The sequence below is a fragment of the Streptomyces sp. NPDC017056 genome (genome assembly GCF_044332485.1).
Taxonomy (GTDB): Bacteria; Actinomycetota; Actinomycetes; order Streptomycetales; family Streptomycetaceae; genus Streptomyces.
This window is the reverse complement of the sequence record NZ_JBIRPD010000025.1, coordinates 1-56922: the sequence shown is the minus strand read 5'-3', so window position 1 is coordinate 56922 and position 56922 is coordinate 1. Positions and strand designations below refer to the sequence as shown.

General features: G+C 69.4%; 50 protein-coding genes and 5 pseudogenes. 27 read left to right on the top strand and 28 right to left on the bottom strand.

Annotated features, from left to right (window positions below):
- Positions 1 to 144: 144 nt before the first annotated feature.
- On the top strand, positions 145 to 465 hold the full coding sequence (locus ACH4OW_RS33785; protein WP_398031770.1) for a hypothetical protein: 321 nt from the start codon (positions 145 to 147) through the stop codon (positions 463 to 465).
- A gap of 1173 nt (positions 466 to 1638) precedes the next feature.
- On the opposite strand, the gene ACH4OW_RS33780 is transcribed toward ACH4OW_RS33785, so the two are convergent.
- The 7 genes from ACH4OW_RS33780 to ACH4OW_RS33750 all read right to left on the bottom strand — a co-directional run bounded on the left by ACH4OW_RS33780 (position 1639) and on the right by ACH4OW_RS33750 (position 9841).
- A complete protein-coding gene (locus ACH4OW_RS33780) occupies positions 1639 to 2418 on the bottom strand; it encodes a fumarylacetoacetate hydrolase family protein (RefSeq protein ID WP_398031769.1) in 780 nt (259 codons plus the stop codon).
- 128 nt (positions 2419 to 2546) lie between these two features.
- On the bottom strand, positions 2547 to 3725 hold the full coding sequence (locus ACH4OW_RS33775) for an enolase C-terminal domain-like protein (protein WP_398031767.1): 1179 nt from the start codon (positions 3723 to 3725) through the stop codon (positions 2547 to 2549).
- Positions 3722 to 4690 (bottom strand): alpha/beta hydrolase, encoded by a 969-nt coding sequence (locus ACH4OW_RS33770; RefSeq protein WP_398031766.1) that lies wholly within the window; start codon positions 4688 to 4690, stop codon positions 3722 to 3724. The genes ACH4OW_RS33775 and ACH4OW_RS33770 overlap by 4 nt, the downstream gene beginning before the upstream one ends.
- Before the next feature lie 33 nt (positions 4691 to 4723).
- Positions 4724 to 6424 (bottom strand): GH3 auxin-responsive promoter family protein, encoded by a 1701-nt coding sequence (locus tag ACH4OW_RS33765; RefSeq protein ID WP_398031765.1) that lies wholly within the window; start codon positions 6422 to 6424, stop codon positions 4724 to 4726.
- A 276-nt stretch (positions 6425 to 6700) separates the two neighbouring features.
- Entirely contained in the window at positions 6701 to 7645 is a 945-nt protein-coding gene (locus tag ACH4OW_RS33760; RefSeq protein ID WP_398031763.1) for an NAD(P)-dependent oxidoreductase, read from the bottom strand.
- 38 nt (positions 7646 to 7683) lie between these two features.
- A complete protein-coding gene (locus ACH4OW_RS33755; RefSeq protein WP_398031762.1) occupies positions 7684 to 8451 on the bottom strand; it encodes a class I SAM-dependent methyltransferase in 768 nt (255 codons plus the stop codon).
- 538 nt (positions 8452 to 8989) lie between these two features.
- Positions 8990 to 9841, bottom strand: coding sequence for a helix-turn-helix transcriptional regulator (locus ACH4OW_RS33750; RefSeq protein ID WP_398031760.1), 852 nt, complete (start codon positions 9839 to 9841; stop codon positions 8990 to 8992).
- Between the two features lie 182 nt (positions 9842 to 10023).
- Here ACH4OW_RS33750 and ACH4OW_RS33745 point away from each other — a divergent pair, with 182 nt between their 5' ends.
- Positions 10024 to 11478, top strand: a complete 1455-nt coding sequence (locus ACH4OW_RS33745; RefSeq protein WP_398031758.1) for an MFS transporter — start codon at positions 10024 to 10026, stop codon at positions 11476 to 11478.
- 524 nt (positions 11479 to 12002) lie between these two features.
- Positions 12003 to 12829 (top strand): IS5 family transposase gene (locus ACH4OW_RS33740; protein ID WP_398031757.1). Its coding sequence is split into 2 segments (ribosomal slippage): positions 12003 to 12366 and positions 12366 to 12829, totalling 828 coding nucleotides; the frame shifts between segments, so codons are not numbered across the junction.
- Between the two features lie 469 nt (positions 12830 to 13298).
- Here ACH4OW_RS33740 and ACH4OW_RS33735 read toward each other — a convergent pair.
- A complete protein-coding gene (locus ACH4OW_RS33735; RefSeq protein WP_398031755.1) occupies positions 13299 to 14264 on the bottom strand; it encodes a ribosome-inactivating family protein in 966 nt (321 codons plus the stop codon).
- A 185-nt stretch (positions 14265 to 14449) separates the two neighbouring features.
- On the opposite strand from ACH4OW_RS33735, the gene ACH4OW_RS33730 reads away from it, so the two are divergent.
- Complete coding sequence (locus tag ACH4OW_RS33730; RefSeq protein ID WP_398031753.1) at positions 14450 to 16744, top strand: helix-turn-helix domain-containing protein; 2295 nt, start codon at positions 14450 to 14452, stop codon at positions 16742 to 16744.
- Between the two features lie 461 nt (positions 16745 to 17205).
- Here the strand turns inward: ACH4OW_RS33730 and ACH4OW_RS33725 are convergent, their stop codons facing one another.
- The gene (locus ACH4OW_RS33725; protein WP_398031752.1) at positions 17206 to 18195 is read right to left on the bottom strand and encodes an alpha/beta fold hydrolase; all 990 of its coding nucleotides are present in this window, start codon (positions 18193 to 18195) and stop codon (positions 17206 to 17208) included.
- A 139-nt stretch (positions 18196 to 18334) separates the two neighbouring features.
- Here ACH4OW_RS33725 and ACH4OW_RS33720 point away from each other — a divergent pair, with 139 nt between their 5' ends.
- From ACH4OW_RS33720 to ACH4OW_RS33710, 3 genes are all read left to right on the top strand, one after another.
- The gene (locus ACH4OW_RS33720) at positions 18335 to 18964 is read left to right on the top strand and encodes a helix-turn-helix domain-containing protein (RefSeq protein ID WP_398031750.1); all 630 of its coding nucleotides are present in this window, start codon (positions 18335 to 18337) and stop codon (positions 18962 to 18964) included.
- A 318-nt stretch (positions 18965 to 19282) separates the two neighbouring features.
- On the top strand, positions 19283 to 19753 hold the full coding sequence (locus ACH4OW_RS33715; RefSeq protein ID WP_398031749.1) for a helix-turn-helix domain-containing protein: 471 nt from the start codon (positions 19283 to 19285) through the stop codon (positions 19751 to 19753).
- Complete coding sequence (locus tag ACH4OW_RS33710) at positions 19732 to 20421, top strand: hypothetical protein (RefSeq protein WP_398031747.1); 690 nt, start codon at positions 19732 to 19734, stop codon at positions 20419 to 20421. Before ACH4OW_RS33715 ends, ACH4OW_RS33710 begins: the two co-directional genes overlap by 22 nt.
- 1001 nt (positions 20422 to 21422) lie before the next feature.
- On the opposite strand, the pseudogene ACH4OW_RS33705 reads toward ACH4OW_RS33710, so the two are convergent.
- From ACH4OW_RS33705 to ACH4OW_RS33695, 3 genes and pseudogenes are all read right to left on the bottom strand, one after another.
- Positions 21423 to 22240 (bottom strand): annotated as a pseudogene (locus ACH4OW_RS33705) (IS5 family transposase).
- Between the two features lie 302 nt (positions 22241 to 22542).
- Positions 22543 to 23043: a hypothetical protein gene (locus ACH4OW_RS33700; protein WP_398031745.1), complete on the bottom strand. Its 501-nt coding sequence runs from the start codon at positions 23041 to 23043 to the stop codon at positions 22543 to 22545.
- Between the two features lie 78 nt (positions 23044 to 23121).
- Positions 23122 to 23643: a hypothetical protein gene (locus ACH4OW_RS33695; RefSeq protein WP_398031744.1), complete on the bottom strand. Its 522-nt coding sequence runs from the start codon at positions 23641 to 23643 to the stop codon at positions 23122 to 23124.
- Between the two features lie 483 nt (positions 23644 to 24126).
- Between ACH4OW_RS33695 and ACH4OW_RS33690 the strand changes: the two genes are divergently transcribed.
- Together ACH4OW_RS33690 and ACH4OW_RS33685 are read left to right on the top strand one after the other, a co-directional pair.
- Positions 24127 to 24702, top strand: coding sequence for a hypothetical protein (locus ACH4OW_RS33690; protein ID WP_398031742.1), 576 nt, complete (start codon positions 24127 to 24129; stop codon positions 24700 to 24702).
- Positions 24703 to 24881: 179 nt separating this feature from the next.
- Entirely contained in the window at positions 24882 to 25637 is a 756-nt protein-coding gene (locus ACH4OW_RS33685; RefSeq protein ID WP_398031740.1) for a DUF5131 family protein, read from the top strand.
- On the opposite strand, the gene ACH4OW_RS33680 is transcribed toward ACH4OW_RS33685, so the two are convergent.
- Entirely contained in the window at positions 25627 to 26667 is a 1041-nt protein-coding gene (locus ACH4OW_RS33680; RefSeq protein WP_398031738.1) for a three-Cys-motif partner protein TcmP, read from the bottom strand. The genes ACH4OW_RS33685 and ACH4OW_RS33680 overlap by 11 nt on opposite strands.
- Before the next feature lie 44 nt (positions 26668 to 26711).
- Here ACH4OW_RS33680 and ACH4OW_RS33675 point away from each other — a divergent pair, with 44 nt between their 5' ends.
- From ACH4OW_RS33675 to ACH4OW_RS33665, 3 genes are all read left to right on the top strand, one after another.
- On the top strand, positions 26712 to 27449 hold the full coding sequence (locus tag ACH4OW_RS33675) for an ATP-binding protein (protein ID WP_398031736.1): 738 nt from the start codon (positions 26712 to 26714) through the stop codon (positions 27447 to 27449).
- Complete coding sequence (locus ACH4OW_RS33670) at positions 27436 to 28434, top strand: hypothetical protein (RefSeq protein WP_398031734.1); 999 nt, start codon at positions 27436 to 27438, stop codon at positions 28432 to 28434. The genes ACH4OW_RS33675 and ACH4OW_RS33670 overlap by 14 nt, the downstream gene beginning before the upstream one ends.
- Positions 28435 to 28517: 83 nt before the next feature.
- Positions 28518 to 28820, top strand: a complete 303-nt coding sequence (locus ACH4OW_RS33665; RefSeq protein WP_398031733.1) for a hypothetical protein — start codon at positions 28518 to 28520, stop codon at positions 28818 to 28820.
- A gap of 811 nt (positions 28821 to 29631) precedes the next feature.
- Here the strand turns inward: ACH4OW_RS33665 and ACH4OW_RS33660 are convergent.
- Together ACH4OW_RS33660 and ACH4OW_RS33655 are read right to left on the bottom strand one after the other, a co-directional pair.
- Positions 29632 to 29790: a hypothetical protein gene (locus tag ACH4OW_RS33660; protein WP_398031731.1), complete on the bottom strand. Its 159-nt coding sequence runs from the start codon at positions 29788 to 29790 to the stop codon at positions 29632 to 29634.
- A gap of 25 nt (positions 29791 to 29815) precedes the next feature.
- Positions 29816 to 30778, bottom strand: coding sequence for an FAD-dependent oxidoreductase (locus tag ACH4OW_RS33655; protein ID WP_398031729.1), 963 nt, complete (start codon positions 30776 to 30778; stop codon positions 29816 to 29818).
- A gap of 200 nt (positions 30779 to 30978) precedes the next feature.
- On the opposite strand from ACH4OW_RS33655, the pseudogene ACH4OW_RS33650 reads away from it, so the two are divergent.
- The 3 genes and pseudogenes from ACH4OW_RS33650 to ACH4OW_RS33640 all read left to right on the top strand — a co-directional run.
- A pseudogene (locus ACH4OW_RS33650) lies at positions 30979 to 31137 on the top strand (HTH domain-containing protein); the annotation flags it as partial.
- 298 nt (positions 31138 to 31435) lie between these two features.
- The gene (locus ACH4OW_RS33645; RefSeq protein ID WP_398031924.1) at positions 31436 to 31660 is read left to right on the top strand and encodes a hypothetical protein; all 225 of its coding nucleotides are present in this window, start codon (positions 31436 to 31438) and stop codon (positions 31658 to 31660) included.
- Between the two features lie 65 nt (positions 31661 to 31725).
- On the top strand, positions 31726 to 32052 hold the full coding sequence (locus tag ACH4OW_RS33640) for a hypothetical protein (RefSeq protein ID WP_398031921.1): 327 nt from the start codon (positions 31726 to 31728) through the stop codon (positions 32050 to 32052).
- Here the strand turns inward: ACH4OW_RS33640 and ACH4OW_RS33635 are convergent.
- The 5 genes and pseudogenes from ACH4OW_RS33635 to ACH4OW_RS33615 form a co-directional block, all read right to left on the bottom strand.
- Complete coding sequence (locus ACH4OW_RS33635; RefSeq protein ID WP_398031728.1) at positions 32045 to 33445, bottom strand: erythromycin esterase family protein; 1401 nt, start codon at positions 33443 to 33445, stop codon at positions 32045 to 32047. The two genes, ACH4OW_RS33640 and ACH4OW_RS33635, sit on opposite strands and share 8 nt — an antisense overlap.
- A 666-nt stretch (positions 33446 to 34111) precedes the next feature.
- Positions 34112 to 35410, bottom strand: a complete 1299-nt coding sequence (locus ACH4OW_RS33630; protein ID WP_398031726.1) for a VanZ family protein — start codon at positions 35408 to 35410, stop codon at positions 34112 to 34114.
- A gap of 76 nt (positions 35411 to 35486) precedes the next feature.
- Positions 35487 to 35609 carry a hypothetical protein gene (locus tag ACH4OW_RS33625; protein WP_398031725.1) on the bottom strand — a complete coding sequence of 41 codons (123 nt, stop codon included), beginning with the start codon at positions 35607 to 35609 and terminating at the stop codon, positions 35487 to 35489.
- A gap of 1141 nt (positions 35610 to 36750) precedes the next feature.
- Positions 36751 to 37593, bottom strand: a pseudogene (locus ACH4OW_RS33620) (IS5 family transposase).
- Between the two features lie 335 nt (positions 37594 to 37928).
- Positions 37929 to 39143: a hypothetical protein gene (locus tag ACH4OW_RS33615; protein ID WP_398031723.1), complete on the bottom strand. Its 1215-nt coding sequence runs from the start codon at positions 39141 to 39143 to the stop codon at positions 37929 to 37931.
- Between the two features lie 82 nt (positions 39144 to 39225).
- Here ACH4OW_RS33615 and ACH4OW_RS33610 point away from each other — a divergent pair, with 82 nt between their 5' ends.
- The 3 genes from ACH4OW_RS33610 to ACH4OW_RS33600 all read left to right on the top strand — a co-directional run bounded on the left by ACH4OW_RS33610 (position 39226) and on the right by ACH4OW_RS33600 (position 40662).
- Positions 39226 to 39918, top strand: coding sequence for a TetR/AcrR family transcriptional regulator (locus ACH4OW_RS33610; protein ID WP_398031721.1), 693 nt, complete (start codon positions 39226 to 39228; stop codon positions 39916 to 39918).
- A 9-nt stretch (positions 39919 to 39927) separates the two neighbouring features.
- Positions 39928 to 40251: a hypothetical protein gene (locus tag ACH4OW_RS33605; RefSeq protein WP_398031720.1), complete on the top strand. Its 324-nt coding sequence runs from the start codon at positions 39928 to 39930 to the stop codon at positions 40249 to 40251.
- A 90-nt stretch (positions 40252 to 40341) separates the two neighbouring features.
- Entirely contained in the window at positions 40342 to 40662 is a 321-nt protein-coding gene (locus ACH4OW_RS33600) for a GNAT family N-acetyltransferase (RefSeq protein ID WP_398031906.1), read from the top strand.
- 228 nt (positions 40663 to 40890) lie between these two features.
- Here the strand turns inward: ACH4OW_RS33600 and ACH4OW_RS33595 are convergent, their stop codons facing one another.
- The gene (locus ACH4OW_RS33595; protein ID WP_398031718.1) at positions 40891 to 41055 is read right to left on the bottom strand and encodes a hypothetical protein; all 165 of its coding nucleotides are present in this window, start codon (positions 41053 to 41055) and stop codon (positions 40891 to 40893) included.
- 83 nt (positions 41056 to 41138) lie between these two features.
- On the opposite strand from ACH4OW_RS33595, the gene ACH4OW_RS33590 reads away from it, so the two are divergent.
- Together ACH4OW_RS33590 and ACH4OW_RS33585 are read left to right on the top strand one after the other, a co-directional pair.
- A complete protein-coding gene (locus ACH4OW_RS33590; RefSeq protein ID WP_398031717.1) occupies positions 41139 to 41609 on the top strand; it encodes a hypothetical protein in 471 nt (156 codons plus the stop codon).
- Between the two features lie 4 nt (positions 41610 to 41613).
- Positions 41614 to 41919 (top strand): transcriptional regulator, encoded by a 306-nt coding sequence (locus tag ACH4OW_RS33585; protein ID WP_398031715.1) that lies wholly within the window; start codon positions 41614 to 41616, stop codon positions 41917 to 41919.
- 57 nt (positions 41920 to 41976) lie between these two features.
- Here ACH4OW_RS33585 and ACH4OW_RS33580 read toward each other — a convergent pair whose 3' ends face one another.
- Positions 41977 to 42396 (bottom strand): hypothetical protein, encoded by a 420-nt coding sequence (locus tag ACH4OW_RS33580; RefSeq protein WP_398031714.1) that lies wholly within the window; start codon positions 42394 to 42396, stop codon positions 41977 to 41979.
- A 564-nt stretch (positions 42397 to 42960) separates the two neighbouring features.
- On the opposite strand from ACH4OW_RS33580, the gene ACH4OW_RS33575 reads away from it, so the two are divergent.
- Complete coding sequence (locus ACH4OW_RS33575) at positions 42961 to 43332, top strand: hypothetical protein (protein ID WP_398031713.1); 372 nt, start codon at positions 42961 to 42963, stop codon at positions 43330 to 43332.
- Between the two features lie 34 nt (positions 43333 to 43366).
- Here the strand turns inward: ACH4OW_RS33575 and ACH4OW_RS33570 are convergent, their stop codons facing one another.
- Both ACH4OW_RS33570 and ACH4OW_RS33565 read right to left on the bottom strand, forming a co-directional pair.
- Positions 43367 to 44845 (bottom strand): hypothetical protein, encoded by a 1479-nt coding sequence (locus tag ACH4OW_RS33570; RefSeq protein ID WP_398031711.1) that lies wholly within the window; start codon positions 44843 to 44845, stop codon positions 43367 to 43369.
- Between the two features lie 416 nt (positions 44846 to 45261).
- The gene (locus tag ACH4OW_RS33565) at positions 45262 to 46740 is read right to left on the bottom strand and encodes an MFS transporter (protein ID WP_398031710.1); all 1479 of its coding nucleotides are present in this window, start codon (positions 46738 to 46740) and stop codon (positions 45262 to 45264) included.
- Between the two features lie 503 nt (positions 46741 to 47243).
- On the opposite strand from ACH4OW_RS33565, the gene ACH4OW_RS33560 reads away from it, so the two are divergent.
- Positions 47244 to 48026, top strand: a complete 783-nt coding sequence (locus ACH4OW_RS33560) for a hypothetical protein (protein WP_398031708.1) — start codon at positions 47244 to 47246, stop codon at positions 48024 to 48026.
- Entirely contained in the window at positions 47990 to 48613 is a 624-nt protein-coding gene (locus ACH4OW_RS33555; RefSeq protein WP_398031706.1) for a hypothetical protein, read from the top strand. The genes ACH4OW_RS33560 and ACH4OW_RS33555 overlap by 37 nt, the downstream gene beginning before the upstream one ends.
- Positions 48614 to 48632: 19 nt before the next feature.
- Here the strand turns inward: ACH4OW_RS33555 and ACH4OW_RS33550 are convergent, their stop codons facing one another.
- A complete protein-coding gene (locus ACH4OW_RS33550; protein ID WP_398031705.1) occupies positions 48633 to 48818 on the bottom strand; it encodes a hypothetical protein in 186 nt (61 codons plus the stop codon).
- Between the two features lie 922 nt (positions 48819 to 49740).
- Here ACH4OW_RS33550 and ACH4OW_RS33545 point away from each other — a divergent pair.
- The 4 genes and pseudogenes from ACH4OW_RS33545 to ACH4OW_RS33530 form a co-directional block, all read left to right on the top strand.
- A complete protein-coding gene (locus ACH4OW_RS33545; protein ID WP_398031703.1) occupies positions 49741 to 50847 on the top strand; it encodes a globin domain-containing protein in 1107 nt (368 codons plus the stop codon).
- A 10-nt stretch (positions 50848 to 50857) separates the two neighbouring features.
- Positions 50858 to 51319, top strand: a complete 462-nt coding sequence (locus ACH4OW_RS33540) for a DivIVA domain-containing protein (protein WP_398031702.1) — start codon at positions 50858 to 50860, stop codon at positions 51317 to 51319.
- Positions 51320 to 52121: 802 nt separating this feature from the next.
- Positions 52122 to 52580 (top strand): annotated as a pseudogene (locus ACH4OW_RS33535) (Mu transposase domain-containing protein); the annotation flags it as partial.
- Between the two features lie 223 nt (positions 52581 to 52803).
- A pseudogene (locus ACH4OW_RS33530) lies at positions 52804 to 53153 on the top strand (ATP-binding protein); the annotation flags it as partial.
- Between the two features lie 83 nt (positions 53154 to 53236).
- Here the strand turns inward: ACH4OW_RS33530 and ACH4OW_RS33525 are convergent.
- From ACH4OW_RS33525 to ACH4OW_RS33515, 3 genes are all read right to left on the bottom strand, one after another.
- Positions 53237 to 53458, bottom strand: coding sequence for a helix-turn-helix domain-containing protein (locus tag ACH4OW_RS33525; RefSeq protein WP_398031700.1), 222 nt, complete (start codon positions 53456 to 53458; stop codon positions 53237 to 53239).
- A 321-nt stretch (positions 53459 to 53779) separates the two neighbouring features.
- Positions 53780 to 53953, bottom strand: coding sequence for a CsbD family protein (locus ACH4OW_RS33520; RefSeq protein WP_360136195.1), 174 nt, complete (start codon positions 53951 to 53953; stop codon positions 53780 to 53782).
- 425 nt (positions 53954 to 54378) lie between these two features.
- Positions 54379 to 55803 carry a M1 family metallopeptidase gene (locus ACH4OW_RS33515; protein ID WP_360136197.1) on the bottom strand — a complete coding sequence of 475 codons (1425 nt, stop codon included), beginning with the start codon at positions 55801 to 55803 and terminating at the stop codon, positions 54379 to 54381.
- Between the last annotated feature and the right edge of the window lie 1119 nt (positions 55804 to 56922).

Here is a 56922-nt window from a genome sequence, read left to right as displayed (position 1 = left end):
GTACGTGCGCACGGAGCGACGGGAAAATCCCCGGCCAGGGTGGTCGTGGTGACGGGAAGTTCGGGCCGGGTCGGATCGGCCCCGGTCGCGGCCGGCCGACGGGTTCGCGGCGTGGACCGGGTGCCTGGACGTTGGAAGGGTGTCGTGGGGGGCCTGCGTGACCGGCCCGTGCGGCTGCTGCCGCACTGCCGTCGGCCGATGCTCTGGGCCGATGCCCTGATCCATGCCGCCGCACTGCACGCCCCGCACGTCGGGCGCCTGGCCGAGGAGATGCACCGCGCCGCGAACGTCGACGCGACGGCGGCCCTGCTCGCCGACGCCGTCCGCCTCGGCGTCCGGCGGTCGTCCACATCAGCAGTAAGCGTGTCTATGGGCACGCTCTGGGCCCCACGGACCGCGCGGTGTTTCGGTGGTCGCCTGCCCGGCTTCGGCGGCGGCACCAGCGGTCGACGGGCCGCCCCCTGACCAGGCCCTGCTGGTGCAGCAGCCCCAGATGCTTGGCCTCCTGGTAGACGTCCACGACATCGGGGTCGTCGGTGTGGTGCAGGCGCGGCATGACGGGCGTGTACTTCCAGGTGCCGTGGTCGTGGACGTATGGGGCCGGCCGATCGCCGGACGGCCAGCACCTTCCCTGCGGTTGGGGTCGGTTCTCGGGCCGCCACCGCGGGGCCTGTACGAGGTCCTCGTTCTGCTCGCTCACGTCGGCCATGGTGCGAGTGAGCAGTGACCGGCCGTGCGCGCGCCTTAGGACGAATGCGCGCGCCGGTTTCCGTTGGCCGTGCACCGGATCTCCGTGTGCGGCGCGCACTGCGTTCGGCAGGGGTGTGCGTGCGGCGAGGGTGTGCGCGCTGCTCCTGCCCGGTTCGGCATGGGGGTACGAAGGAGCGCTGCATGTTCGGCAGGGGGTGGTTGCCGGTCGGGCCGTGGGCTGCCCGGTTTGGCAAGGGTGTCGGTAAGGGGGCTGTGGTGCGAGCCGGTACTGCGCCGCACCGGAGTTCGTGATCCGGGTTGGTGCGCGCTTGGCAGCGGGGAAGCGCGCCTCGGGAAGCGGCGCGTGCCACCGGCCAGCACTGTGCGCTGCGTTGTGTCCGGGCGCGCAACGCGACGGAGGGCTGCGGCGCGCAGGCGCGAGTCGCCGGTCGGCGACCCGCGCGGGCGGGAGGAGATTTCTCGGCTCCGAAGGGCACCTAAACAACGGACTTGCTGGCCCTTCGGCCGGGTGTACTCGCGGATTTCTTTGCTCTGCCTTCCGTCCCAGGTTCTGCGGACAGCGCGGGCTGCGCGCCGCCTGGGTCGTCCGGCAAGGGGCTGTCGCCCTCTTCACCAACTCCTCCACCAGCCCCTGCGCGGCCCCCTCCGCGCCTCTTTCGTGCGGCCGGGCTGTTGTGCTTGGTCAGTCCGCGCGGCGCGGGGCAGCCGCCGCCTCGGCGACGCTTCTGTGGCTACGTCTTCGCGCTGCCGGTACGGCTCGAGGGGGCCGTGCAGGGCAGAGGTCCTGGTGGCGTTCGGGGTCTTCCGGCGGGTCACCGCCAACCGGGTGTGCAAGCGCGGTGCCTGGTCCGTCGGTGGCTGCCCCCTGGCAGGACGTAACGTTCAGTCGGGTGCCGGGCTTGCTTCTGGTTGTGGGCGGGCCGCTGCTCAGGGCGAAGCGGTGACGGGGTTGCGGAGGGTGCCGACACCGTCGATGTCGACGGTGACGGTGTCTCCGTCCTTGAGGGCGGCGCTGCCTTCGGGGGTCCCGGTCAGCAGGACGTCGCCGGGGAGCAGGGTCATCAGCCGGCTCACCGCGGACACCAGTGTGGCGGTGCTGCGCGTCAGGTGGGCGGTGCTGCCTTTCTGGCGTACTTCGTCGTTGACGCGGGTGGTGATGGCGGCGGCTTCCGGGTCTACGTCCGTGCTGATCCAAGGACCGAGCGGGCAGAACGTGTCCATGCCTTTGGCTTTCGTCCACTGCCCGCCGTCGGATCCGATGTCCCAGGCGGTCACATCGTTGGCGCAGGTGTAGCCGAGTACGTGGGATGCGGCGTCCTCGGGGGGTACCGAGCGGCAGGTACGGCCGATGATGACGGCCAGCTCGCCTTCGTAGCGTATGTCGTGGGCGAATGCGGGCAGCACGATCGGCTCGTGCGGCCCGATGACCGCGGTGGCGGGTTTGAGGTGGATCAGCAGGTCCCCGGGGGCGTCGGGCCGGCCGGCGTAGTTGCGGCCGACGACGACGATCTTGCCGGGGAGCACCGGTGCCAGGAGCCTGGTTTCGGTCAGCGGCAGGCTCTCACCGGCGAGCTTGGGGGGTGATTTTGTCAGGCGCGCCAGTTCTTCGACGTTCGTTGCGCCGTGCAAAGGCCTGACCGTGTTCCGCTCGCGGTCCACCGCTGCGTACCTCGGCCCGTGCGCTGTCATGAGTCGTGCGAGGTGCATGGCGCTCCTTTTGTGCCTGGTTGTTGTGCTGTCTGTCGTTTCCGGCCCCGGTCCGGCCCCGATCCGGCCCCTGCCCGGTCATACGGCTTTCGGTGTCGAGCCGGCGGGATCGCCGGCCGGGTGGTCGCTCAGGCGGCCGGGTGGTCGCTCAGGTGGGGGAGCAGGGCGTGGGAGGGGCGCAGGCCGTGGCCGGGGCCCGGTGGTGGGGGAGCGGTGTGCTGCTCCCGGTCGACCGTGTAGGGCGGATCGGTGAGCGGGGTGGGGAACCACTCGTCCTGGCGGCCGCATTCGACGGCCACGACGTCGGCCAGTCGCGCCGCCAGGGTGCGGCCGACCGACCACAGGGGGCCGATTTCGCCGACCTGTACGCCCAGTTGTACGCGCAGGCCGAGGTCGTGGGCGCGTACGGCCGTCCGCAGGGAGGGCAGCAGACCTCCGCACTTGGAGATGCGGAGGTTGACGAGCGAGGCGGCGCCGGTGGCGGCCGCCCATTCCACGTCCGTGGTATCCATCGCCGACTCGTCGAGCATTACCGGCATCCCGCCGTCCTGGATGCGGCGCAGGGCGGACCAGTTCCGCGGGGTGGTGGGTTCCTCGATCCAGTCGACGCCGGCACGCTCGCGCAGCAGCCGGGCGCCCCGCTCGGCGTCCTCCGGTGCCCAGCCGCCGTTGGCGTCCACGGACATCTGCACCGAGGGGCTGAGCAGACCGCGTGCCTGGACCGCCAGCTCGGCGGTCTCCTCGGGGCTGCGCAGCGCTTTGAGCTTCACGTGGGTCAGGCGGGCACGTACGGCGGGTGCCAGCGCCGCCAACTGCTCGGCGGGGGAGCGGCTGAGGTCCACCACCTCACTGACCGTACGGGGGCGGCCGGTGGCCGCGAGCACGTTGGCCGCCCAGGGGCAGGCGTCTAGGACGGCGGTCATCGGCTGGTCGTACCGCCGACAGAGCGCATCGAGGAGCGCGGTCTCCAGTGCCGCGGCGGCGGCCGGCATCGGCCGCAGGCCGCCCAGCATCCGGGGGAGGTCGAGCGAGGCCAGCACGGGCACCGCGCGGTTGAAGCCCTCCACGGCGAGTAGCGGAGCGAGTACGGACAGGTCGAGGCCGCGCAGGGCCTGGACCGCGCTGTCGGCCGTCTCACCGGTCACGTACGGGCGGGGAGCGCCCTCGCCCCAGCCTGTGGTCCCCTCCAGGCGCAAGGTGAGCAGGACCGACTGGGTTTGCGCATGGGCGTGTCGGGCGTGGGCGAAGGGCCGCTTGAGGGGGACCTGTGCTGTCCGGATGCCGACGAGGTCGAGCGTACGGTTCACCGCGGGCCTCCCCGTCGGGTGGCGTACGCCGCGCCGGGCTGTGCAGGGACCGCGGCGTCCGTTACGGACAGGGGCTTTGTACCTGCTGCCAGAGGCTTTGTACCTGCTGCGACAGCGGCGAGCCAGGTCCAAAACCGGGTTCGCGCGGCAGAGAACTCAAGGTAGTGGCGGTCGGCGTCGAAGTGGGCGTCGACGGCGTGCGGGCACATCCGGCGGAGAACCGACCGTGCGGTGTCCAGATCGATGACCAAGTCGTGCGCGGGCCGTGCGAAGTGCACCGGGGCCGGCGGTCTGCCGAGGCCCCAGGGGGCGCCCTCGGCGTACAGGAGTTCCAGCTCGGCCATGACGGCACGGAAGCCGTCGGTGACCTGGCGCAGCATGGCGTGGTCGTTCGCCATGAAGGCGAGGTAGCGCTGCTCGCCGGTGTAGTCCTCGTCTTTGAGGGCGATCGGGGAGCGGTGGTGGCCGCGCAGCGTGCGAAGGCGTTGTAGTCCGTCTCGTCCGTGGCGGGCTTGCTGCTGGCCGAGGGCCGGGGCGCAGAAGACCACGCCGTCCGGGGCGAGGCGGCCGGTGCTGAGCAATGCGGCCAGCAGGCTGCCGCCGAAGCTCTGGCCGACGGTGGTCATCGCGAGGTTGCCGGGCAGCCGGGCCCGGGCCGCCCGGAAGAGGGCGGCGTAGTCGTCCAGTACGGCGTCGGCCGAGGGCAGATGGCCGCGGGGGCCGCCGCTGGCTCCGGAGCCGCGCCGGTCCGGGGCGTACACGGCGATCTGCCGGCGGGCCAGTTCGGGCCCGGACTCGAAGAGCCAGCCGGCGTGGCTCTGCAGGCCGTGTACGTAGAAGACGGCCGCCTTCGGGGTCTGGGGTGTCCACTGGTGCAGGGCGAGCGGGGTGCCGTCCGTCGCGGTGACCGTCTCGACGCGGTGCGCCACGGCCGGGTGTGCTTCGCTGGTCACGGTGGAGGTCATCGTTTGCTTTCCTCGTGGGGGAGGGAGGGCGTTTCAGGCGTGCAGCGGCAGGCCCAGGTCGTCGATCACGCTCAGCAGGGTGTCGTCCCGCTGGATCCAGTGGTGTTTGATCTGCATGGCCGCCGCGCCCTGGCGGCGCTGCGCCTCCGCGATGGCGAGGAAGCTCTTCGGGGCCAGCGGGAGCAGCCGCAGCGGACGCAGCCGGCCGCTGCGCCGCTTCTCGGCGTACTCCGGGTTGCAGCTCTGGAGCGCGGTCTCGGCAGCGGCGGTGAAGGCCTCGCGTTCGGCGGCGCTCAGATGCGGGCCGCATTCCATGGCCAGGACGTAGCCGGGCGGGGTGCCCCAGGAGGGGATGCAGGTGAACAGGGGCAGCATCCCCAGGGCGTTGGCGCAGGCGGTCCGTACGGCCTCGTACACATGGATCTCGGTGAGCTTCTCGCCGGTGAAGGAACTGCCGAACCCGGCGCGCCCGGCGAACTCCAGGCGCGGCAGGGCGCCGACCCGGCCGAGGACGGTGTAGACGTCTCCGACGTCGTAGCGGTAGAGCCCGTTGGCCTGGCTCATGACGAGCCGGTAGGAGTGTCCGGTCTCCACCTCGTGCGGGTCCAGGGTCTCGGCGGCGGGGTCCAGCGGCCCGCCGTCGTCGTCCTCACGGCACGGTACGAATTCGAAGACGCCCTGGTCGGCTGCGAGCGGGCCGGCCGAGGGGTGGTCGTCGACGGGGATGGTGACGATGCCCTCGGTGCCGGTCGTGCTGAACGGGAGTTTGCGGATGCCGGGCGTGACGTCGTCCAGCCAGTCGCGGTAGAGGCCGGCGGAGGCGGAGTTCCAGCAGACGACGACGGACAGCCGGGGCCACAGGTCGGTCAGGCGCAGCCCTCCCGAGCGGCGCACGAGCGTCCGGTCCAGCTGCCGGGCGAGGCCGGGGTCGGCGACGACGCCGTTGGCCGGGCGCCCGCAGACGGTGCCACGGGCCACCTCGTCGACCAGCTCGGGCCCGCGCAGCGCAAGCTGCTCGGCGAGGCCCACGATCTTCGACGGGTTGAGGGTGACGGCCAGCCGGATGTCGGCCCCGGCCAGCAGCCGCAGTTTGCGGTAGAGGCTGTCGGCGTACTCCTCCTCGTCGTCCCCGCGCAGCCAGGGCGCGTCGTACCAGGGTGGTACCCAGTCCTCCGGGCCGACCGCGGCCGGCCGGCGGGAGATGCTGTAGACGGGGAAGCCGTGCAGGCTCCGGGTGGCGGGGGTGCGTTCCCAGGAGAGGTCGAGGATGTGCTCGGCAGTCAGGCGCCCGGCGCCGATCTGCTCGAAGTACAGGCCCCACTGGGCGTACAGGCCCCGGCCCCGGTACCGTTCACGCCAGTGCCGGGTGGTGGGGACGTACTTGGGGTCCCCGCTGGAACCCGACGTCTTCAGGAAGGCGTACGGCGCGCTGCGCGTGAGGACCTTCGCCTCGCCTGCCAGTTGCCGTTCCACATACGGGCGGAAATCCTCGTAGGCGCGGATGGGCAGTGCGCTCTTCCAGTCGGCGAGCGTGGCGGCGAAACCGAGACCGTGCGCACGTCCGAACGAGGTGCTGCGGGCCTGGTCGAGAAGGTCCTGGAGGACCAGTTCGCTCGTCGGCGCGGGGTCGTGGCACAGCTTTCGCTGCCGGCGCAGGGCGCTCAGGGTGAGGCTGGTGAAGTCCTCGGTGCGGGTGTGGCGCGGTGACGCGGTCGAAGTGGCGGGAAAGAGCATCCGGAAAACCCCCATTTCCTCCGGTGCGGCCGGCCGGTCGGCCGTTGGCCGCAGCGCAGTGACGGACGTGCGATTCCAGTGATGGACGTGCGGTTGCAGTGACGGATGTGCGGTTGCAGCGGCGGACGTACGGTTCCAGTGACGGCCGTGCGATTGCAGTGATGGACGTGCGGTTGCAGTGGCGGACGTGCGGTCGGGCAGGCGTGCGGTGACGGCGCGGCAGGGCACGCCAGGATGGCTCGCGCGCGGTGCCCCGCGAGCGAGCCGAAGGCGGTGTCAGACGACCCGCCGGACCAAGCCGGGTCCGGTGTCCTTCGACACGGCGAAGGCGACGGCAGCGGCCAGGAAGCGGCCGACGGCGTCATCGGTCATCCACGCCATGTGCGGGGTCGCCAGCGAGTTCGGGTGCTGGCGCAAAAGATCGTCGGCGGGCAGCGGTTCGATGTCGAAGACGTCCAGCGCCACCCCGCCGAGCAGTCCGTCGGCCAGCCGCCGGCGCAGTTCGCTCATGTCGACCAGCGCGGCGCGGGCGGTGTTGACCAGCAGGGTCCGGGGGCCGAGCAGGGCGAGCCGGCGCGCGTCGATGATCTCCTGGTTCCCCGGTACGGCCCGCAGGTGCACACTCACCGCGTCCGCCGTGCCCAGCAGGGCGTCGAGAGGCATACGGGTGACCTTGGCCGCGCGGGCCGTACCCTCGTCCAGGGACGGCGACCAGGCCGCGACCCGCATCCCGATGCCCTGCGCCAGGCGGGCCACCCTGGCACCGACCCGGCCCCACCCGATGATCCCCAGCAGCGCCCCGGACAGCTCACGGCCCGCGGCCGGCTGCCAGCCCGGTGCGGAGCCGACGGCCGTCGGCACCCGGTGGGCCAGCATCAGCAACAGGGTCAGCGTGAACTCGGCCACCGAGTCGGCGGCCAGCCCCGGCGTGTCGTGGACCGCGATGCCGGCGGACCGGGCGGCGTCGAGGTCGACCGCCCGGCCGGCCGGGCCCGCCACCACGACCTCCCGCGGCCGTTCCGCCAGCAGGGCACCGGTGTCCAGCGGCCGGCCGTGGAAGAAGTGCAGCACGGTACGGGCGCCGCGGATGCGCTCGGCGAGCCGGGCCGGTGTGACGTAAGGACCGGTGAAGACTTCGATCGCGTCGCCGCCGGGGCAGCGGCGGACGAGTTCGGCCAGCCGCGGGTAGCCTTGGCAATCGGGCAGGACGAGGCGTCCCACGTTGTTTCCTCCCCCGCGAACAGGTGTGGTGGGACCGGTCAGCGCACGGCGAGGCGGACCCGGCAGGTCCACCACCATGTCCGGCCGCCGGCCATCCGGCGCTCAGCGACTTCCCGCAGCCGGGTCAGGCCGAGCACGTCCTCGCTGACGCCCTGTTCGAGCAGCGCGACCACCCCGCCCTGGCTCGCCGCGAAGTCGACGAAGCGGGCGGCGCCGCCGGTCTCCTTCATGTGCAGGCACACCTCGTTCACGTGGCGGAACAGGCCGCTTTGACGCAGGCGTGCCACGTGCTCGCTCTTGGGGGCGAAACCGGGGCGCAGCCCGCGCTCGACTTCCAGCGTCGTGTGCGCCGCCTCGAAGGCCCGGTAGGCGGCGTCGACTTCGGGATCGACGGCAGGCGGCCAGTCGAAGTCGAAGGCGGCCAGCACCGCGCCCGGCCGCATGATGCGGGCGATCTCCGGAAAGGCCAGGGCGGCGTCGAACCAGTGCAGGGCGTGGCTCACCGTCACGATGTCCGCGCAGCCGTCCGGCAGCCCGGTCTTCTCGGCCGTACCGTCCATGACGTGGATGCCGCGCCGGGCCGCAACGGCACGCATCTCGGGTGAGGGCTCCACGCCGGTCACCTCGGGCCAGATCGTGGCGGAAAGCCCGGTGCCGCACCCGATGTCGACCACGTCCGGGTCGGCGGCCCCGGACCACTGGCGCAGCAGGTCCGCGAGTTCCTCGGGAGGACCGGGCCGGACGCGGTCGTAGAATTCCGCGAACTTGCTGAAGCGCTCGGCAGAGTCAGGAATTAAATTCGGCATGAGCGTGACGCTAACACAGCCGTCGGACGGGTGCTCGGGTGACAAACGGCATACTTAAATCTTCGTCAACCGACGGTCGAGTAAGGGTATTGGCGGGGGGATGTAGTTACCTGTTCAAGTGTGATTTCGGCAGGTCGGAGCGTCGACAGGGTGAATGCGGGTGAGCATGCGGGTGAGCATGGAGAAGTACCCCGAGGGGAATCTGCCAATTACCTGAACGATTACCTGAACGAGGTGTTTACGCGCATATTCGCGCAACTCGCGCGGGAACGGAGATAAAGGCTTGGCAGCGTGGCGTGGCAGCGCGGCATGGCGGCGCGAATTACGGGAGAGAATTGCGGGTCGGTGTTTTGCGCTTTAGGCAACCAGGTCGGCCGAGGCGGCGGGAGGGACGGGCCGGGCCGGATCGTTGTGACCTGACCGGCATCTGCCGCACCGTCTGGCCGGTCCACCGGTCCACCGGTCCACCGGTCCGCCAAATCGCCGGTCCGCCGGTCCGCCGGTTCAGGCTCCCGGCTCCCGCCTCCCGGCCAGACGGTCAGGCCGACAGGCGTAGCAACGCTTCGTGATCCGGTGTCCCCGGCGGTGCCTGGTAGACCACCAGCCGCTGCCCGTCGCTGCGGGCCACGTCGAAAGCCTCGTACGCCAGCGTCAGCCGACCCACCTCCGGATGGCGGTACACTTTGCGCCCGTTGGTGCGCGCCCGGACGTCGTAGCGCTGCCACAGCGAGGCGAACACGGTGCTGAGGCGGGAGAGTTCATCGACGATCGCGCGGATGTCCGGCGCACCCGGGTACACCACCACGGCGGCCCGCAGGTGGGCGACCACGCCGTGGGCCACGTCCTCCCAGTCGGCATACAGCTCCCGGGCGAAGGGGTGGGCGAAGGCGTAACGCGCGGTGTTGCGCTCGTGTTCGGGCCAGTCCTCGATGCCGGGGAAGAGGCGCAGCGCGCCCCGGTTGGCGGCCAGCAGGTCGCTGGACCGGCTCAGCACACAGGCCGGATACGGGTGCGCGATGGAGAGCATGCGGCGGACCTCTTCCCGGACCGCGCGCGAGGTCTGGCTTGTTCGCGCGCCGGCGGCCGGTGCCGATACCCGGCCGCGGCCCAGCTCCGCGAGATGGCGGCGCTCGTCGTCGGTCAGCTTGAGCACCCGCCCGATCGCCTCCAGGACCGCGGGGCTCGGCCGCTGCTGCTTGCCCTGCTCCAGGCGCCGGTAGTACTCGATGCTGACTCCGGCCAAGATCGCGACTTCCTCGCGCCGCAGCCCGGCCGTACGCCTGCGCCCCGCCGACGGCGGCAGACCCGCCGCCTGTGGTGCGACGCGGCCCCTTCGGCTGCGCAGGAAGTCGCCCAGCTCCGTTCTGTTCCCCACCGGCACGTTGCTCACAGATGCAGTATGCATTCACCGGGTCGGCCGAGGGGGGCCCTGCCAGGGCCCCCTCGGCAGGGCCTCCCTGCGGCCGGGCTCCCGAGGCACGCTGGATCCACCGCAGCGATCTGCGCGCGGCGGGCACGGAAGGCGAACAGGGCGGCGCGGAGGCCCACGAAGAAAGGACGGTGGGCCCGGCTGTGTCCACTCAGGCCGAACTCACCCGCCGGGAACGCAACCTCGTCCTGGCGGTCTGTTGCACGAGCGTGTTCCTCGGCAACCTCAACAACACGGTGCTCAACGTTGCGCTGCCGGCGATGCAGCGCGACCTGCACAGTCCGCTCTCCGGACTGCAATGGACCACCGACGCCTACCTGATCGTGCTGGCCGCGCTGCTGATGCTGGCCGGATCCGCAGGCGACCGGCTCGGCCGCCGCCGCGTCTTCCAGACCGGCCTGGCCCTGTTCACCCTCGGCTCGCTGCTGTGCGGACTGGCCCCCGGCCTGGGCTTTCTCATCGCCTGCCGCATCATCCAGGCCGTCGGCGCCTCGATGCTCAACCCGGTGGCCATGTCCATCATCACCAACACCTTCGCCGAACCCCGCGAACGCGCCCGGGCGATCGGCGTCTGGGGTGCGGTCATGGGCGTGGCGATGGCGGTCGGCCCGATGGTGGGCGGGGTACTCGTCCAAGGCCTGGGCTGGCGGTCGATCTTCTGGCTCAACCTGCCGATCGGCCTGGCCGCGTTCGCCTGCGCCGCACGCTTCGTACCGGAGTCCCGTGCCCACCGGCCGCGCCGGATGGACCCCGTCGGGCAAATCCTGGTCACCGTGCTGCTGGGCTGCCTGACGTACGCGATCATCGAGGGGCCCGGCACCGGATGGACCGCCCCACGCACCCTCGCCTGCGCCCTGGCCGCGCCGGCCGCGCTCCTCGCGCTCGCCCTTTACGAGCGGCGGCGCACCGAACCCCTGGTGGATCTGCGGGTCTTCCGCAGCGCCGGGTTCAGCGGAGCCAGCGCCATGGCGGTCTGCTCATTCTTCGTACTCGGCGGGTTTCTCTTCCTCAACACGCTCTACCTGCAAAACGTACGCGGCCTGTCGGCCCTGGCCGCCGGCCTGTACCTGCTGCCCATGGCCGTCATGAACATCGTCACCTCGCCGCTCTCCGGGCGGCTGACCGCCACCCGAGGCCCCCGGCTGCCGCTGGTTCTGGCCGGCGCCGCCACCACCGCGGGCGGCGCCCTGCTCGCCACCGGCGGCGCCTTCGGGACGGATGCGCTGCTCTTCACCGCGTACGTCCTGATCGGCGTCGGCGTCGGGCTGGCCAATACGCCCGTCACCAACGCGGCCATGTCCGGCATGCCGAAGGAACAGGCGGGCGTGGCCGCGGCAATCGTCTCCACCAGCCGCCAGTTCGGGCAGGCGCTGGGGGTCGCCGTGCTCGGCGCGGTCCTCACCGCCGGCCTGCACCGTTCCGGTACGCCGTTCACGCAGGCAGTGCTCTCGGGGTACTGGATCGTCACTGCCTGCGGAGTGGCCATCGTCGCGCTCACCCTGGCCACCACACGCCATACCGCGCCCGCCGCCGAGACCGCCGCACCCGCACGGCAGCCGGCGGCACCCGAGGTGGCCGGGCCGCGGGCCTCCGGCTGACCCGGCAACCGTACGCCGCCGGGCCGCCGAGCAGGCGCCGGGCTGCCGAGCAGGTCGGTCGCGGACCTGCTGCCGTATGCCGTGAACGATGAGGCCACACCAGAGCTGCTCGACCGGCTTTCGACGGAACGGGACCACACAGCCACATGTCCTGGTCGCACATGCCCTCGTCGCTGATCCCGACCTCCGCCGCGTGACCGTCCTCGTGGCCCGGTTCCAGCGCGCACACCAGAGTGGAGCGCACCCGCGGGGTCAGCCTCTCGTCGTAGCAGGCCGCGAGTTGGTCGTCGCGTCCCCAAGGACACCACTCGGCAGGGCGCGGCGCGTCGATGGACATCTCTTCCCAGAACAGAGACATGCCCTTCCCAGAACAGAGACATGCCCGGCGTCTCCTGCACGTACGCGGTCTCCCGGGGCCAAGCGCAGGCGCGCCGCACGGAACCTGTGGTCGGGGACCCCTCTAAGAGCTCCTAACGCAACGTAAGTAGCCGTGTCCTTCGGATGGCTGCGTCAGTTGCTGGGGTGTGAGTAAGCGAAGTGCTCGACCATGGCTGGTGGACGATGAGTTGTGGTCCAGAATCGAGCCGCTGCTGCCGTCGCCGCCAGCGGGGCGCCGGCGGCCCGGCCGCAAGCCGGTGCTGGAGGACCGCAAGGTGCTGTGCGGCATCCTGTTCGTCCTCTACACCGGCATCCAGTGGGAATGGCTGCCCCAGGAACTCGGGTTCGGATCGGGCATGACCTGCTGGCGGCGGCTGCGGGACTGGAACAACGCCGGGGTGTGGCAGCGGCTGCACGAGGTGCTGCTGGACGAACTGCGGGCCGCCGACCGCCTGGACTTGTCGCGGGCGGTGAACGACAGCTCCCACGTCCGGGCGCTCAAGGGCGGCCCAAAACCGGGCGGAGCCCGGTCGACCGGGGCCGGTCGGGCTCCAAACACCACGTGATCTGCGATGCCACCGGCATCCCGCCGGCCGTCACCCTGACCGGCGGCAACCGCAACGACGTCACCCAGCTGATGCCGCTGCTGGCGGCGGTGCCGCGCATCCGCGGCAAACGCGGCCGGCCCCGCCAGCGGCCGCAAGAGGTCTACGCCGACCGCGGCTACGACCACGACTGCTACCGCCGCCAGGTCTGGACCAAGGGCATCAAGCCGCTCATCGCCCGCCGGGGCACCGCCCACGGCTCCGGGCTGGGAACCAAGTGGTGGGTCGTCGAGCAGACCATCGCCCTGCTGCACTGGTTCAGCCGCCTGCGCATCCGCTGGGAAACCCGCGACGACATCCACGAAGCATTCCTGAAACTCGCCTGCTCACTCATCTGCTGGCGACGCCTGCCTCCCACAATGCGTTAGGAGCTCTAAGCGGAGCTGGTGAAGTTGGTTGCGTCGGGTAGGCGCCCCTGGGGAGGGACGCCATACCGCACATCCTCCGAGTCGCGCGGACCGGGATCACGTCGGCTGTCCCAGCCCTGAGCGAGTGGCTGCGGGACGAGCGCGGGGGGGGGGGGGGGGGAGAGAGATCTCCTCGGACTGGCTGGCGAGCCGCTGCGGCGCGAGGGCTCGCGCAGATCCTGCTCAGCTCCAGCGTCGGGGCGTGACGCTCGGCTTGGGCGTCTCCCTCTTTCTGCTTCACACCAAGCACAGTCGCGCCCGTCTCTGACCTCAGGTCGACTGACTGTCTACCTGCCTGTCGACAAGGCGGAAGACCGCCTCGACTTCTGTCGTCGAGGCGGCCTTCCACCTTGCTGCGATCCCGCCCTGAACACCAAGCGGGGTCACACCTGCCATCGGCGCCCGGAGCCGAACGCCACCGAAGGTTTCGTCAGAAGTGGGAGCCCAGCGCGACCGCCAAGCCGAGGGCCGGCACATGACGGCCGTTCCCGAGCTCGATGTCGGTGCTGTTGCGGTACACCCGGCCGTCGATCGTGATGGGTGTAGCGGCACGGTTTCGGAGGTTGGCCGCCAGCATCGCGGAGAGCCTGCTCCACCTGGTTTCGAGCTCCAGGCCAAAACGACCGAGGGTGTCCTGCCGGCCGTTTTCATCCATGTCGTAGCCGGTCCGGATCGTGTTGCCGATGCGGTTTTGAATCCACCGGAAGCGAGTTGCCTCGGAAACCGCCGCGACAACCGAGGTGAGTGCCCGACCGGCTGCCAGGGCCGGCGGAGTGTTCTGCCCCGGAGCGCGTTGGGGCATGTTGGCAAGGTGGTTGATGTCGCCGCGAAGCCCCAGGAAGGAGTCGTTCATCCGCCACTCGTCCCTGGAGAAACTGTTGTAGTTCTCCCCGAACGGAAGCGACTGGAAGTCGCGCTGCTCCAGACGGTTGTTGGGGAACACGGAGTTGTAGGCAGCGCGGACCGGAGCCGAGTCCAGCTCGCGGAACATGTACCTGCCCTGCGGGGTGAAGAAACCCACTGTGTACAGGTCGTTTGCCCCGACGATCAGGGAGAGGCGGTGGGGGCGGTCGGTCACTGTGTGGTCGATCAGCGCGACCTCGACGTAGTAGCCCGTCTGCTGTGTGGTGGCACTGTGGGGGAAGTTGGGGTACACCGCATGGCTGACGGTACGACGCAAGCTTTCGAGCATGGCGTCGTAGGCGGTGCCGGCCGAGAAGCTGCTGGTGCCCGGCTGCAGATTGGTGATGTCCCAGTCGATGCGGGTCCAACGCCTTTCCGGGTCGGCGTGGGCCTTCGGGGACAACCCTTGGGTCAAGCCGACAGCGGCCAGCAGCGCCAGGGTGAGGATCAGGACGCGGCTCATGAGCCGGCGAGCGGACAGGGAAAGCCTCATGCGGAAGGTACTCCTGGGGAAAACGAGCGGTGAGTCGTGCGACGGAGATCTCCTGCAAGTGCGAGGACTCCGTGCGCGGCGCGGCGCGACGGACCGGGGCCGGGTGGGGCCCGCCCTCCGTCCGAAGCACCTTCAGTCAACCGGAGGGGAACGGGGCGACCCAGGCAGTTTCACCAGCAGGAGTAATGTCTTGCCATAATTCTGCCGGATGGTTCCGGTGTTCTGCCGGTCCACACGGATCAGGGAATGTTTCGAGGATGAGCACCGGTACACCGGCCACTGGCGGGTTCGGCGAGCGCCTGCACGGTCTACGGACGAGAGCCGGCCTCAGCCAGGAGGATCTGGCACACGCGGCGGGAGTGAGCGTTCGGGCGCTGTCGGACCTGGAACGCGGGCGCGCCCGGGGACCACAGCGCCGTACCGTGGAGGCTCTGGCCGCCGCGCTGAAGCTCGACGCCGCCGGTGCCCGGGAGCTGGAACAGGCCGCGAGCCTGGGCCGTCCCCGCCGGGCCCGCCAGACGGACGCCAAGCCGCCTGCCGCCGCACCGGACGCCGCGGCACGCAGGAGCACGCCCGACCTGCTGCCGCGCGCCCCGCGCGGCTTTCACGGCCGGACGGCGGAACTCGCCGCCCTGTCCCGGGCCACCGCGGGCGAGGCGCCCGTCTGTCTGGTCATCGGGCCTGCCGGGGTCGGGAAGACAGCCCTCGTGCTGCACTGGGCCCACCACGACCCTGCCGGACTCACCGACGGACGCCTCTACGCCGACCTGCGCGGCTTCAGCGACACCGGCGTACTGGCCGCCATCGAGGTGCTGCGCGAGTTCCTGCTGGCCCTGGGCGTGCCCCCCGACCGGATACCGGAGTCCGAGAACGGCGCGGCCGCACTGTTCCGGTCGCTGGCCGCCGACCGCCAGCTCCTCGTCGTACTCGACAACGCACGCGACTCCGAACAGGTCCGGCCCCTCCTGCCCGGCGGAGACCGCTGCGTCACCGTCGTCACCAGCAGGCACCGGCTGTCCGGGCTGATCGTCAGTGACACCGCCCGCCCCGTTGCCGTGGACGTCCTCGCGCCCCAGGACGGCACCATGCTCCTGGCCCGGATCCTCGGCACCGAGCGGGTGCACGCCGAGCCGGCCGCCGCGCTCCGGCTCGGCGAGCTGTGCGGCGGGCTGCCGCTGGCCCTGCGGGTGGCAGCCGCCCGCCTGGCCGGGCGGCCCGACTGGACCCTGGCCTCGATGGCCGCCGAACTGTCCGACGAGACACGCCGACTGAGCCTGCTGGACCTGGAGGACACCGGCGTCAGGGCCGCACTGCGCCTGACCTTGCGACAGCTCCCCGAGCACGTCTCCCACCTGTTCGCCGCCCTCGGCCGCCACCCCGGCACGCACGTCGACCGCTACGCGGCAGCCGCCCTGGCGGGCACGGGCCCCGCGGCCGCCGATGCCGCCCTGGAGCGCCTGGCCGTCGCGCACCTGCTCACCGAGACCACACCCGGCCGGTGGACGATGCACGACCTCGTGCGGCTCTACGCCCGCGGCCTGGACGCCCACCCCGACACGCTCAAGCGCGTGCTCGACTACTACATCACCGCCGCCACCGGTGCCGTTGCGGCGGCCGAACCCGGCTCGGAGTACTGCTTCCCGCTGCCGACGGACTTCCTGCCGCCCGCCGCCGTACGCGAGCTCGCCGACCGGTCCGCCGCCGTGGCCTGGTACACCGCCGAACGCAACAACCTCGCACTGGCAGTCGCCGCAGCGCACGCCAACGCGCTGCACGGCAGGACGTGGCGGATCGTCATGACGATGTGGCCGCTGATCGTGTGGCGCGTGCGGGACGGCTGGGTACCGCTCCTGGAGACCGCCCTCGCGGCGGCACGGGCCGACGCCGACCCGCACGGCGAAGCGCGGGTACTCAACGTCCTCGGCTGGGTCCTGACCGAGGAAGGACGCATTTCGGAAGCACTGATCCACCTGGAAGCGGCCGTCGCGCTCGCCGTCGAAGCCGCTGACGCGTTCGCCGAGGCCAACGCCCTGATCGTGCTGGCCATGACCCAAGCCGCCCTCGGCGGCCCGGACGACGCCGCGAAGAGTTGCGAACGCGCGGCCGCACTGGCACGTGAGAGCAACGACCGGAGGATCGAACGCCTTGCCATGCAGCACCTCGCCCGCCACCAAACCGACGCCGGACACTGGCACCAGGCCCTCACCACCGCGACCCACGCCCTGGCCCTCAACTACCGACCGGACACCACCGACATCCCTCACATCCTGCTGCTCATCATCAAGGGGGAAGCGCTGCTGGGACTCGGCAACCGCACGGAGGGCATCGCCCAACTCGACCTCGCAGCCCGCGAAGCGGAATCCGCCGGCTACGACGACGGCGCGGTACGAGCCCTCGGCGCCCTCCTGCGGGCAACACCAAACGCGAAAGTCCAAGCACGCTACGACACGGCACTCGCACGACTCACCACACGAACCTGAACCCTGTCCGATCCTGACCCGGCACGCCCACACCCCCGCCAACGCGCCTACACCACACACACCAGCCTTCCCGGCCTCTTCGGGGATGCGGCCCGGTGGGGTGGTACGGGCCTGTGGGGCGTGCAGTTGGCAGGGCTGGCGAAGTGTGATCGGCGCGGTTTGCCGGTCGTGTGAGATCCGCAAGGCGGGGGCCGGCGCCCGGACGGCAGGTGTGTGGCGGGCGGATCCGGCGGGAGGCCGCCGAGCGATGCGTTGCCCGTGCCTCCGCCCCGTACGCTGGCCACTCGCCTGGTCCTGCTGCGGGCCGGGTTCCTGACGAGGCTGACACGTCCATGCGGTTCTCCCTCTCCGACCAGCCGTCCCGTACTGCGTACAGCACAGCTCCGACCTCGCCGCTGCCGCCTTGGGCACCGCGCCCGTGCGGCGCCCGTGCGCGGGCTGTTATGCCTGGATGGCCTGGTTCATGCCTGGAGGGTGGCGAGCCAGTCGGTCAGCAGGCGGTTGACCTCGTCGGGGCGCTCCTGCTGGATCCAGTGGCCGCAGCCGTCCAGGAGGTGGGAGGCCGACAGGCCGGGGAGGGTGGTGGGATAGGCGTCGATGGCGTCGGACATCCAGGTGGTGGAGGCGTCCAGGGCACCGCCGACGAACAGGGACGGCTGCTTGATCGGGGCTCCGCTGTGCGAGGCAAGGTCTTCCCAGTCTCGGTCCATGTTGCGGTAACGGTTGAGTGCGCCGGTCAGGCCGGTGTGCTCGAACTCCCCGGCGTAGACGTCGAGGTTCTCCTCGCTCAACCAGGCCGGGAGCGGGCCCACGGGGAAGCGGTCGCGCAGCCGGCCGCTGCCGCGGGTGACGAAGTGCGGGTCGAGCTCGCCCTGGGCGGGCATGGTGTCAGCGGACAGGGCCGCGTAGAAGCCCGCGAGCCAGCCCCGGACGTCGGGCTCGATCTCCGTCTCGGCGCGGCCGGGCTCCTGGAAGTAGGCGACGTAGAACTCCTGCTCGTGGCCGCCGATCTGGCCGAAGACGTCGCTGGGGCGGGGGCCGCCGGGCGGCGCGTAGGGGACGCTCAGCAGGCCGACGGCGCAAAAGATCTCGGGGTGGAGCAGGGCGGAGACGGCAGCGATGTTGGAGCCCCAGTCGTGGCCGACGACCACCGCGCTTTCCTCGCCGAGCGCACGCACGACCGCGACGTTGTCCTCCACCAGATCGAGCATCCGGTAGGCGGCGGTCGCCTTCGGCTTTGAGGAGCGGCCGTAACCGCGCACGTCGATCGCCACCGCGCGGTAGCCGGCCGCGGCGAGGGCCGGGAGCTGGTGGCGCCAGGAATACCAGGACTCGGGGAAGCCGTGCACGAGCAGGACCAGCGGACCGGTTCCCTGCTCGACCAGGTGCAGGCGCCCGGCCGGGGCCTTGACGGTGCGGTGGCGGAGCTCGGCGGTCGGCTCGGGCTGCATGGGCTTCTCCTCGGTTCGCGGCGACGCGGTTACCCGTCGATCATGCGGCGCAGCCCCCGCCCGACGCGATCAACCTTGCCATTCTGGCAACCTTGCAGCACAGAGCGGCGAAGCGGAACGGCAAGAAGGAGAGGGAAAGATGGCAGTCGATGACGTGGACGCCACGCTGGCCGCGATGGGGCCCCGGTTGCGGGCCGCGCGCGAGCACCACGGCGCGTCGCTCGCCGGTGTCAGCTGCGCCACCGGCATCTCGCCCAGCACGCTGTCCCGGATCGAGACCGGCCGACGCAAGCCCACCCTGGAGGTGCTACTGCAGCTGTCGAAGGAGTACGGCGTCTTCCTGGACGAAGTGGCCGGCACGGCGCCCGCCCTCGCGGCCAAGCCACGCGCCACGGCGCCGCTGAGCTTCGGCGACGACAAGGCAGTGCTGCCCTTGACCCGGTACGTCGGCGGCCTGCACGCCCACAAGCACGTCCTGCCCGCCCTCGAGGACCCGCCCGCGCGGCCCCGGCAGGTCTCCCACGACGGCTACGAGTGGCTGTGCGTTTTGTACGGACGCCTGTGGCTCGCACTCGGCGACCAAGACCTCATCCTGACCCCGGGGGACGTCGCCGAGTTCGACACCCGCACCCCGCACGGGGTAACAAACCCCAGCCCCAGCGGTCCGGTCGAGTACCTGGTCATGTTCGGACCGCAGGGCGAGCGCCAACGGCCGCGCACCCCTGCAGCCACTGCTCGCGGGACTGGTGGCAGAAAGGCTGCTGAGTGAGCAGATGTGATAAGCGGGGTGCCTTGGTGGTGCCCACCGCGCTGCTTCGTGCGGTCGCATCCGCCGCCTGACCGCCGAAGCCCTCGAGGAGGTGTCTTTCCAAGACGGCGGCCGCCGCGTCGGCTCCCTGCGGGAAGTGCAGATCAACGACGTGTCCATCTGAACTTCGAGCTGAAGAAGCCGTGCCTCGAACAGCGAGCGGGCTGCTCGTGCCCGGCCTGCGCCGGCGTCTGTCGTCCTGACCTTCCCCGCCAGCCGGGCCCGCCTGGTACGGGCCCGGCATCCGGGCACAGGAAGGGAGACACTGTGGCCCGTCCCATGAGCCCCCTGCCTCCCGGCCCGAGCGCGCTGCGGGACTTCGCCGCAGAGATGCGGCTGCTGCGCCGCCGGGCCGGCACCCCCTCACTGACGCTGATGCGGCAGCGGTGCGGCATCGCGGAACCCACGTTGCACAAGGTGCACAGCGGGCTGCACCGCCCGACCTGGGAGGCGGTCCGCGGCTACGTCGAAGCCTGCGGCGGGGACCCGGAAGAGTGGCGGGCGAGCTGGATCCGGCTGTGTGCCGAGCAGGCCGGGACGGACCCACGCTTCTGCGCCCAGACGCTCGCCCGGTGGACCCGTACCGGGCGCTACACCCCGTCGGAGTCCGTCGCCGACGCAGCAGAGCTGCGCCGTCTGCTGCGGACCCTGCTGATGTTTCACGGCCGGAGCCTGCGCACGCTGGCGCTGCGGGCCCCGGCTACTCCCACGACACCTTCGGCGCGGTCTTGCGCGGCGACCGGCGGCTGACGGCCCCGCATCTCAAGGCCCTCCTGCTGGGCTGCGGGGTGCATTCGCTGACCAGCCTCGACGCCTGGTTCGACGTCCTGGGGCAGGTGGACGCCAGCCAGACCATGCCAGGGGCGCGCATCATGCACGACCTGCGGCAAAAGCAGGAGACCCAGTGGGCCCACGACCGCGACGTACGGAAGGTGGACCAGACGGTCGAGGAACTGGAGAAGGAGGTCATCACCTTCCAGACACGGCAGCAGGCCGCCGCGACCCGTGGCTGTGCCCGGGACATCGACGCGCTGCGCACCGCGGTCCTGGCGACGTTCGACACCTTGAAGGCGTGCATCGAGCCGACCGTGACGGACACGACCGCGCCACAGCTGGTGCAGCGCCACCTTGACGTCCTAAGCACCTTCGAGACGCGGGGCCTGCTGCCCGGCCGGCGGTTCCTGGACGCATTCGTGCCTCTGGCGCTGCCCCACCAGCAGGCGCTCCAGTCACGGGCCCACGAGGCACTTCTCACGGCCCTGACCTTCCTGCACTACGCGGACCGCGGGGACCTCTCTCCGCATGAGCAGTTGTCCCTGCTGCCCCCATCCCAGCCCAAGCACTCACCGGCGCCCCGCGGCCGACGGCCGCGGGGCGGTACGCCGATGGGCAACACCGCCCCGAAAAGCGCCGGGTGATCCGCCTCAGCCACACCCACACGTCGGACAACCCGCTCGACCGTCACGCAACGGCCCTACAGATCAACAGACTTGATGCCCGTCAGGGTGTCAGTGGCTGGCTGTAGCGTCGGTATACGCCCTGATTAGGGCCTGATCTTCACCTCTCATCCCACTCCTCCCGAGGGACCCTGATGGCACACGTTCGTGGGCACTACCGCCGTAACGGCTCCTACGTCCGGCCGCACTACCGCCGTACCAAGGGGTCGTCCCGCATCGCACCGTCATCCCGTTCATCAACCCCCCGTCAGATCCGTACGACCTCCCCCACCCCGCCGGGGCGACGACACACGTGCGCAGCCACTACCGCAACGGCTCCCACGTCCGGGCGCACCGTCGGCGCCTCGGACCAGGGACCACCGCAGCAGCGGGCGGCGGCATCGGTCTGCTGCTGATCCTCCTGATCGCCGTCCTGGGCGGCGGAGGAACAGGCACCGAAGAAACACCGGGCCAGCACCCGACGCCGTCCGCCAGCGCTCACGTCGGGAAACCCGCCCGGTAGGGCCCTGGCGACCGGACCGGTCCCAAACTCGTACGTTTAAAGCGGGAGTCCGCTGCCGGCTCCAATGGCAGCGGACTCCCGCTGGCGTAGCGAGGCGGCACCCCCATGCAGGCCGGATTCCCCGGGCGGGTGACGGAAAAGAACGCACAGGATAATCACGGTTAACCAGTGCATTTCGGGCCCAGTGTGACAGCGGATCCGGCCTGCGGTCGGTTCTGCGCTTCCGCCCTCAAATTCGGCCTTCCGGTGGTGACGGCGGTCGAGACGGCAGTGGAGTCGATACTCGCCGACCCGCCGTTCACTGCCTCCATGCATCAGGCATGGCCAGGGGGCGTGTAGGTGATGCCAATGTCTCCGGCGGAGGTCGCAGCGAGGGCCACGACCTTCCAGATCGCGGCAGGAAGGCCGCCCCGGGGGCCGTCCCAGGTGTCGTTGAGGAGATCCACCCTTAGACGTTGCCCTATGTGGTGAGGCGGAGAAGTCGCTTGTAGCAGCACAGGGCGGCTGCCAGCCCGAGGAAGGCCAGGTAGTTGGAGGGGTGGCGTTCGTAAGCGGGGGCTGAGGCGGCGGTAGCTGGTCAGCCATGACAAGGTCCGCTCGATCACCAACCTGCGCCGCCCCAGTCGTTCGCTGGATTCGATGCCCTTGCGTGCGACACGGACGCCGATGTGTTTGCCCCACAGCCATCGCCGCAGGATGGGGACGTCGTATGCCTTGTTCGCAGGGAGGCGTTGGGGCTTGAAGTAGCGGCCGCGGTGCGGGTCGTGTTGCGTGTGGAGTCCCGCCACCATCGGCTTCAGTCCGTCGCTGTCGTGGACGTTCGCCGCACAGATCCCGACGACCAGGGGCAGTTTGTTCGCGTCCGACAGGACGTGCACCTTGGTACCCGGCTTGCGCCGGTCCACAGGGCTCGGACCTGTGGGTTCGCCCCCTTTTAGCGCGGACGTGGGCGGTGTCGAGCACAACGCGGGTGACGTCGATAAGGCCGACGTCATCGAGTGGGTGGAGCACGGCCTTGTGCAGCCGGCCCCGGACGCCGGCTCTGGACCAGGTCAGGAACCGCCGATGAGCGGTCGGCTTCGAGATTGCGAAGCAGGGTGGCAGATGCCGCCAGGCGCATCCGGTGACCAGCACATGGATGATGGCGGCGAACAGCGTCTCATCAGGTGTATCCGAGGTCCCGCCGCCCTGCGGTCGCACTCTCGGCGGCGGGAGCAACGGCTTCGCGACCTCCCACAGCCCGTCCGGAACGATCCAACTCCACGTTCGCTGCCCCATGCTGAAGTACTACTCCGCCTCACCACATAGGACACCGTCTTAGCTCGATCTGCTAAGCAGTCTCGGGAGCAGGGAGCAGGGAGCAGGGAGCAGGGAGCAGGGAGCAGGGAGCAGGGAGCAGGGAGAGGGGGCGGAGGCCCAAGGCATCACTCAGTAGAGTTCTCCGAGTAGGCACGGGCCAGGACACCGGTGCTGCCGTCAGAAGATTTCACAGGCCGTGATCCGGGCCGTCGGGACGGCTTCCTCGGCTTCCTATATGTCAGCCTGCGGTGCCAGTGGCCGCCGATTCAGGGGTTGCCCGGTCAGGGGAGCCTTCCGCGAGCCCTTTTCGATGTGCGCCTCTCCATTTTCCTGATCCCCAGGCTGGCCAGGACGGCAAGCAACGCGGCCAGCAATGCCGGGAGCCACGGGTGGTGTACCCGCAATCCGGGGGTGAAGTATGCGGTGAACAGGACGGCGAGGAATGTCGTCGCCACGGAAAGCGCGGCCTCCGTCGCCTTCTTGGTCCGCGGTGCGAGGCTGGTGAGCCGAAGTCCCATGCGCATCGGGTAGATGAACAGCGCTGCCAGGGCGTTGCACGGCAGGAACAGCGCCAGGCCCCAAAACAGGGTTCCGATTCCGTCGGCTTCAACTAGGTGGAGGGACGCGGCGGTGACGGCAAGGAGACCGAGCAGCACAGCCGCGGTGACAGCAGTGATGATCCCAAGGATCAGACCGGTCATGCCGAAAGCTGCGAGGGCCTTCTCTCCCCGGGAGAGGGACGCCCAGGTGGTTGCATCGTCGGGCTGGTGGCTGTCGTCCACGCGTACTCCTTCCAGCGCCCAAAGAGTGCGGGCGGCACCCCGCCCCCGAACGGGGTGCCGCCGGAGAGTGTCTCCTGATCACATGGCGATCAGCATGATGGCCCTGGCGAGTTCGGCGGCGATGTCGGTCGGCACGCCGGCGTGGACCAAGGCCACGGAGAGCGCGGTCTCGCTCCAGCCTTCGATGTCTTCGATCGCGTCGGCGATCTTTGCGCCGTTGCGGGCGATGAAGTCACCGGCCTTCTTGCTGACCTTGCCGATGATCTTTCCGGCCCAGACGCCGCCGTGCCGCAGCCTGGCGACGATCAGCTTGCGGATGACCGTTCCCGAGCCGAGGATGCGCCCTTGGGCCTTCGGGTCCTCGAGCTGCTTGGCGTACTGCTCGAACTCCCGGATCTGGTTCTTGTCCGCGCCGTCAGCCCGCATGCGGGAGACGAGGTCACGTACGTCGTCAGCGGTCGGGCGCAGCGATTCGGCGGTCTGCGAGGCGGTCTTCGCCTCCCGGTGCGCTTCGACGGCACTGGCAGCCGGCGCGGCGACGCCCAGGGCCACGGCGGTCACGGCAGTGGCAGCGGCTATGCGGATGTGGTTCTTGTTCACGTACGCTTTCCCTTTGCAGGCGAGGGGAAGAGGGCATACGGGACTGCCGGAAGGTGTGGAAACTCAACGGCCCTGAGTCTTCTTCCCTTCAATCATTTCAAAGCCCACAACGTAGACATCGCCACGCGGGCTGAAACTGACGTTAACTCAGTTTTTAGGCGAGCTTCCAGGTACCCTGGGTACAAAGCGCTAAGAAGCGGACCCAAGATCATTACCCATCCGGCCATGTATCGCGTGGGGTGTTGGACCCAACAGGCCCTACCCCTCTTGATCAGGTATTTTCCCAGCCGCCGGAATCTCCTCGCGGTGCGCCAGCCGCCAGCGGCCCCAGCGCTCGCGAGCCGCTCCGGCAGTGATCCAGAACGGTTCGGTGATCTGCTCCCAGCCCGTCCCGGCGCGCTGCCGATCCCTCACCTCCTCTACGCAGCAGGAGGGGCAGAACGCACGTCAGGCTCGGCGGGGCGGACGGCCCGCAGGAGAAGGGTGTCCGCCCAGCGAGGACTGGACGCGGCCGCGCTGAGCCGTTCTGCGGCGCTGGCTGCCGATGCCGTGGCCGAGATGCGGGCCCGCGTCCAGCGTGCCTTCGGCCAGATCCGCGCCGGAGGCGGGACGGAAGTGACTGCTGCGGTCACGGGCCGGCTGGCCGCCGAGTCCCTCCTGCGCGAGTGCCGTCAGTCGGCTCTGTGGATGCTCGGCCGCGGGCCGCAGGCCGAGAGGGAAGCCGAGCAGGCCCGGGCCGCGCAGTGGCGCCGCCGTCACCTGCACCCCACGGCCCAGGCCGCCGAGCAGGCCGCCGAGGCTGCCGTACGGGAGGCGCGCCAGCGCACCGCCGAGCACCTGCTCGGCACGCGCAGCACCGCCTGGCTCGCCGCACAGACCCCAGTCCCGGCGGAGGAGCCAGTGCTGCAGGGCCGGGCGGCGGTGTACGCGGCGGGAGCGGCGAAGGTCCGGGCTGCCGTGGTCGCTGCGCCGGCCGACGCCACAGAGCGGGCCGTGGGTGCCGGGGCTGTCCGTCCGCGTGACCGGACGGCCGCCGATGACTGGTCGCGAACGTCGTGACATGACCGATGCTGCATGGCCTCTTGAAAGGGAATGCGTATAGATGTTCCATTTAGGGGTATCGGGAGCGCCCGTGGGGCGGGCGGTGGTTGGATGCCGGTGTCCGCTGGGGCCAGGGCTCGTTGGGTAGGCTGCTTGGCGTGCCTGTGGCCGGTGCGTGGCGCGGGGAGGGGTGTCCGGTGAGTGACCGGAGCACGATTGAGTGGACCGAGGCGACGTGGAACCCGACGACCGGGTGTGACCGGGTCTCCGAGGGCTGTACCAACTGCTATGCGCTGACGCTGGCGAAGCGGCTGAAGGCGATGGGGTCGGCGAAGTACCAGAACGACGGTGATCCCCGGACGTCCGGGCCGGGGTTCGGGCTGACGGTGCATCCGGACGCGTTGCGGGTGCCGTACGGGTGGAGGAGCCCGCGGACGGTGTTCGTGAACTCCATGAGCGACCTCTTCCACGCCCGGGTACCGCTCGATTTCGTCCGGCAGGTCTTCACGGTGATGGCGGACACGCCGCAGCACACCTACCAGGTGCTGACCAAGCGGGCCCGCCGGCTGCGGCAAGTGGCCGGGAAGCTGGAGTGGCCGCCCAACGTGTGGATGGGCGTGTCGGTGGAGACGGCCAGGGAGCTGCCGCGCGTCGACGACCTGCGGCAGGTGCCGGCCGCGGTGCGGTTCTTGTCCTGCGAGCCGCTGCTCGGCCCGCTGGACGGTCTGAACCTCTCGGGCATCCACTGGGTGATCGCCGGCGGCGAATCCGGCCCGCACTTCCGCCCCGTGGCAGAGGAGTGGGTCATCGGGGTCCGGGATGTTTGCCTGGACGCGGAGGTGGCGTTCTTCTTCAAACAGTGGGGAGGGCGGACACCGAAGGCGTCCGGCCGCCGTCTGCAGGGCCGTACCTGGGACCAGATGCCCCTGCCCACAGCAGTGCTTACAGGCTGACCAGGCTTTTCGTGGTGAGTTTCCCTGTGCCCGGGACGGTGATCAGGCCGTCCCGGCGCATCTGCCGAACCGCCTGGAGCGCGTGCTTGGGCATCCAGCGGGCGGTCTCCGTCAGCAGCCACTGGCCGACTTCCTCCACCGTTGCCGGGCCGGTGCGCAGGCGCTGGGTGACCAGTTCGACGAGTTCGTCGTTGACCAGGCCGGCCGCCTGGAACAGGTCGAGCTGGCCCTCGACCGTGGCGCCGCGGGCACGCGGGTCGCGGAAGCTTTGGCCGTCCACGCCGTCGACCTTCCACATGGCGTCCTTCATCGCCAGCAGGCCCTTGGGGCTGCCGGTGCCGAAGACGAGGTAGAGCGGCTGGCCGGTGCGGGGCACGAGTTCGAACTGCAGCTGGTAGCCGAAGCCGGCGCGCCGCAGCGCGTCACGGTAGGTGCGCAGCCACTCGCGCCAGCGCTCGTCGGGGCGCGATTCGTCGGCGGCCGGCGCCCAGAAGCCACGGCCGCCGAAGACCGCGTCGAGGATGTCGGGGTTGAGGTCTTCGCGGCGGCTGAACCAGTTGGGGCCGAAGGTGGTGATGACCTCGCTGGCCGGGTTGCGGGCGATGCGCCGCATGACGTCCAGGGGCACGTTGACGCTGCCCCAGCTGTCGAAGATGCCCAGAATGGGCTGGCCCCAGGCGCCGAGCTCGCTGAGGATCGCCAAGCTGTCGCGGCCGGCTTCACCACGGCGGACCTCCACTCGCACAGGTAGTCCCGCCAGCGGGCCGAACTTCGTGGTCAGTTCTGCCACCAGGTGTTCGTGGCGGGCCCGGTCCTTCTCGATGAACACCAGGTGCACGCGCTCCGGACTCAGGTCCATGCGGTCGACCGCCTTGTGGCGCAGCAGGCGATCGAGGATGAACACCGGGGAGCCGGGCTCGTCGTCCTCGTAGCGGCCGGGGCCGGCGAAGGCGTCCAGCAGGGTGGCCCGGGGGCGGGCGTAACCCGTGCGCTGGGACGTCTGCAGAAGGATGGGCCACCAGGCATCCACAGCTCCCGCCCGTCGACGAGGACCTGCTGCGCAACGAGAAGATCATGAACGAGCACCAGCTCATCCCCGAGCTGGTGATGACAACGCTGTTCCAATACTTTGCGAACTGCACCGACACGCCGGTCAAGCATCTGCTGCGCGAGCAGTACCGGATGACGCCGGCGATCGGCAACATGATCAGCGCCTGCTTCTACGGCGGGGAGCTGCTGTCGCCCAGCGACCACGCCCTGCCCGGTTACAGCCAGATCAACAAGCCGGTCCTCTGGCTGGACACAAGCACCCAGCCCACCCGGCGGGAGTCCGAACTCACTGCCACCGAGACCAGCATCTCCAACCCCCTGAAGAGCAAGCTGGCCATGCACCGCCTCAACGTGATCGACCAGGCCATCGGCAAAAAGGTCATCGCTGTCCCCGGAGACAAGCCCCTCGATGTCCTTGTGATCGCCCCCTACGGCCGCCAGGTCGAAGAACTCAAGCGGCGCCTGGCCTCGATCAAGTTCAAGCACTTTACTCCGCAGGTCCTGTCCGTTGACGCAGTGCAGGGCCGCGAATGCGACCTCGCCGTGTTCTCCGTGACCCGCAGCAACACCCGCGGTCGCTTCGGCTTCCTGGGCCAGCCCTACTGGCGCCGCATCAACGTCGCCCTCAGCCGCGCCCGCTACGGCCTGATCATCGTCGGTGACGCCGGCTTCTGCCGCGGCAAACCCGGGGCCCTGCGCGATGTCCTCGACTACATGAGCGGCCACCCGGAGGAATGCGAGATCCGCGATGCCTACCTTTAGCCCCAACAGCCTCTTGGCAGCCCGCTTCCGAAACGCCCGCCCCGTCCACGAGCTGATCACCATCATCGATGCCGCCCTGCCCGTCGCCCTGCTCACCGCCGAAGTCCTCGCCCAGGACAGCAAACGCCTGCCGCTGATGAACGAGTTCGTGCTGCGGTTGGTCGACCACAACATGACCAGCGTCAACCGCATCTCCGGCACCCTCGGCCTGCCCAAAACCATGGTGGACCAGACCGTCGCCAGCCTCTTCCGCACGGACGACCTCATGTGGGGGCCGCCGACCGACGACGAGACCCGAACCCCGGGCCTGCGCCTGACCGCTAAGGGCCGCATCACCGCCCGGGAGGCAGCCGACATCGTCCCTGTACGCGTCAGCCAGCCCCTGGTCCTCGACCAGATGCTGTGGAAGGCCGTCCCTTACGACCGACGCATCACCCTGCAGCGCGGCCAGGCCGAAGAAGACGGCATGATCATGCTGCCCGCCGCGCGGTCCGGGCGGGTCGACGACGGCGACATCACCGCACTACTCCGTGAGAACGGCACCACCGACCGCGAAGTACTCCAGGTCAAGAGCATCCACCAGACCAAGGCCCGCCGTGTCCTGCCGGTCAAGCTCCTCGTCTACGCCGACCAGGACCGCGCCGACATCCAGCTCGGTGTCGCTGTGGACGGCGAACTCAGCCAGACCCACGAGCTCGCCCTGATCGGGCACGGCGGCGCCCAGGCACTCGGCATCACCGTCGCGCCGCCCCCCGAGCGTCCCGCCCTGGACCCTGAACTGGAGAGGACCGTGTCCCCCTGCAGGAGGTCACCGAGCACCGCGCCGAGCAGGCAGCCTCGCAGCTCGCCTCCGCGGCCCCCAAGCCGGCCCTGCCGGCAGACGAAGCCGACCGGCCGCTGGCGGACGAGATCCGTGCCATCGGCGTCTTCGAGCACCCGGAGGTCCTCGACGAGGCCCTCACCCATGCCCGGCGCCGTATCCTGATCATCTCTCCCTGGATCAAGAACGCGATCATCACGACTCCGTTCATCAGCAAGCTCGAAAACCGCCTCACCCGCGGGGTGCAGGTGCACATCGCCTATGGCTACGAAGACAACGACACCAAGACCGACCCGGCCGCGGTCCGCAAGCTCACCAACCTCGCCGACCGCTACCGCGACAAGTTCACCTTCACCCGCCTCAAGAGCAGCCACGCCAAAGTCCTCGTGTACGACGACGTCTGGGCGACCACCTCCTTCAACTGGCTCTCCTTCCGAGGCGACCCCGAGCGTACCTACCGGATGGAAGAAGGAAGCCTCGTCCGCAACCGCCAGATCACCGACACCCAGTACGCCCGCTACCTCCAGCTGATCAACGAACAACGCCGGTAACTGCCTCGGCGAACCCACCCCCTGGAGCGTGGGCGGTAGCCCGACAGCAGGTGGACCAAGGGCGAAGGTGCTGACCGTCACCTTCAGATGGATCAAGCCGTCGGGCTCTTCGGGAGGCTCTGGGTAGCGGTGGTTCGGGTTGACGCCACGGTTTTCAGTAAAGGCATCTTCCATCGCTTCGGCGACACGGCTGGCCAGGTCCTCCCACGGGCGTGGAGCGACGACCGGCACGTCGGTCGCCCGCGCCTGCGCGGCGAGCCACCGGCCGTACAGCACGCTGACGCGTGCGCGATGGCGCTGCGGTCCGGCCTCCGGCTCCAGGCGCAGGTAGTTGGCCGTCACCTGCCCCTCGTCTTCCTCGTGGAGGAAGACGGACCGGACCGGACCTTCGGGAGTCTCAGCTCTGGGCAGGACGTAGTCCCCCTCCAGGATCACCGGGGTGCCGGTGCCCACATGGTTGGCCACCACCGCCTCGATCGCCGGCGCCAGCGCCTCGGCGATCGCGATCTGCCGCTCGACCACCGACTCGGGCGCCTGGCGGGCGGTCTGCGGGTGAGTGCGCCAGAAGTGGACCTCCGGCAGGTGCTCGGGCCGTGTCACCGCAAGGAGGGCCTCCACGATGTCGTCGACCTCCACGACGGGGACGCCGTACCGTCGTGCCAGTGCCCGCCCAACACCGGTCTTGCCCATCCCCAACGCGCCCCCGACGACGAGCGCCCGCCAGTCGGGAAGACTCCTCGACTCACCCGTACCGTCCACGCGGGCAGCGTACGTGAGGCCATGCAGGACCTGCGCGGCAGCCGCAGGACCGTCAATGACGCAGCCGGGCGGCAGCGGCCAGTACCGGGGTGACCACGGTGGTGGCGGCGCCGAACGTGGTGTCAGTGGCCAGGATCATACGGACCGTTCGCATGGCCAGGGTGAGTACCTCGCTGCCGCGCAGGCGCGTACCTGCCTCGAATCGGTTCACCGCGTTGATCAGCGTGTTGCCGCCGTCAGCGACGTCGCCCAGAACGTGGAGCAGAGCTGCAGCGTCGCGGATGGCCGCGCCGGCTCCCTTCCCGGCGGTGGGCGGCGTCGCCCAGCGCGGTGATACGGCCCGCAGGCCACGGCGCCAGTTCGGTGGCACGGGTCGAGGCGGCGTTGAAACGGAACGCGGCTACGCTGCACGGGTCGGCGCGGGCGATGACCTCCAGCGTGTGCCCGGCCCAGCCCCGGTTGCGAAACCCTCGCAGCAGCGCGTCCTGCAGCTCGCCTCCGTGCAGGTCGCGCAGGGAGTCAGTCGCGGCGGATTCGGGGAACATGGCGCCCCAGATGTAGGTCGGGCCGGTGGTGACGGACATCCGCAGCCCGGGGGCGTCGAGCGCGGCGTTGCCCACGGGGTCGAGGAAACCGACATACAGTGCCGCGCCCCGCGGGCCGATCGCCGTCCCTGACCGCGGTCCGAGCCGCCGCTGTTCGCCGGGGCTCAGGTCCCTGCGGAGGGTACGGCCGGAGAACCCGATGATGCCCGCCGGGCGGTTCGTCGGGCCTCCCGCCAGGTGCCGGGCGACCAGGGAGTGGGCGCCGTCCGCGCCCACCACCAGATCCGCGGGGACCGGGTCCGCGTCGGTGAACAGCACGTGGGGTGTGCCGTCGTCGCCGTGGCCGACGCCGGACACGGTTCGCCCCAGATGCAAGTCGTCGCCGACCGCCTCCGCCAGGAGCAGGCGCAGCGTGATGCGGTCGACATCGATGCTTGCGTCACCGGTGAGGTCCGGGCCGCGGCCGAGCAGACGGCCGCGACGGTCCCAGAACGCGTCACGGTCACGCAGCCGCAGCGCCGAGGCGGACGCCAGCAGCCGCCGTACGGTCTCCGGCGCCACCAGTTCGCGCAATGCGGCCTGGGCCGGCGCGTCCAGGGTGATGTGGTAGCCGCCGGTCGCCGCCACATCGACGTCGCGATCGAACACCGCCACCTCGATTCCTCGGCGGCGCAGCCCCGCCCCCAGCGCTTCGCGTCCGGAGATCCGAGAAACAGCCCCTAGTCCACCTATTCCGCTGCCAACCACCACAACACGCATGTCCTCGGTCCTTCCGCCACTGTCGGCTTGTTCCGGCGTCCGACCATGGCAGCAGTAGTGGACACGCAGTGGCCACTACCGGTCAGGATGGGACGATGGCGAACACTTCACGACGGGCCTTGCGGCTCCTGTTCCTGCTCGGAACACGCCGTCAGTGGCCACTGCGTGAGCTTGCCGACGGGCTGGGGGTCAGCGAGCGCACCGTCCGCCGCGACATCGAGACCCTGCGCGAGCTCGGATACCCGATCACCACCGCCCACGGGCCCGACGGCGGATGCCGGCTCGGCACGGGGAACACGCTGCCGCCGCTGGTGTTCGACCGCGATCAGGCCCTTGCCGTCGCGGTGGCTCTGCAGACCGCGCCCAGCACGGTGTTCGGCCTCGAAGACGACGCGGCACGGGCACTGGCCACTCTGGAACAGGCTCTGCCCGCCGCGCTGCGGGCCTCCATGACGTCCCTTCGCCTGACCAGGCTGCGCAACTACTGGGAGTTCCCGGCACCCCCGACCTGCCGCGGCCACTGCTCCGACCGGGACACCCGACGCCCTGGCGGTGCTGGGCCGTACGCAGGAGGCCGAAGCCGAGGCCCGGCGCGCGTTCCGCTCCGAGCAGGGGCGCCCCTGGTTCCGGCACCAGCCGACCGGCGCGGACGCCGTCGCCGCCGCGACGAAGGCCGCCGGCACGGCGAGAGAGCGCGTAGCCGAGTACCTGCTGGCGGAGCGGATGGAGCAGCTGCACGAGCGGTCCGCCGCCCGGCCCGAGAGGCCCGCGTCGTGAACGGAGCGGCTGCCCGGCCTCGCCGCGCGCCCGCTGAACGGCGACGCCGGCGGGGCGGTGATCGAATGACCGGCGAGCTGAGCGGCGTCGACCTCGCCCGCCAGGCCCTGGTCGCGGCCCTGGAAGCGGCGAAGAAGAACAGCGCTATCCAGACGAAGAAGCCGAAGCGGCGCACCGGCACCGCCGTACGCCGTGACGGCCGCGAGCCGCTCGGGCTCGGTGCGGCGATCGGCATGATGATGACCGAGCGCGGCATGGTCGCCCCGGCCGCCGGCGGGTCTGTCCTCGCCGCCTTCGACGCCATTCTCGCCGCGTCCGTGCCCGAACTCGCCGGGGGAGCAGGACGTTGGACCGGTTGGCCTGCCGCGTCGCGCGGGTCCGGTGCTACTTGAGCATGCGGGCCGCCTGCACCCGGTGGAGGTGGATGACGACGTCGTGCGAGTCCGCGAGCCGGATCTGCGGGGCGTCCGCGATCCCGGGGTAGGTGGCGCCGATGTTCTTGAGGGTGTGCGGCGTGGCGAGCCAGGCGCGGGCCGGTGCCGGAGCGTTGCGCAGGTCCACCATGTAGTCGCGGTGCCGTACCCGGTCGAGGGTGTGTTCGGTGGTGCCGGGCGCGGCCGGGCCGACGGTGAAGCGGTGGGCGGCGCCGTCGTGGCCGAAGGCGTTGAATGAGCCCTGGTCGAAGGTGAGGCCGACGCTCAGGTAGCCGCTGCCCAACTGTTCGCGGAGGAATTCGCCCTGGACCTTCGGGTAGTGGCCGGGGGCGTAGGTTTTCAGGGCGAGGTGGCTGTTGTGGGCGGCGAGCACGATCTTGTCGCTGGTCTGCTGCTGCCACCAGGCGACGTTCTGCGCCATGATGCGGTCGCGGTGGAGCATGGCATCGGGGATGTCCTTCGGGTCGTCCCAGTCGAAGGCGTACAGCGTGGTCATCTGGTGGATGGCGGTGGCGTGCTGGAGGGCCCAGGCGTGCGCGTCGGCGTCGGCGCCCGTGCTGGGCCGCTGCTTGAGCAGGTCGACCGCCCGGCCGGTCCGTTTGGCGAGCTCCTTGCGTTCGGCCAATGGCTTCGACAGGTAGGCGTTGACGTACGTCTCGGCGTCGGTGGTGGGCCGCAGGCCCCGGTACAGCTCGGTGAGGCGCGGGGCGAGGTCGGGGCGGGCCTCGGTCGCGTAGGCGCTCACCTTGTCGTACAGCTCGGCGCCGGCGAACCCGCCGTCGTCGCCGACGAAGCGGACCGGGTCCTTCGGGTGCTTGACGTTGTACGCGCGTATCCACTGGAGCAGATCGCGGTACTCGGCGTTGTTCCACCACCGGTAGTCGCCCCGGAACTCCTCGTCCATGATCTGCTTCAAGTCGCCCTCGCCGCGCGTGAGGTAGGCGTCGAGCCGCAGTCCGGTGCTCCACGGGGCTTCGAGGGCGAAGGCCCGAAAGCCCTTTTTCTCGACCAGGTACCGCATGACCCGGTGCTTGACGGTGAGGAACTCGTGCGAGCTGTGGGTGGCCTCGCCCAGGCCCACCACCCGGGCGTCGCCGACCATCCGGCCGAACGGGCGGAGGTCGGCCAGACCGCCGCCAGGCTCGGTGGTGTGCAGCGGGTGGGCTGCCCGGCCCAGGGCCGCCTCGGGGGTACGGAACGCGGCGGCCGCCGCCTCCGCCGGGCCGGCGGGCGCGGCGGCACTGGCGGAGACCGGGGCGGGCGGGGTGGTGGCGGAGGCGGCCGGGGCGACGGCCAGGGTGGCACCGAGCGGGACGAGCAGGGCGGCGAGCAGGGCCTTGTGCGTGTTCATGGGCCCAACTCTCGCCGCACGGGGGCACCCGGACCATCCACTTAGCCCCCCGATCGGCCGGGGGGCTAGCTACACCCGTCGATGGGGCGGGGGACTGGGCCCTGGTCCCGGTCGCGAACACAGCTCAACCGTAGGCACTGCGCAGTGCTGCACGTCTGTTCGCCGCATACGAGAACAGGGCCAAGCCCTGCCGGCCCTGTCGCCGACACTCCGGCCGGACAAGCCGCGGCCGCTCTCGCCGCCCTGCGTATCGGGCCCGTCCAGGCCGAGGGCTGCAGGCTGCGTCGCGCTTTGGGACGGCCTCCGCCACCGAGGCCCTGGCGACCGCGGCCGCCACCGGCAAGCCGCTAAGTCTGACGCACAAGAGGCAGCGGCAGTTGCCCGAGACTGATCGAGAGCTACGGCGCGATGCCTCACAGCGCGGTCCTGGCCAACCACGGTCTCGGATGGGCAGAGCAGGGGAAGGGGCTGGGTTATCGAATGTGCTGTCCCTGGGCTGGACCGAACAAGAGAAAACCTGCATCGCCTGGCAGGAATCCTGGCCAATGGTTTCTTCGCTGTACAGAGGCGGTCCGGGGAGGAGTTCCCCGGACCGCCTCTATACAACGGTGCGGCTCGCTGGTGAAGTTCGTCCGGCGACCGCTTACTCATGGCCTACGCGCCGGATCATTCAGACATGTGAACCGTGCCGGTGGTGGCGTCAACAATCCCGGCAGACGTCTCACGGCCTTTCTTGGCGCTGAGGCGCCAGTGAACACGCCATGCACCGTCCCGCCGTTCGGCCAGCAGCACCGCCTCGACATGCTCACTGACGCCACCTTGATGGCCGATATGCTTTTCGAAAGCCTTCCACGCCTGGTCTTCGGTGACGCTAACAGCGGGAAGTCCAGGAGCATCGATATTTCGGGCAATAAGATCGCTCAACCGCCCACTGGGCTGGATCACCACGTCCAGGCGCATCGGCAGCAGAACCTTCCCCCGCCATTGGCGCCAGCTGACCAGCCATCCGAGATTTGCTTTTTCATCGATGCGCCGCACCGATACCTTGGAACCCTTAAGTCCCCACGGAGCAAACTGACGGGCGTAGGCTATAGCGATACGCTCAGCGCTCTGGTTATCAGCGACAGGACCGGCAGCGCTGGGCACCGGAAATGATTTACCTGGCTCGACCTTTTCGGGTATGAGGTTGACAGTCAGTTGTTCCCTGCTGGGCCAGGCCAGTTCGGCGGCGCCCTCCGGGAAGGTCGCCATCAGGGTTCCCCTGCCATCCTCGCCGGGCGTGTACGTCACGGACTCCGGTGTGTAGCGGCCGCCGAAGGCGTCATGAAGAGCGCCGGCGATGGCCTTCTCCTGGTTGTTCCCAGCAACAACATCGGACTGCGTCCGCGTGGCCACAACAGGTGTGATGAAACCAGCGGCCATTCCGGCCACAGCCAGCGCTCCCGCTGCGCACGCCACGTAATGCTTCACCGCCGTGGCTGTCGGCGGGGTGCGGGTGAGTCGATTGGCCACATAGCCCACTGCGGTTCCGGCCATGGCGCCCGCAGCATTGGCTACCAGGTCGCTGGTGTCACAAAGCCGGCCGACGAGGGGCGCTACGGCCTGCACGGTCTCGATCAGCGCGGGAAACAGGACGCTGAGAGCTGCCATGAGCGGCAGGCGGCGGGTGGCCAGCACACCAAGCAGGCCGAAGGGGAAAAGCATGGTCACATTGAGCTGCCCCTGCTCTGTGGTGAATGGCTCCAGGACGTCTTTGTTGACCGTGCATGTGGCCAGGGACTCGCCTCCATCGGTCCAGAGAGTCAAGCACCCGATCGCCACAATGGATGCCGCCCACAGCGAGGCGATCAACGGGCGGCGCGCCCGGCGGCGAGCGACAGTGTAGGTAACGGCAGCCGCGAGGAAGCTGATGACTATCGCGGCAACGATGAAGCCTTCGTGGCCGCGGAAGACAGCGGTGAGCATCGTAGTGTTTTCTGTGGGAAATGGATGAGGGCCCACCTGCCAGGCGGGCCCTCACGCCGTCAGTAGTCGGCTGGGGTTAGCACGTAGGAAGCGGCGGCGTGGCGAAGACGTCCTCGCCCGCGTGCAGATTGCCGATGGCGGGGCTGCAGCTCGCGGATGCGGACCACTGGTCGCTGTAGAAGAGGGGCGCGTTGCTCATATTCTGGTACCTGCCCCACGTGAGGCCGCCGTTACGTTCCCACCCGAGGCGGCCTTTGAGGGAACCTCCACGCTTCCGGTAGTAGTCGACCAGTACGGACTTGCCTCTATCAGTAGCGGAAACGGTCAGCACCCCATTGCTGAGCGTACTGCAACGCTGCCCCCCTCCAGGGTTTCCATTATGAGGACAAGACGAGACACCGGCTGCCGCAGGCGCAATTCCGGCGATAAGCGTGCCGACCATAGTCGCGGCTAAGACAGCAGCACGCGTTCGGGTTTGCATAATTCCCCCACCCAGGTTTGTTTTATTGTGACTTTCACGTCGCCAGGCCATTTTCATGCGTTTTGGCCGACGTGCGAAGTGAAGTTAACACCTGCTAGTGGAACAGTTCAATCGATCATCCCGTGATCAAGCCCGCGGCGGCGCAGAGCAGAGTGTCGCAATCCCTTCTTGTCCCAACTCGTATGGTCGCCTACAGATTGGAAGGAAAAGTTGAAGTTGCCAAAGAGTGGACCAATAAGGGGCGCAGGCGCGACGGACACGGTACCCAGCTGCTAGGGCTGACCGGACCATGGACGCCATCCGGGGCAGCCGGCAGAGCGCCCGGCAGCGCACTCACTTCGAGCAGCCGTGGAGGCCGAGTTGCTGCAGGCCATGGGGCCCGTCGCCCCGCCCGGCCCCTATCAGGGCCACGGCCCCCTGCCCGGCGGTTCGGCGGCGGGCAGGGGGCCATGGCCCTGCGGTGGGCGCCCGGCGACGACGACGAGACCGCGTTCGCCAAGCTCCGCCCCAGCCCCACCCGAAGACCGCCGCCACGTACGCGGCGGCGATGCGCCAGGTGGTGGCGGACCTCCACGCCCTCGACCGCGTCCCGGGCGCCAGCCCCGTGATCTATCGGGGCGCGTACGGCTGGTTCATGTCCCCAGGGCGTACACCCGCCTGACCACTGTCCCCGCCGGTGACCTGCCCCTGACCACCGCCTCCGAGGTGTGCTCCCTGTCCGCGGCGATCTATGCCTGCTGGACCGGCACCTACCCGATCAGCTCGGCGTCCTGGATGCGGCGGGACGCGTCGTCGTCGAAGCTGCGTGTCACGGGCTTGCTGAGCGTTTGGTCCTGTGGTGGGTGTCTGGTTTCGGGAGTCAGGTTCCGCGCCAGTTGGGGGTGGTTTCGCCGGTGAGGCGGCGGGTCATGAGGTCGATCATCGCGAGCTGGATCAGGGCTTCGCTGCGGTGCGGGTGGGTTTCGTAGTCGCGGGCGAGTCTGCGATGGTGCATGAGCCAGCCGATGCTGCGCTCGATGGTCCAGCGCCGCGGAATGATCACGAAGCCGCGGCGGCCTGGCGGGCGGGCGACGGGCTGGACGTCGATGCCGAGCCGGGCATCGTGGTCGATGGCGCGGGTGCGGTAGCCGGCGTCCACCCAGGCCTTGGTCACGCGCGGGTGGGCCGCGGCGATCCGGGACGGCAGGGTGGCGCCGGCCGCGCGGTGTCGGACACGCTGGCGGCGGTGACCAGGACGGTCAGCAGCAGGCCGAGGGTGTCGCAGCCGAGGTGGCGTTTGCGGCCGGTGATCCGTTTGCCGGCGTCGGTGCCCTGGCCGCAGCGGTGGATGTCGGCGGAGGTTTTGACGGTCTGGGAGTCCAGCACGCACGCGGACGGCTCGGCGCCGCGGTCCTCGGCCGTGCGGACCAGGCGCCGCAGCAGGCCGGTGAGCCGGGTGAAGACGCCGTCCTGTTGCCACTTGGCGAAGGAGTCCGTAGACGGTCTGGTGGGGCGGGAAGTCGTGCGGCAGGTAGCGCCAGGGGATGCCGGTGTGGTCGACGTAAAGGATGGCGTCCATGAGGCGGCGCAGGTCGTGCTCGGGCGGGCGGCCGAAGCCCAGGGCGCCTTGGCGGCGCCGGGCCTGTCAGGCGGTGAGCACGGGTTCGATCAGTGCCCAGCGGTCGTCGGACAGGTCGCTGGGATACCCGTCGCGCGGGGTCATATCTGGGATGTACCGCGCGGCGGTCGGCTTGGCCAGGGGCGCAAGCCCACCGATCGCCCCGTCCTGGGAGGAGACAGGAGGTGCCGGGCCGAAACACGCCTCTGCTGTCACGCCTTCGGCCGACCGGCTCACCGGTCCCTTGTGTCTTCAGCCAACGGACTGCCAAACCCCAATAAGAAGCGGTGAGACAGGGCCAAACGCTCAGTTAGAACCTGTTTGCGATCCAGGCGCCAGCAGTGGGCGACGCGCCGATCCGCGAAGGGACCGCTCAGTGCCGTGCCATGGTGTCTGCGCAAGGCATGCCGGTCGTGGGCGCCCGACCACTCGCTGTTGGGTCAGCCCGCAGATTGCAGGTCGGCCGGGAGGAGTTGCTCAGTGAGCAGGCGGCGGACCCTTGCGCTGCGGTCGGGAGCGGTGAGCCAGGAGTCCAGGAGTTGCCAGCCGTGAAAGTAGCTGAGGACGTACAGGGCCATACCTGTGGCCCGTAGTGAGGCCAGTGCCGCGCCGGTCTCGGCGTCGGAGAGCAGGGCCCAGCGGGAGAGGTAGGCGGCTAGTTCGGTGTCCGGGCGGCCCTCGGCTGCCAGGAGCGCGGTGTTGGCCCAGACGCCAAACAGGATGTTCTGCGCGCGATGGATGGCGGCGAAGTCGCTGCCGTCGGGGGCCATGCCGTATTCGGCGAGGACATTGTCGGTCAGCCACGCCTGAGCCTCGTCGTCGGGGAAGACGATGTCCTGGGCGTGCAGGCCGAGCCCTTCACTGATGACGAAGCTGGGGCCGAGCATGAACCGGACCTGCTGATCAAGGCGGCCCTGATCCTCGACGAGCAGGCGTTCCTTGAGCAGGGACTCGGCTATGTGCCCGGGGTGACCCTCGTGCGCGACGACGTACAGAAGATCGGCGAGGTTGAACGGCAGGTCCCTGTTGATGTGCAGAGTTGACTGCACCCCGCCTTCATACTCCCCGGCCGCCCGGAAATGCGCACCGGATACCAGTCGACATCGCACCACCTCGTCCGTCGGCAAGGGCACGATGGTGCTGGTGCGCCGTCGCGTCTCGCCGACGGCTCTGCCGACCAGCGCAGGCAGCCGGTTCAGCCGCTCGGGCGGCAATGTGTGGGCCGCCTGCCAGGCGTGTTGCCGCTCCGCCAGGGATCCGACACCCCGTGGTAGCGCAGTGTGCAGCCGATCATGAGCATCCTCGAACAGCTCTTCCGGCAGCCATTGTGCTGAGATCCCCAAGCACTCGCGAGCGTACTCCGGCAGCGGCAATATCTGGCCCGACAGCCGCCGGGCGGCCGCCCGCAGAGCCCGGACATGGGCAGCCAAATACGCGGCGCGACCGGGTGGGAACGACACCTGCTCCAGCAGCGCATCGGCGTCGTCGGCCAGTTGCCCCGCCGCGGGCGGATCTTCACTCTCCGCCTGTACACGCCACTCCTGCGGCCCTCGATAGATGAGCACCGTCCCCGTGGCGCTCCCCGCCATCTGCCGGTTGACGCGCAGCGCCAACAACGCATAATCGCGCAGCCACTCCTGTGACGTTACGGCCATGCTTCCTCCCTGTCCGAAGCCGAGTTCCGCTACGAAGCTAGCTGTACGATTCTCCGTACGCCGTACGGAAGGAGCGCGAAGAGTGCCTCAGCCACGCCCCCCGACGATTTGGCTCGCCGACGAGCCCGACCGCAAGCCTCGCCTCTCCAGACAACGGATCACCCGCGCCGCGGTGGCGTTGCTGGACGCCGAGGGAGTGGAAGGCCTGTCCATGCGGCGTCTCGCGGCCCGCCTGGAAGCCGGCACCATGTCGCTGTACGAATACGTCGGCAACAGGGAGAACCTGCTCGACCTCGCCGTGGACGAGGTCATCGCCGAGATTGAATTGGACGGCGTCGACGACGCGCCCTGGCGAGAAGCCCTCACCCGGCAGCTGACCCGGAGCAGACACGTCATGGGGCGTCACCCCTGGCTGCCCGCCCTGATGTCCACCCGCCCGCTGCTCGGCCCGAACGCCCTCGCACGATCCGAACTCATCTATGCCGTGCTCAACCGGGCCGGACTTGAAGGCCCCCGGCTCACTGCCGCCGTCGCAGCCCTGACCTACTACGTGCAGGGGTACACCGCCACGCAGAACCTCTGGCGCAGCAGCCAGCGCGACCCCGCGGCAGAGGCCGAACTGCGCCGCCAGGCTCAGCAGTACCTCGATCGCCGAGAAGAACTCCACCCCACCTTGGCCCGGCACGCCGACCTCGGCAACGATGACTTCGACGGCTCGTTCCAACTCGGCCTGGAGACTGTCCTCGACGGGATTGCCGCCCGCATCGACCCGTAGTAAATGATCGTGACGCGGCAAAGGTCCCGTCTGCTCATTGGCCTGGTCCTGCCCTGGCCGCTCATCAGCGCCCTGTCCACGGTCCAGAAGGAGACACCGGGCGAACTGCTCGGCCGGAGGGCGGCCGGCCACCACGAACACGCTGGTATTCACACCGACAGGGCTCGCCCTCCTCGCGAGCACAGCCCTGGTGGCCACCTCCTCGTGGCCGGTGTGCTCGGCCTGACGACGGCCGTGCTGCTCGCGGTCACCGGCCGTCCCCGCGCCGTACCGTCCGCCGGGCCGAGCGCGGCTCACCAGCCGCGTGAAGTCGACGCCGCGAAGAAGGGATGAACCATGCAGGACAACCCCAGGGACGAGGAGACTCACACGCTCCTCCCCTCCCCGCAGGTGGTGGCTCTCCAGGAGTAGACGCCCGCCGACCTGCGCGATATCGCCGGGGACGACCGCGATCCGTTTGAGGTCTCCGCTCCGGGGCTGACCTGGCGCCCCAAGGAACAGCACTTCGGCATCAGGGCGAAGAACCGCCTGGTGGCCCATGCTGGCTGGGTCGCCGTACCCGTCTACGTCGGTGGCACCACGTTGCGGGTGGCTGGCCTGGGGGGCGTAATCGTTGCGCCGGAACTGCAAGGCCGCGGCTTGGCGAGGCTTGTTGTGTCCGCAGCCATGGCCCAGGCTTCGGTACAGGGCCTGGAGCTCGGTCTCCTGTTCTGCCGCCCGGATCGTATGCCTGACAGCTTCTGAGGAGCGGATGGACTCCGGTGATCATCAGCTCGCGTTGCTACTGGCGCTGAAGTCGTATCAGGGATGGGGCGCTTCCCGAAGTCGGAGACGTACCCGGAGGTGGTGGTCGACTTCGTCCGCCGCGCGGTCGAATTGCCCGGTGGCACCTGCGGTCGCCCGCGATCACCTCCGCGAGCACCAGGTCACGGAAATGTCGTCCCCGTCGGCGGGCCCCGTACCGCCCGTACGTCAGGTGCCGGGCGAGGGCGTCGACGAGGTGTTCGCGTACGCGCGGATCCGGCCACCCCACTCCATCGCGGCGGCCAGAAGTCCCACCGGCGGGTACGCGAGCAGGTACCACAGCGGCCGATCGCCCCATTCATGGTCGCTGTAGTGGGTAAGCGTGGCGCGCATCGCGGCCGCGGTCGCCGGACACTCGGGACGGAGAACTGAACCAAGTCCCGGACGGGATCGCAATAACGCGAGTAGTTGCACATATGGAAACTAGCTTCCATTATTGGATCACTGGACACGGTGAACAGGGGGTGATTCTGTTGGAACGCGACATGAACCCGGCAGAGCAGCTGCAAGTCATCATGGATGCCCCGACGCTCACACGACCCGCTAGCATGTGTGAACGGATCCTCGGCGTAGCGTCAGTAGCCGCGCTCTTCGCGGGCCTTGCCGTTGCCCTCGCTCATAGCGTGCCCACCGTGATCGGTGTCGTGATCCTGGTGGCGTTGCTGTTCATACTGCTGCGATGGGACTGGTTTCACGGTCGCGCCACCTGCCGTAGGCCCCACACCAAAGTGGAGAACACCGCACGGTTTTTGGCATGGGTGTTGTCAGGCGTGCCGGTGCTGGACATTCTGCGGGGCACCTCGGTGTCAGCCGGCGTCTCGTTGATGGAAGCGGCTTTGCCGGCCGTGCCTTTGATGGTGCATCTCGCCCTGCGGTGGAGGCGCTAGCAAGATGACCGGCGAGCACCCCCGCACCCGCCTGCTGACAGCGATCCACTCTCCCACCCGCCTGGCGATCCTGGGAACGCTCCGGCACGTCGAGCAGATCAACTTTGCCGACCTGCAGCAGGCCCTCGACCTGTCAACCGCCGAGCTGTCTCGACAATTGAGCATCCTGGAGAAGGAAAGCTTGATCGAGATCGGCAAGTTCCGTGAGCGACGGCACCCGGTGACCCGCATCTGGTTCTCAGAGTCAGGACGCCAACGGTTCGACGATTACCTCAACCAGCTACGCCGAGTGGTCCAGGCCGACATCTGACGCCGAAGCGGGCCAGCTCCGGGTAGGAACAGGCCCGCGTAGCATCCGTCCTTGCCATCAGCCCCACAAGGCACACTTGACAGCATAGGCGCCAAGGGCCACCGCCAGCCCGGCTACACCTCCCTTAACAGCTATTTTGATGCCCCGCTTGGCAGCTTCTTTGGTGAGCAGCTTGGCTGCCTCTTTCCAGTGCTTCTTCTTGAGGTGGTTCACGATGTCAGCAGAAGCGCCAGCGAGCCCGCCGAGACCGACACCGTCCAGAAGGCAAGACACGTAACTGCGCCGCTCGTGAGGACCGGAGCCGGCCTTGTTGAACTCCGCGGCGAGCGCGTTGGCGAACTCGGCACCGAACTGAGCACGCGTCTTCGCGTAATCGGGCCTTCCGTCGGAGCCGAGGGTCTCACCCTCGACGATTGCCTGGAGATACCGCGCCAGCTCGTCGATCTGCTCAGGAGTGGCATCGCCCGCCTCGGACATGCCGCCACCGTGGGCGGAGGCGAAGGCCGCTACGGGGCGAGCGTCCCCGGTAGCAGCAGCGTAGGCACTGCCGATGCCGGTGAGCCCGACGGCTGCGGCACAGACAGCGGATATGACGGAGAGGCGCAGGCTTTTCTGTTTTATGGACCATTTTCCTCTTGCGCGGGGAGGCATCAGACGCGAAGCCCGCAGCGGCATGGGCTTTCCGTCTGCTGCTGGAATCCTCGTTGGTCCCAAAGCCCAGGTGATCATTGGGTGGGTCGTCCGCCCCAGGGCCGTACAGTCCAGCGTCAACGGGACCAAAGCCCAATGCTTTCGGCCCCTCCATGCGGTGCGCAGCGTTTATCCGTAGCCCGATCCTTACGAACCTGGGGAACAATGGGTGGGGCCGAGAGAAGGCCACCGGTATCCGGTCTGGTCACCCGGCCCTGCATATGCTTCCGGTATGACAGACATGCTGGAATGGGAAGACCGCAAGATCGCCATGCGGGCCTGCTCCGCCCGGGCCCGCAGTACCGGTCTCGATGGCACGCTGCGCGCCGTGCTGTGGGCGGGGTGAGCTGTATGGCCGCGAAGAAGGGGCTGTCCTGGGGCTTCGCCGTCGCGATGGGCGTCATGGCGGTGAGCGTCGTCGTTGACTGGAGCCGAGGTGAGGGTCTGGACTGGGCCGTTGTGGCTTACCTGCTGGTGGTGGGGCCTTACGCGGTGGGCGAGGTGCTGCGGACGTATGGGAGAGACCGCGCGGCGGCCCGGGCTGCCGCCGCCTCGAACTGGCTGGTGCTCCCCGCCGGCGTCGTTCTGTGGGCGGGTTTGATCGTCGGCTGGTCCCGAGGCGAGGGCACACCGTGGCTTCCGTTCGCGGCGGCGGTGCTGATACCGCTCGGCGCGGCGGTGACGGGCGTGGCGGCCCTGCGAAGGCGCCGCGCGGCGGCTTGAGCGGCCCGCGAGCGGAAGTCTTGGGGCCCATCCTTCAACCGGGGGGCAATGTTGACGAGGCTGGCGGCCGGGCCGTGGCATGAGGGTGGCCGTGATCCAACTCACGTACCCCGCCCCGTACACCGGGGGCACCCGCCTCACCACATAGGACACCGTCTTGATGGACAGCACTTCCCTGTACGGAGGTCAGCGGTGAGGCCGCAGGGTCGCTCTCGAAGGGCCGTTCCAGAAGGGCGCGGGCGGCCTTCGCATAGCGGATCGCGGTCTTGTCGTCCACACCGAAGACTTCGGTGAGGTGGAGCTCGTCGGGGGCGTGGGCGAGCGCCTCTTCGAGTTGCCGGTCGGCGCGCAGCTGCGCAAGGGTGACCGGGCTTCCCCGAAGGACCGCGGCGAGCCAGGACTCGCCGACCGGTGTGGTGTCCATGGCAGTCTGCTGGTTGATGAGTAGGTGGGGGTTGGCGGTGTCCGGCCACCTGCGTCGGCGGTGCTCAAGCCAGGCGAGGATCACCTGGCGTGTGAGCTCGTCGAGCGGGTGGGCCCGTCTGACGAGCGTCAGGCGCCTGCCGTTCAGGTCGACGTGGTCGAGTCGCACCGCGGGGATGTCCGACGGCCGCACTGCGTGGACGGCGGCCAGGGCGAGGGCGACGCGAGCGGCCGGGGTGGCCGCCGACTGCACGGCATTTCGGACCTCATGGGGCACCAGCGGCTGCAGGGGGCGGACCAGGGGCTGCGCGCCCACCCGGATCCTGGCGGTGGGATTGTGAAAGACCGTGCCGTTCTTCTTGCAGTAGGCGAACAGGGAGCGCAGGGCGCTGAGGGTGTGGTTGCGTTTCGGTCCGGACAGCTGGTCGTGGGCGGCCAGGATGTCCTGCCGGGTTACCTCGCGCAGGTGGTCGTAGCGCTGGGACCACTGCTGGAGGAGGGCGTGGAGGACCAGGAGGTAGCCCATGGCGGCGGTGTCCGGGTCGCGGAGGCGGCTGTGGGGCCCGCCGTCGTGGAGGGCGCGGCACCAGGCCGCGACGTCGGCGCGGATGCCGTCGCTCAGGCCGACGGTTCTGTCGGTGAGCCAGGTCTGGAAGGCGGGGGCCCGGTCGTCGTCCAGGAGGTTGAGGTCGTCGAGGATCTCGGCGGTCCGCTTGATGTTCATACCGCGGGGCCGTAGCCCGCGGTGGAGTTCGGAGTAGCGGGTCTGCTCGTCCTCCAGGGCGCCGGAGAGCACGATGACCAGCGCCTGGTCGACGTCCTTGGCGACCCAGCGGGACCAGCCGGCCGCCTCGGCCATGGCGCGGGCCCGCATTAGGACGGGGTTGGCCAGGTTCCTGTGCTCGGGGAGGAACCGCGTCAGGTCCCGGGGAGCCTGGACGGCCGGGCGTAGCTGGGTCCACCGCGGGACCGGCTGGGCGGGCTCGCAGGGCGGCTGGGGCCTGATGGGTCGGCGGCCCTGTTTTCCCACCGGCGGCCTGCCGCTGCGCGGCCGCAGGAGGGTGGCGAAGTACAGCTGCTGGTGAGTCACCTGCAGCAGATACGGCTGCAGCGGCTGGAAAGTGCCCGTCGCTTTGATCGCCCAGGTGGCCTGGGCTCGCCACAGCCGACAGTAGCCGTGCTTGTCGACCGGAACCTCGCGCCGGCAAGCGGGACACCGCCCGAGGGGGTTGCGCTGATGGTCACCGCAGCAGGCGCCGCACAACCCTCCGGAAAGCTGGCCCCCGGCAAAGCATCCGGCGCAGGAGCGTGCGGGCTGGTTTTCACGAATGCGTGGCATACCGGCGTGCTCCGTACTCAGGCTGGGGGCTTATGGCCCAGCTCAACCGCCACACCGACTCGTCCAGCAGCCCGTGACCAACTGAGACGCACCCGTGCCCGGGGCGGTGACGGCGGCACCGGAGAGGCGGCGGCACTGGGAGGTGCCGCCGCCTTGGGGGAGCCGGCTCAGCCGGCCCGGTTCTTCGTGCGCTTGGGCAGGAAGAACATCAGGGCCCACATCAGGGTGAGGAGGCTGCCGACCCACCACAGCACGGTGACGAACGCGTCGCGGTTGAGTCCGGCGTCGGGTGAACCGTCGGTGGTGGTGAAGAACACCAGGGCGGTCAGCGCGGTGCCGAGGGCGATGCCCAGGTGGATGGCGGTGTTGAACAGGCCGGAGGCTGCTCCGGCGTCCTCGTGGGGGACCTTGGCGAGGGACAGGTCGGCGAGCGGGCCGCTGACCATTCCGAGGCCGAAGCCGATCAGTACCACCGGAGCGGTCATCGCCAGCAGGGTCAGGTCCCCTTCGGCTGTGGCTGCCTGGAGTCCGTAGGCGGCCATCGAAGCGGCCGCGATGAGGGCTCCAGCCTGGGGAAGGCGCCGGGCGAAGCGCCCGCCGCTCTTCGCCGCGATCGTCGCGCCGGCCAGCTCTCCCAGGGAGAGCAATACGAAGGCCAGGGCCGCGTGGAAGGGGCTCATGCCCAGTCCGCGCTGGAGGTAGAGGGTCCAGGTCATGAAGAACAGCCCACACAACAGGCCATGCACCAGCTGCGCGGCCGTGCCGCCGGCAAACTGCCTGCCCCGGAAGAGGGACAAGGGCACGAGCGGGGCGCTGTTCTGCTTGCGCCGCTGGTGGCGCAGGAAGACGCCGAGGACGAGCAGTCCGGTGGCGAGCATGGCGAAGCACCACAGCGGCCAGTGATGAAGGTGCCCCTCGCTGAGCGGGAAGACGATCAGGACGACGGCCAGCGCGGACAGCAGCATGCCGGTCAGGTCAGGCCGATCGGCCTTCTTGACGGTCGACTCGGGGATGAATCGGCGTCCCAAAAGGAGAACGGCGAGGCCGACGGGCACGTTGACCAGGAAGATCGGCCGCCAGGACAGCCCGAACAGGTCGGCCTCGGTGAGCAGGCCGCCCATCACCGGACCCAGGACATTGGCGAGCGACATGATGGCCCCGTACAGACCGAACACCTTGCTGCGGTTCTGCCCGTCGAAGGTGACGTGGAGGGTGGCCAGGATTTGCGGGATCATGACGGCCACGCCCACGCCCTGGAGGGCGCGGGCGCCGATCAGCACGCCCGGCCCGGCAGCCAGGCCGCACAGCAGCGAGGCCGTGGTGAACACGACGGTGCCGATGAGAAGGATCTTTCGCCGGCCGTAGAGGTCGCCGAGGCGTCCGCCGGTTATCAGACCGACGGCGATGGGCAGGGAATAGCCGGTGGTCAGCCACTGCACCATGTCCGGTCCGGCGCCGGTCGACTCCTGGATCGCGGGCAGGGCGGTCAGGACGACCGACTGGTCGATCATGTCCATCAGCTCGGCGCCCAGCAGCACCAGGAGGGCAACCCAGGCAGCCAGGCCCATCTTCGACAGTCCGGGTGCGGGGTGGGCTGAGGGTGGGGTGGTGCGCTGCGGCTCGTTGTCGAGCGCGGGGGAAGGCACTGTGAGGGCTCCTGACCCAAGGAGTCGGGGAGCCCTGCCGTCAGCCGCACCGGGGCCGGAAAACACGAAACCCGGGGCAGACGGCAGAGCTGCACCCGGAAAATGACAGGGAAATGCGGGGGTGGGTGACGCAACTCAGGCCAGCGCGACGTCCGCCCCCGGACACGTTCAAACGATCAGAACGTGGGGAACTGCGGACGGCTACTTGGCCTGGGAGATAAGTCGTCACCTCGAAACACAGCGCCAGGCCCCGGAGTGGGCACAGGCGGAACTCAAACAGGGTAAACGCCGCTCCGGCGTCCATGCAACGCGATAACTCACCCATGGCCCGCCGCGGCCTGCCGGGCCCGCAAGGTAACTCTTCGGCCCACAAGATCCTCCGCAAAGTGAAGCTTCAATCCGCAGACTGCGACGTCATGAACAGCCCCGACCCGGGCGTTCACTGGAGGTATGGCGAGTTACGACGCTAGCTCCGTAAAACGGCCTCGTCGGACATAACGCAGGTGGAGTCCCTGCGGGAGGCGATGATCTCCGTCGCGCGAGGGGCGCGGCCGTGCAGCGTCCGCCACGTCTACTACCTGGGCATCGGGCACCTGTGGGCCAAGGACACCGGGCAGTCGCGCCGGAATTACTCGGTCGTCGTCCGGGAGCTCGGCTACCTGCGGGAGACCGGGAGGATCCCGTGGGACTGGATCACCGACGGCACCCGCATGATCCGGCAGGAACTCCAGTACGACTCCCTGGAGGACGCCATGGAGCGCGCGGCGGAGGGCTACCGGCGCAACCTGTGGGCCTCGCAGAGCCGCCGTGTCGAGGTACGGGTGGAGAGTGACAGCGTCGGCGGCGTGCTTTTGCCGGTGACCTCCGCCTGGGGCGTGGGTCTGTACTCGTGCCGCGGCCAGTCCTCCAAGACCTTCGTTTATGAAGCAGTACAGGAGTACGCGAGACAGGGCAAACCCGTCACTGTGATCTTCGCAGGGGACTGGGACCCTACCGGCAGATGCGTGCCCCGGTCGGTGGTCGAGCGCATGCACCGCTACGGCAACGGCAAGCTCGACCTGGAGTTCCAGCAGATCGCCGTCACCGCCCACGACGTCCGCTCGGGCCAGTTCACCACCCACGACGTCAACACCCGCGACGTCAACTACAAGCGCTACCACGAGGAGTGCCTGGAAGAAGATCGTTCGCCGCACCACAGGCGAGCTGGCTGCCGAAGGCGACGAGGACGAGTAGGTCCCGTGCACCACACATGTCGCATCGGCTACAGTGCTCCAGACCGCTCCTGAGCTGCGGAAACTCCATCCGCACACTCGGGTCGCCCCGGAGAAACCTCGGCGACTGCGATGCGTCGGGGGAGGACATCGAGCGCGACTTCGTCGCCCGCACCGGCTGCTGGACCACGGCCGAACGCGTCGCCCTCACCTACGAGCAGGTCCTCGCCTACGGCCTGCCCCCGGCGGAGGGCAACCGCGGCGACCCGCGCTGGCCGGCCTTCGCCCGCCGCCACGGCCTCGCCCCCGCCCACCCGGTGCAGTGGGAGGTCGAAGCCCTGGACCCGGACGAACTGCAGCGCCTGGTCCTCGCCGCCGTCGCACCCCACATCGATCGCACGGTCCTGGCCCGCCGGATCGCGCACGAAGCCGAACAGCGGCGCGCCCTGCGGCGCTTCGCCCGCAGCTGGCCGGACGGCTCCCGCGCCTCCGGCACGCGGACGGAGGGCGCTGCGGCCGACGAGCCCACGGTGACCTCTCCGGTGGTGCAGGATCCCGCTGCGGTGGAGCGGTTCTGGGCGGCGGAGTTGATGCGGGAGGCCGAGCCCTTGCCGATGCCGGAGTTCGATGAGGACGACGATGCGAGCGGTCCGGAGGCGTAGGCGGGCCGGGCTGGTGTCGTCACCGGTATCTGGCCGCCGCCGGCCCGGGCCCGCCGTGCCAGTCCTGGCCGCCGTCCCAGCGCTGCGCGAAGTCCGCGACCCGGTGCGCGAGGACATCACGGCGTTCGGTGACGCTCAGCCAGCCGGCGAGGCGGACCACCTCCGCCGGCTCCTGCGGCGCGGAACGGCTGAGTGAGGCGGGCACCGCACCGAGGACCAGGTGGGCGCCGTCGCCGCCCTCAGCCGCGTTGGATTGCCCCAGCTGCGAAGATTCGTGATGTCCGGAGCCGGCCTGCTCCGCTGGCGCCGCAAACGCAAGCAGTGGATGCGGATCGCCGAACGGCGCCACCGCGGGCTACCTGCACCAGGTCTTCGAGACTTCTACCGCATGTGGTCCACCACCTTCCGCACTTCCGCCCTCGCCGAGGTTGGCGAAGGCCGGTCCCCGACACTTCGCTGCCTGTCCTGTTGACGGACGCGCGTCCACCTTCGGTACTGCGGACCGCCGCCTGAACGGCCCCGCCCCGCCACCTCTGCGGCCTCGTCAGAAGCGGACCGGCCAGACCAGTTCGCAAGGCCGGGATCAAAGTCCCGGCTAGCACGGCAAAATTGGGGCCTCATCGACAGCCGGCCCGGCTATCCGGCTCACCAGCTCTGGGACCAAAGCCCCGATTCTCGAGGTACTCACCTGTTCAGCCTTTGCGCGCTCCTCCGCATATGCCATGGTCGAAATCTCCCGCCCCGGCATCAGCCCCCTGGTACCGGGGGCTTGCGAATCTGCCTACAAAGAGTCGTCATGAACCACCGCCAGCGCATGTCCAGCACCATCGTCGCCACCATCAGTGCAGCCGCATTCACGCTCAGGGCGGCCCCGCCGCCTTCGCCGGCGTCACCCCCTCCCCGGCCGAGCGGACTGCGGCCGTGATCGAGAAGGCCATCGGCACCACCGACGTCGCCCCGGCCTCGGCCTCAGGCACCACGATTCCCCAGTGTTCCACCGGGGGCGCCAAGGCCGGCGCCGCGACTGGTGACGCCATATCCACCGTTGCTGACGGCTCATCACCGCCAGCCGTCGGGCGGCACCCGATTTGGGGAGGCCACCCTTTGCCCGTCACCGGAGGGCGGACGTGAGCGATTCCCAGGCGCTGAGAGATTCCTTCGCCATCGTCGGCGAGGCGGGAGACGAGGTGCCGCGGTACTTCTACTCCTACCTGTTCCTCATCGCGCCGGAGGTCCGACCGATGTTTCCGGTGGCCATGGGGGCCCAGCGCGACCGGTTCGTCACCGCACTCGGGCGGATCGTCGCGGAGGTGGACGACCCGGACCAGCTCATTCCCTTCCTGGAGCAGCTGGGCCGAGACCACCGCAAGTTCCAGGTGGTCGCCCAGCACTACGAGGCGGTGGGACAGGCCCTGCTGGCCACGCTGGCCTACTTCCTGGGCAACGGCTGGACCCCGGAACTCCAGCGTGGCTGGACCGAGGCGTACGCCCTGGTGGCCCGCACCATGACCCAGGCCGCCGAAGCGGACGGTGCGGTGAATCCGGCCTGGTGGAACGCCCAGGTGGTGCGGCACGAGCAACACGGGCCCGACCTTGCGGTAGTGACGCTACGTCCGGACAAGCCGATGGCATACCAGGCCGGGCAGTCCGTGATGGTGGAAGCCCCGATGCTGCCCAGCACCTGGCGGCCCTACACCCCGGCCAACGCGCAGCGCGCCGACGGGACCATCGAGTTCCATGTGCGTGCCGTCGACGGCGGCCTGCTCAGCCCCGCCCTGGTGTACGGGCTGCGCAAGGGTGACGTGCTGCGCCTGGGCGCTCCTGTCGGAAACCGGCTCACACTGCGGGCGTCCCAAGGCCGGGACCTGGTGCTGATCGCCGGCGGCACCGGCCTGGCCCCACTGCGGGCGCTGGTCGAGGAGATCGCGCAGCACGGACCGTACCGCCGTGTGGACCTGTTCGTCGCGGCACGCGACAAACACGGTCTGTACGACCTGGCCGCGCTCAGGCAACTGGCCCAAGTTCATCCGTGGCTTCGTGTCACTCCGTTGGTCGGTGCCAATGCCGGCACCTTCGACAACCGAAGCCTCGCCGGCCCGGTCCTGCGCTCCGGCGCGGGGGGCGGACGCTCCTTCTACATCTGCGGTTCACCGGCCATGGTCTCCGCCACCGTGCGTGATCTGGCGGGCGCAGCAATCCCCGACGACCTGCTGCACTTCGAAGACACTCGGTGATCGGAGACAAGTGAACGAGACAGGAGCCGACCAGCCGCAGGTGTCCCGGGAGCGCTGGGTGACGCCCGAGACTCTGCGATCGATGACCTTCCCCCGCGCGCCCCTGGTCCGTCGTGGCTACAGCGAAGAGGCGGTACACGACGCGCTTCGGCGCTGCGCCCAGGCACTGACCGCGCTCACGAAGGAGAACGACCGGCTGCGGGCGGACATGCAGCGTCACCGGGACTGGATCCGGGCGAACAACATCGGTGACGGCAGCAGCCTCACCGGGGTGCCGCCCGTGGACGCCGTGCTGCAGCAAGCTCGCGCTCAGCAGTCGGCCGAGCAGACCATCACAGCGGCTCGGGAACAGGCCCGCAACATGGTGCGGGCCGCCAGGGCACAGGCCGAGGCGATCCTTCGGCAGAGGTGGGTACAGGCCGCCCAGCCGTCCGAAAGCGACCAGGAGGAGATCGAGCGCCTCTTCTCATAGCTGCGCCAGATAGCGCGATCGCTGACCGGCACCACGGACCAGTACGCGGCTATGCCAGCGACTGTGGATGGCGTTTGTAAGTGGCTGCGGAAGGCGTCGGCTGACCGGTTTTGGCGATGTCGCCTTGTTTTGACGGTGGCCGGAGCCTTGCGGTGCGAGGCTGAGTGTGCCTCTGCCTGTGGGGGTCTGATGGGTGTCGTCTCGCAGCCGCAGGTCGACCTGTACGCCGCGATCCGCCGGGGCTACCGGCTGGGCATGTCGATGCGGGCGCTGGAACGCAAGCACAACGTGACGTGGAGGACGGTGCGGCGGGCGCTGGATGCACAGTGGCCGGGACCGCGTAAGAAGCAGCGGCGTCGGGAGCCACGGCTGGATCCGTACAAGCCGCTGATCGACGGGATGCCGCGGGCGGACCTGGACGCGCCGGCCAAGCAGCGGCACACCGCGCAGCGGACCTTCGACCGGCTGGTCGAAGGGCACGGGGCCGACGACATCTCCTACTCCACGGTCCGCACCCATGTAAAGGCGCGGCGCCCGGAGACCCGCAGGTGGCGGGGGCCGGGCCGGCGGCGCTGTTCATCCCGCAGACGCATCTTCCGGGGGCGGAGGCGGAGGCCGACTTCGGGGACGTTGCACATCGTGCTCAGCCGGGTTCCGACCTGTTCTCGCTGCGGCTGCCGTACTCGGGCAAGGCGGTGCACCCGGTGTTCGCCTCCTGCGGCCATCCTTCTGCGAAGGTCATGTGCACACCTTCCGTGCGCTGGGCGGGGCGCCGCACCGCATCCGCTACGCCAACCTGCGGATGGCGGTGGAGCGGGTGCTGGGGTTTCCCGGCTGCGGATGGAGACCGACCGGTGGACCGCGTTTCGCTCGCACCGGAACGCGGATGCCTTCTACTGCCGGCCCGGCATCGAGGACGCCCACGAGAAGGGCGGGAGCGGAGGGGCAGATCGGCTACCTCCGCCGCAACCACTTCGTGCCCTTCCCGCAGGTTAAGGCGCCGACGGAGCTGAACGAACTGGTCGACCAGTGGGACATCGCGGACGAGGGGCGGCGGCTGCGCTCGCGCACCCGCACCATCGGGGAAGCCTTCGCCCAGGAACAGCCGCAGATGAGGGCGCTACCGACGCAGGTGTTCGAGACGGGACGTTGGCTCAGCCCGCGGGTGGACCGGTTCTCCCGGATCAGTGTCCGCAGCAACAAGTACTCGGTACCGGTGCGGTTCATCGGACGACAGCTGCGGGTGCTGCTGCACGCCAACGTCCTGGTCGTCTACGACGGCCGCAGCGTGGTGGCCCGGCACGAGTGCCTGGGCGGGCGGTTCGGCTCCCGCCTGGTCCTGGACCACTACCTGGAGGCGCTGCTGCGCAGGCCCGGGGCGTTTCCGGGCTCGACCGCGCTGGAACAGGCCCCCGCGCCGCAGGCCTGTTCACTCCGTTGCACGACCGGTGGTGGGATGCCGCGCGAGCCGCGCACGGGGATGGATGCTGCGGCCGCCCTCGATCCGCGCCCAGTTCCCCGGCCTGGCCGACGCGACCGCCCGCAGGCAGATGTCCTACCGGACTTTCTTCGCCGAGTTGCTGATGGCCGAGTGCGACGACCGGGGGCGGCGGCGCTCCGAGCGCCGTATCAAGGCCGCCGCCTTCCCCGCGACAAGAGCCTGCGGGCCTTCGGCTTCGACGCCGACCCCGCCACCGTCGACACGCTCGCGACCTGCGAGTGGGTCGAGAAGGGCGAGCCGCTGTACCTGATCGGCGACTCCGGCACCGGCAAGTCCCGCTTGCTGATCGCCCTGGCCTTCCTCGGCCTCGCCGCCGCCCTCTGCTGCTACAAACGGCTCCTCAACCTCACCATGTAGGACACCGTCTAAGGTGTTGAGGGCCGAGCGGGTACGGTCGGAATCGCCGACCGCCTCGGTCAGGCCGAGGAGGCCTTCTTGCCCCTGGTCGCTCCGCCACGGCCACGCAGGGGCACGCCGGATTCGCTGAGCATCCGGTGCACGAACCCGTAGGAGCGGCCGGTCTCTTCGGCCAGCTCTCGGATGCTCGCTCCGGAGTCGTACTTCTTCTTCAGGTCTGCCGCGAGCTTCTCGCGCGCGGTGCCAGTTATCCGGCTGCCCTTCTTCAGGGTCTCGGCCACCTATGCCTCCTCGTGGGAAGTGCGCTCTAAAATCTCCAGGTCACCCTACGCGGCGTTCCTGGCCACTCATCCGGCAAGGGCCCTAGGACACCATTTGCCGTCAAGGCACCGCATTGCCCCTTGAAAACAGAGCCTCCGTTCGAGTTCCCCGCGCTCCGGTCCGCGCATATTGAGCGAACAAGCAGGTCAGAAGGGGCCGGTGCGCTGGCCCGCCTGCCCGGGCCGTATCCGGGCGGGGCTTTGATGAACGCAGTGCCCTGCAAAGCCGGGGCAGTGATCTCGGCAGGTCGCTGCCCCGGCGGTGCCATGCCGTCCGGATACTCAGTCGCGGAAGGCGTCCTTAATCTTTTCCTTGGCTTCCCGGAGATTGCCCTTGACCTTGTCGCCCGCCCCTTCGGCCGCCGTCTGATCGTTCCCCGTTGCGCGGCCGGTCTCCTTCTTGACCGTGCCTGCGAGCTGCTCGACCTCGGCCTTGGCCTTCTCAGTTGCGCTCATGACGTCCTCCTTGCGCAGGTTGTCGGATATGAATACCTCTGCCCCCATGACGGGCAGAGAAACGGGCGGCATCATCATTTTCCGCTGATGCGAGTGTGAGTGAGAGCACAGGGCGTAGGCTGTTCCGCAGGGCGGTAGCACAATGCCCCTGGCGCTTGTATTGCTTCTCGCGCTGTTGCCCTTCTGGCAGCGGATCCGCTGGGGCTGGGATGCAGTTATGCAGCGGGACGGATTCTCACCTGCATTTAAGCCGCCGCAGGCCCGGCCCGCCTGGGCCCGTTGCGTCTTCCCCGAAAACGCGGCGGGCCGATTCTGCCTCGTGGTTCGAGACGTCCTGCACTGCAGGTGATCCGGTCTGGTTACCCGCGGGATCAGCCAGCCGCGGCCTTCGAGTGGGTTTGCGGTCGGTGAGTTCGAAGGCGCTCTTATCCCTGTGGCTCGGACTTCCAGTCCGGGTGCCCGGGCATGGGCGGAGTCTTGGCGCCGTACAGCCAGCTCTTGATATACGGTGCGAGGTCGCGGCCGGAGACCTTGTTGGCGACGTCGATGTAATCCTGGGTCGATGCCCCCTTGTTGCGGTACCGGTCGAAAAAGCTCTGCTCGATGCGCCGGAACGTCGCGTCACCGACCTGGTTGCGCAGCCCGTAGAGCATCAGCGCGCCCGGCACGTTAGTTTCGGTCAGCACGTCGCTGGGGCGCTTGAGGTTGCCGGCCGGTCCGTTTTCTGGGCGCGTCTTCGCATCGTGCTCGTACAGGGTCCGCATGCTTTCCTCGAGCTTCGAAAAGCCCCGGTCCGCCTCATAGCGGTTCTGGTAGTAGTGCGCGTGGCCCTCACTGATCCACATGTCGTCCCAGCTCCGCACGGACACCGCGTCACCGAAATACTGATGGACCAGTTCGTGAGCCATGATCGGCTCCACCTGCTTGGCCGGCCGGTTCAGTCCCAGCGAGCTGAAGGTGGACAGTGTGGCGGTCTCCAAGGCCGTACCGTTGTAGGGACTCTTGACCCCCAGCATCCCGTAGGCCTCGAAGGGGAAGGGGCGTCCGATCTCCTTCTCCAGCCACGCCACCTGGGCGGGCGTCTTGCTCACCACCGGCTTGAGCTGCGTGTACTGGTCGGCCGGTACATAGCTGCGGATCGGCAGATCGTGCGGCCCGCGTTGCTCGACCTGCCGGTACTTTCCGACGGCCACCTGCACGACGTGCGTCGGGATCGGATCGCGCGTGCGGAAGGTGTAGGTGGTGCGGTCTCCGGCCGTACGGCGCGATATCAGGGACCCGTTGGCCACCGCCTGCAGGTTCTTGGGCGTGGAGATGCGGAAGGTGAACCGGGCCTTGTCGCTGGGGTGGTCGTTGCTCGGGAAGAACAGATGCGCACGATCGGGCTGGCCCATCAAGGCGAAGCCGTCCTCGGTGGGAACCCAGTGCTTAAACGGGTACTTCACGCCCGCCGGCCAGGAGGGACCGGGGAGGTTCTTGCTGCGGTCGGCGCGGTAGTCGGTGCGCACAGTGAACGTCTGGCCCTTGCGCACGGGGTTCTTCGGCGTGATGGTGAGCTTTTCGCCCGACGTACGAAAGTCGGCCCGAGTTCCCTGCACGGACACGGACTTGATGTCCTGCCCGGCCGCGTCCAGGCTGAACCGGCTCAGGTCCTGCTGCGCGGTCGCCCGCATCGTCACGGTCGCGTCCATCTTCGGGGTGCCGGGCCGGTAGTCGAACTGTACGTCGTACGAGCCGGCGTTGTACCCGCCGTTGCCGAGTTCCGGAAACAGCCGGTCGCCGGCGTTTTCCGCCCCCGCCCGGCCACCGGGCTCACCGGCCAGGGCCGAGGGAATCGCGACGGCGGCCACAGCCGCTCCCGCGACGGCCGCCGCGGAAACAGTGAGAAGTACCTTTTTGCGAGGTCTGCGAAGCATGTGCACGTCCTTGGTTCCGGTCTCTTGCCGCGTCCCCCTGCACCGCAGCCCCGTCCTCTGCAGGAGCGAAGCATCATGACGGTGATGTAATCGACATTACGGGCCCAGGCCATCCGTATGATCCACCCGCAGAGTGATCCGATGTCATACGCCAGAGGTATGTGCCGCCTCCTGCCTCCAATCGAAGGCGGATAAGAAGGTGACCACTTGGGGTCGCAGGTTCCTGCTTGAAGTCCCGGCTTGGCTCCGGGCTGTGTCGCTGGTGCGGGAGGCGCCGAGGCGCGGGATCGTCGTACGGGCGCCGACCGGTCGTACGGGTAGAGGGTGGCCCGCTGCGCGGGGACAAGCCGAACCGCCTTCCCATCCCTCTTCCGCAGGATCACGAAGAGCCCCTGGTCGTAGCCGGCCAAGCCTCAGCCGAGCCCCCGCGCCTGAAGTCCGGCGAGGTGACGGTGGCCGAACTGTTGGACACACCGGACTCGGCGCTGGGGGAGCTGCGCGTCCGCACAGTCCTGCTGGCCATCCCTGGTATAGGGCCCAGACGGGCGCGAGATCATGGACCGCCTCGGCATATCCGACTACCACCGCCTTCACAGCCTGACCCCCCGACAGACACAGTGCCTGTGCGCCCTTTTCCCACCCCCGTAACCACAGCCCCGTGCATTTCCTGCATGCCCGGGAAGACGAGCCAGTGTGGCATCGCCGCCCTCGGGCATTGGCCCGCGTCGCCGGTGGGCCAGTGGTACGGCGACGGGGGCACCGTGCCGGGCGGGATGGCGGGCGCGCGTCTTCCCGGAACCAGACGTGCCGGGGACGGTGGGGGTATGGCGAAGGATCTGAGGGAGCTGTACTGCGCGACCTGCCGGTCGCGCGGGCAGTACGTCGCGTTGGACACGAGCAGCGGCGGTGGTTGCGGGAGGTGACAGGGCGGGCAGTCTGCCAAGGCCGCAGCAGATCGACCACCGCGCGGGCGGCCGCGGGGTCTACGTCAGCGACCCGGACGGCCACGCCATCGAATTCCTCACCCGCACCCTCACCGTGTCGGACCTCGGT

Excerpts from the sequence above, each read along its gene's own strand:
- ACH4OW_RS33780 (WP_398031769.1), bottom strand. The coding sequence starts at position 2,418 with ATGCACCTCGCACGACTCATGACAGCGCACGGGCCGAGGTACGCAGCG.
- ACH4OW_RS33770 (WP_398031766.1), bottom strand. The coding sequence starts at position 4,690 with ATGACCTCCACCGTGACCAGCGAAGCACACCCGGCCGTGGCGCACCGC.
- ACH4OW_RS33765 (WP_398031765.1), bottom strand. The coding sequence starts at position 6,424 with ATGCTCTTTCCCGCCACTTCGACCGCGTCACCGCGCCACACCCGCACC.
- ACH4OW_RS33755 (WP_398031762.1), bottom strand. The coding sequence starts at position 8,451 with ATGCCGAATTTAATTCCTGACTCTGCCGAGCGCTTCAGCAAGTTCGCG.
- ACH4OW_RS33735 (WP_398031755.1), bottom strand. The coding sequence starts at position 14,264 with ATGAGGCTTTCCCTGTCCGCTCGCCGGCTCATGAGCCGCGTCCTGATC.
- ACH4OW_RS33730 (WP_398031753.1), top strand. The coding sequence starts at position 14,450 with ATGTCTTGCCATAATTCTGCCGGATGGTTCCGGTGTTCTGCCGGTCCA.
- ACH4OW_RS33725 (WP_398031752.1), bottom strand. The coding sequence starts at position 18,195 with ATGCAGCCCGAGCCGACCGCCGAGCTCCGCCACCGCACCGTCAAGGCC.
- ACH4OW_RS33720 (WP_398031750.1), top strand. The coding sequence starts at position 18,335 with ATGGCAGTCGATGACGTGGACGCCACGCTGGCCGCGATGGGGCCCCGG.
- ACH4OW_RS33715 (WP_398031749.1), top strand. The coding sequence starts at position 19,283 with ATGAGCCCCCTGCCTCCCGGCCCGAGCGCGCTGCGGGACTTCGCCGCA.
- ACH4OW_RS33675 (WP_398031736.1), top strand. The coding sequence starts at position 26,712 with ATGAACGAGCACCAGCTCATCCCCGAGCTGGTGATGACAACGCTGTTC.
- ACH4OW_RS33670 (WP_398031734.1), top strand. The coding sequence starts at position 27,436 with ATGCCTACCTTTAGCCCCAACAGCCTCTTGGCAGCCCGCTTCCGAAAC.
- ACH4OW_RS33640 (WP_398031921.1), top strand. The coding sequence starts at position 31,726 with ATGACCGGCGAGCTGAGCGGCGTCGACCTCGCCCGCCAGGCCCTGGTC.
- ACH4OW_RS33635 (WP_398031728.1), bottom strand. The coding sequence starts at position 33,445 with ATGAACACGCACAAGGCCCTGCTCGCCGCCCTGCTCGTCCCGCTCGGT.
- ACH4OW_RS33630 (WP_398031726.1), bottom strand. The coding sequence starts at position 35,410 with ATGCTCACCGCTGTCTTCCGCGGCCACGAAGGCTTCATCGTTGCCGCG.
- ACH4OW_RS33625 (WP_398031725.1), bottom strand. The coding sequence starts at position 35,609 with ATGAGCAACGCGCCCCTCTTCTACAGCGACCAGTGGTCCGCATCCGCG.
- ACH4OW_RS33615 (WP_398031723.1), bottom strand. The coding sequence starts at position 39,143 with ATGGCCGTAACGTCACAGGAGTGGCTGCGCGATTATGCGTTGTTGGCG.
- ACH4OW_RS33595 (WP_398031718.1), bottom strand. The coding sequence starts at position 41,055 with ATGCGCGCCACGCTTACCCACTACAGCGACCATGAATGGGGCGATCGG.
- ACH4OW_RS33590 (WP_398031717.1), top strand. The coding sequence starts at position 41,139 with ATGGAAACTAGCTTCCATTATTGGATCACTGGACACGGTGAACAGGGG.
- ACH4OW_RS33585 (WP_398031715.1), top strand. The coding sequence starts at position 41,614 with ATGACCGGCGAGCACCCCCGCACCCGCCTGCTGACAGCGATCCACTCT.
- ACH4OW_RS33580 (WP_398031714.1), bottom strand. The coding sequence starts at position 42,396 with ATGTCCGAGGCGGGCGATGCCACTCCTGAGCAGATCGACGAGCTGGCG.
- ACH4OW_RS33575 (WP_398031713.1), top strand. The coding sequence starts at position 42,961 with ATGGCCGCGAAGAAGGGGCTGTCCTGGGGCTTCGCCGTCGCGATGGGC.
- ACH4OW_RS33555 (WP_398031706.1), top strand. The coding sequence starts at position 47,990 with ATGTCGCATCGGCTACAGTGCTCCAGACCGCTCCTGAGCTGCGGAAAC.
- ACH4OW_RS33520 (WP_360136195.1), bottom strand. The coding sequence starts at position 53,953 with ATGAGCGCAACTGAGAAGGCCAAGGCCGAGGTCGAGCAGCTCGCAGGC.